This is a genomic window from Streptomyces sp. NPDC030820 (genome assembly GCF_055572075.1).
This window is the reverse complement of record NZ_JBVIEB010000004.1, coordinates 428,622-485,906: the sequence shown is the minus strand read 5'-3', so window position 1 is coordinate 485,906 and position 57,285 is coordinate 428,622. Positions and strand designations below refer to the sequence as shown.

Genomic DNA, 57,285 nt, shown 5'->3' with positions numbered 1-57,285 from the left:
GCTGACGTCGTCGCGGGCCAGCGCCCAGTCGGCCAGGGTGCGCAGCGCCTCCGTCGCGTAGCCCTGGCCGCGGGCGCCCTCGACGAGGTCGTAGCCGATCTCCACCCGGCCGTCCTCGTCCGGGACGCCGTGGAAGCCCATGCCGCCGACCGCGCGGCCGTCCTCGTGCCGGACCAGTGCGAAGATCCCGAACTCCGGCCGGTGCACGCCTGCTTCGTATGCCTTCAGCAGGGAGGAGGCGGCCTGCCGGGTGCCCTCGTACGGGCCGCCGTCGAGCCAGGTGAAGCCGCCGTCGCCGTCCAGGCGCAGATCGTGGGCGGCGGCCGGGCGGATGCCGGTCAGGGTGAGGCGCTCGGCCGGGATGACGAGGTTGTTGTTCCAGCGCCATGCGGTGACCGGGGTGCGACCGGGCAGGTCGCCGCGGCCGGTGGCCCACAGCAGGGTCGGCCAGGGGGCGGGGCCGGGCTGGACGTGCGGGAAGAGGCAGGCGAGGAGGGACTCGACGAGCTCGGCCGGCGGCTCGTAGGCGATCCCCAGCCCCTCGGCCATGTCGTGCGTGTGCAGCAGCACTTCGGCGATGCCCATCGCGGCGAAGCCCTCGGCGTCGGCGCTGCGGAAAGGGTAGGGGTGGAAGCCGCGGACGCCGGGCGGGGCGGTGCGGACGGCGGCGGCGAGCAGCGCACCGGTCGTCTCGATGACGTGCAGCAGGCCCGCGTTGTCCGTGCTCTCGTCGAGGGTGAGCTCGAAGGGGAGATACGCGTCCTGTGCGCGTCCGGCCAGGTTGGCGGCGTAGGCGATCAGGTCGTCGGCGACGTGGACGGCGGTGGTGTGGCAGTCCCACTCCAGCCGCCCGGCCGGTACGGCCCGCCAGTCCCGGTCCACCGCCGCGCGCAGTGCCGCCGTGCAGCCCGCCACGGCCTCGGTCACATCGTCCCCGTTTATCGGTCGCATGAGGCGAACCCTAGAAGGCCGGACCCCTCAGGTCGACAGCATTTCCAGCTCGGAGGCGAGGTTGTAGCGGGCGGTGGCCTCCCAGTGCTCCTGGCCGTAGGGGGTGCGGAACAGCCGGGGGAGCGCCAGGAGTTGGCGCAGGATGGCCGAACGGCCCTCCCTGAAGGCGTCGTTCGGCACGAAGTGGTACTCCTCGCGCACCTCGGCGGTGTAGACGGCGTACGCCGACGGGGGCGCGGCCAGGATCGCGAGGTCGGCGTCGCACAGCACCTGGCCGTCCCGGTCGTCGTCGGCCGGGTCGTGCGTGAAGGTGAGCCGGACCAGCCGGGCCACCTCGGCGGTCGTCTCCTGAGAGACCCCGGCCTCGGGGAGCGCGCGCTCGGCGAGGCGGGCCGAGCGCTCCTCGTTCTCGGATCGTTCCGGGAGGTAGACGGCGTCGTGGAACCAGGCGGCCAGCCGTACGACGTCCGGGTCGGCGGCGTACTCCTCCAGTACGTCGATGTGGTCGAGGACCGCGGTGAGGTGGGCCGGCGTGTGGTATCTGCGCTGCGGCTCCTGCCAGCGGGCGAGCAGGTTGTCGGCGTACGGCGCGGGGTCGGGCCCGCCGCCGGGGGCGCGGGCTGCTTCCAGCGCACGGGCGAAACGGAGACGCAGGGCATCGAGGTCGGCCATGGGCCCATTCTTCCGCGCCGCGCGCCGTCGTTCCGCGGCATGCCGGCCCCGTCGACATCCTCGGACGAAGGGTGCCCTCGTACAGGCGTAGTCTTGGAATTGGACTAGACCTGTAGGGACCGACGGACGAATGGGGTGCCATGAGCAAGCGTGCAGTCCTGGAGGTGATCGCGCTCGGCGTCGAGGACGCGGTCGCCGCCCAGGCCGGAGGCGCGGACCGCCTGGAGCTGGTCACCGACATGGCGGCCGACGGGCTCAGCCCGGCGCCCGCCACCGTCGCCGGGATCCGGGCCGCCGTCGACATCGACCTGCGCGTGATGCTCCGCCTCGCGGAGGGGTTCGCGGCCGGAGACGTGGACCGGCTGGTCCGGGGGGTCGGCGACCTGCGCGAGGCAGGCGCCGACCAGTTCGTCCTCGGCTTCCTCGACGCGGACGGCGTGGTCGACCTGGCGGCACTGGAGCGGGTGCTCCACGTGCTGGACGGCTGCGCGTGGACCTTCCACCGGGCGATCGACCGGGCCGCCGACCGCGACGCCCTGCGCAAGCAGCTCGCCGACCTGCCCGGCCTCGACACCTACCTCACCGCGGGCGCCGCCGGCGGGGTGGACGAGGGCCTGCCGACGCTGCTCGCGGAGGCGGGCCGGCGGGGCGAGCCGGGGTACGGCCAGACCCTCCTGGTCGGCGGCGGCCTGCGCCTGGAGCATGTGCCGCGGCTGCGGGCCGCCGGTATCGACGCCTTCCACATCGGCGGCGCGGCCCGGCCCTCCGGCTGGGAGGGGCCGGTTTCCGAGGGGTCCGTGCGGGAGTGGCGGAGGGCGTTGGACGCGGGGTAGCGCCCCAGGCCCGCGGGTCCAACGCCGGGTGCGGCGCAGCCCCGGTGCCCCTTACGGAGCCGCGGTGCTGTCGGCCGTCACCCGGCCGCCATCCCGACGAGCACGAGGAGCAGCACCAGGGCGAAGCCGGTGAGCGGGAAGAGGCCCAGGATTCCGGCCGGGCGCCGCAGCACCGGGCGGCCCGGGTCCAGCCCGGGGCCCTGGGCGCCGGCCGGTGCGGGGAGCTTACGGATCTTGGCCAGGGCGAAGAGGTTGATCAGCAGCGTGACGGGCGTGATGAGCATCGACGCCGGACCCCACCACCCCTGCGCCATGGTGTCCGACTGCATCTTCCGGAAGACGGCGAGCGCGCAGGACTGGCAGAAGGTGCCCTTCCGCCACAGGTTCCGCATCACGATCAGCATGCCCTGGTGGCCGCGGATCGTCACCCGCTCGGCGGGCGCCGCTCCGCACACCTCGCACCCGACGCCGGCAGCGGCCGGGTACGCGCCGGGGACCTGCTGATACCCGGCCTGCCCGGAACCGGCGGGCGCCTGCGGGTAGGGAGCCTGCCCGTAGCCGCCCGGTGCCTGCCCGTACGGCCCGGCGGGCTGCGGCTGCTGCCCCATCGGCGCCTGCGGATAACCCGCCGGGGCCTGCGGATAACCCGCCGGGGCCTGCTGATACGGCCCCGGCGCCTGCTGGTAGCCCGCCGGTGCCTGCTGGTAGGGACCGGGGTGCTGCTGGTACGCGGGGTGCGGAGGCGGTGGAGTGCTCAACGGAGGCCTTTCCATGGGGACATGCCGGAACGGCACGACACCCTAGCCGTGCGCCGTCAGGCCAACTGAGCCGGTACCGGCGCCGAGTGCGTCACGACCAGGCCCGACACCGCACGCGTCAGCGCCACGTACAGGCGGCGCAGGCCGGTGCGTTCGTCCGGCTCGCCGTCCACCACCGCCTGGGGCTCGTCCAGGACCACGTAGTCGTACTCCAGACCCTTGGCGAGGGAGGCCGGGACGAGGGTGAGGCGGGTCTCCTGGGTGGTCTCCTCGCCGGGGGCGAGGTAGGGGAGCCCCGCCGCCGTCAGGGCCTCGGCCAGGACCGGGATACGGGCGTCGGCGGCGATCAGACCGGTCGAGCCCTCGTTGCGCAGCAACTCCTCGCAGGCGGTGACGACTTCGGACGTCCCCGTGGTCGTACGGACCTCGAAGAAGCCGGGGTTCTCCCGGACGGAGGCCACCGGGGTGAGGCCGGGGGCGATGTGCGGGAGGAGCCGGGAGGCGTAGGTGATGACGTCCGTGGGGACGCGGAAGCCCGCCGTCAGCTCTTCGATGACGCCCTCCTTCTTGCCGAGGTGGGCGAGGGCCTCGTCCCAGCTGCGGGTCGCCCAGGGAGTCGTGCCCTGCGCCAGGTCGCCCAGCACCGTCGCGCTGCCCGTCGTGCAGCGGCGGCCCACGGCCCGGTACTGCATGGGGGACAGGTCCTGCGCCTCGTCCAGGACGACATGGCCCAGCGAGTGGGTGCGCTGGATCAGATCGGCCGCCTCGTCGATCAGCACCGCGTCCGCCGCCGACCACTTGGCCGACTTCACGCTGCGCACCGGCTTGGCCCACAGGATCGTCTTCTGCTCGTCCTCGTCCAGGATCCCGGCGGCGTGCTCGGCGAGGAAATCTGTGTCCGTCAGCAGACGCAGCACGAGCTTCGCCGGGTCCACGGCCGGCCAGATCTCCTTCACGGCCGCCTTCACCGCGCTGTTGCGGGCCACCGCGTCCTGCACCCGGTCGTCCGGCGCCTCGCCCGAGCGCTCCATCTGCACCAGCACCGCGTGCGCGATCCGCTGCGGCAGGGCCTCGCGGGCGGCGCCGTACCGGATGTCCCGCTGAAGCAGCTCCCGGACGATGTCCTCCAGTTCGTACGACGGCACCCGCCAGCGCCGGGAGCCGCGCACCACCACGACCGCCTCCGTCGGCAGCGTCACATGGGAGTACAGGGCCCGGCGCAGCACCTCGGCCATCCGTGCGTCGCCCTTGATCACGGCGGCGGCCGCCTCGTCCGCGCCGCGCACCTCCACATGCGCGACCAGGTCGTCCACGGTGGCCTGCTGGACGGTCAGCTCGCCCAGGGCGGGGAGGACTTGCTCGATGTAGTGCAGGAAGGACTTGTTCGGGCCGATGACCAGGGTGCCGGTGCGGGCGAGCCGCTCCCGGTGGGCGTAGAGGAGGTAGGCGACCCGGTGCAGGCCGACGGCGGTCTTTCCGGTGCCGGGGCCGCCCTGGACACAGACCGTCCCGGACAGATCGGAGCGGACGATCTCGTCCTGCTCGGGCTGGATGGTGGCGACGATGTCCCGCATGGGGCCGACGCGCGGCCGCTCGATCTCCTGCTGGAGCAGCTTGCTGGTCGCGGTGCCCCCGGCGGAGCCGGAAAATGTCGCTGCGGCCGGGTCGGAGAGGTGCTCGTCCTCGTACGCCGTCAGGTCGCCGCCGGTGTAGCCGAAGCGGCGGCGCAGCCCGACGTCCATCGGGTCCTTCTTGGACGCCCGGTAGAACGGCTGCGAGACCGGGGCGCGCCAGTCGATGACCATGGGGTCGCCGTCGGCGTCGTGCACATGCCGCCGCCCGATGTAGAAACGCTCGCCCTCCGCACCCTCTGCCTGGTCCGCGCCCGGTGCGTGCAGATAGTCCAGCCGGCCGAAGAACAGTGGCGTGTCGCTGAGGTCGGCCAGTGCCTTGATCCGCTCGTCGATCTGGCGGGACAGCACTTCGGCGTTGACCCAGTTGGCGGTGACGTCCCGGATGTCCAGCGACTCCACGTCCTCGCGCATGGCGCGCAGGGCGGCGCGGGAGTCGGCGAGGTGGGAGCGCTCTCGGGCGAGTGGGTCGTCGGCGGGCGTGGACGTGGACACGAGGGTGCCTCCGGTGAACCTGCTGGGTGACTACGACGAAGCCGCCCGGTTTCCGACCGGACGACGGCACTCCGCGGAGGGGAGGCGGGCAAGAGCGGAGATTCTAGGCGAGGGCGTGCGGCGGGGGCCAACGGTTTTCCGCCCGCTCTGCTCCGACCCCTAGGGGACGCGCGGCCCCGGAAGTAGGGGCCGGGGTCCACCCGTAGATCTACGCGGGGCCGTCCGGGATTGGCTCTGGAGACCGATGCGGGCCTTATGCCCGGCGATCCACCATGGAGACATGAGCGCAGCAACCATCTCCCCAGGTCCTGTCCGGCCCCCGACCGGCGCCACAGCCGTGGACGGCCCGCATCACCACTGGCTGGGCAACGCCCTCCGCGCGATCAAGGTGTTCGCGGAGGCCGCGTTCGGCGTGGTCATCCTCGGCGAGTACGGCGAGGAAGCGGGCATACGCAACAAGTAACCGCATGCGCCGGTGGCTCAGCCGGTGCTGTCCTCCGCCAGGATCTCGTCCGCGTCCACGATCCGGTAGGCGTAGCCCTGTTCGGCCAGGAAGCGCTGGCGGTGGGCGGCGAAGTCCTGGTCGATGGTGTCGCGGGCGACGACCGAGTAGAAGTGCGCCTGGTGGCCGTCGGCCTTCGGGCGCAGGACCCGGCCGAGGCGCTGGGCCTCCTCCTGGCGGGAGCCGAAGGTGCCGGACACCTGGACGGCGACCGTCGCCTCCGGCAGGTCGATGGAGAAGTTCGCCACCTTCGACACCACCAGCACGCTGATCTCGCCCTCGCGGAAGGCGTCGAAGAGCTTCTCGCGCTGGACGTTGGAGGTCTCGCCCTTGATGACGGGCGCGTTCAAGTGCTCGCCCAGCTCGTCGAGTTGGTCGATGTACTGGCCGATGACAAGGATCTGCTGGCCGGTGAAACGGCGGACGATCGCCTCCGTCACCTTCCGCTTGGTGTCCGTCGTCGCACAGAAGCGGTACTTCTCCTCCGTCTCGGCCGTCGCGTACGCCAGCCGCTCGGAGTCCGTCAGGTTCACCCGGACCTCGACGCAGTCGGCCGGGGCGATGTACCCCTGCGCCTCGATCTCCTTCCAGGGCGCGTCGAACCGCTTCGGCCCGATGAGGGAGAACACGTCCGACTCGCGGCCGTCCTCACGGACGAGGGTCGCGGTGAGGCCCAGCCGACGGCGCGCCTGCAGATCGGCGGTGAACTTGAAGACAGGAGCGGGCAGCAGATGCACCTCGTCGTAGACGATCAGACCCCAGTCCCGGGAGTCGAACAGCTCCAGGTGCGGATAGACACCCTTCCGCTTGGTCGTCAGCACCTGGTAGGTGGCGATGGTGACCGGGCGGATCTCCTTCCTCGTACCGCTGTACTCGCCGATCTCGTCCTCGGTCAGCGAGGTCCGCCTCACCAGCTCGTGCTTCCACTGCCGCGCCGAGACGGTGTTGGTGACGAGGATCAGGGTCGTGGACTTGGCCTGCGCCATGGACCCGGCGCCGACCAGCGTCTTCCCGGCGCCACAGGGCAGCACCACGACGCCGCTGCCGCCGTGCCAGAAGTTCTCCACGGCCTGCTTCTGGTACGGCCTGAGCGCCCAGCCGTCCTCCAGCAGCTCGATCGGATGCGCCTCGCCGTCGACGTACCCGGCGAGGTCCTCGGCCGGCCAGCCCAGCTTCAGCAGCACCTGCTTGATCTGCCCGCGCTCGGACGGGTGCACGACGACCGAGTCCGCATCGATCCGCGCCCCGACCAGCGGGGCGATCCGCTTGGACTTCAGCACCTCCTCCAGCACCGGCCGGTCGGTGGTGGTCAGCACGAGGCCGTGCGCGGGGTGCTTGCTGAGCGTGAGCCGCCCGTACCGGTCCATCGTCTCGGCGATGTCCACCAGCAGGGCGTGCGGCACCGGATACCGGCTGTACTGCACCAGCGCGTCCACGACCTGCTCGGCGTCATGCCCCGCGGCCCGCGCGTTCCACAGCCCGAGCGGGGTGACCCGGTAGGTGTGGATGTGCTCGGGCGCCCGCTCCAGCTCGGCGAACGGCGCGATGGCACGCCGGCAGTCGTCGGCCCGCTCGTGGTCGACCTCCAGGAGCAGGGTCTTGTCGGACTGGACGATCAGTGGTCCGTTCACGTGCGGCACACACCCTTTCCACAACAACCAAACGTCCAGTGTGCCCTAAACGCCGACGATCACCGTCAGTCTTCCGCGAGCTCCGCCACACCCGTGATCCGGTGCAGCGGATAGGTGCGTACCTCGTCCGCGGTGTGGTCGTACGCCGTGACGAAACCGCCCTCCACCTTGACCGGGGCGATGACGCGCTGGCTGGCGGTCCCCTCGGCGTTGACGTAGCCGATCCAGAGGGACCCGCCGGTCAGGACGGCGGCCTGCACGGTGGCCAGGGTCTCGGCGGAGGAGGTGCGGGGCAGTTCGCCGCCCGGCAGCGGAGCCCCGGCTCCGGCGGTCTTGCGCGGGGCGGTGGCGGCCAGGTCGCCGGCCCGGATCGCGCGGATCGCCGCCGTGAGCAGCGTGGCGTCGGGCGGCGGCGGGCCGTCCGGGACGGGCTCGGGTGCGGTGCGCGGCGGGGTGCGGTAAGCGTGGGCCCGGGTGATCAGGACGTCGCCCTCCGCGGACTCGGCGGCCGGCGCGTAGCCCATCGCGCGCAGGCCCTCCAGCAGCGTGGCCGGGTCGCACTGGGCGGCCAGCACGGTCGGGGCGAGCCGGCGCAGCCGCAGGGCGGCGGCGCGCTTGTCGGCGAGGATCTCGTTCAGCAGCGCGTCGTCGTCGCAGCGCACATACGCCGAGGCCGCGCCGACCCGGAGATGCCCGTGCTTGCGGGCCACGTCGTCGATCAGATACGCCAGCGGCTGCGGCACCGGGGTGCGGGAGTGCTCGGCGAGGAAGGCGTGCAGATCGGCGGCGGTACGGCCGGCGTCCAGCGCCCGCCGTACCGAGGCCGGGGTGAAGCGGTACACGGTCGCGCCGCCCTTGGACTCGACGTCCGCGAGCACGTCCAGCAGATCGGCGAGGGGGCGTTGCAGTGGTCCGGGTGCCACCGCCGTCAGGTCGGCCTGGAGCAGCACATGGTCCAGCGGCTCGGGCAGGAGCGGCGCGAGGAGCCGTGCGGCGGCGGCGGTCGCCACGGCCTGCTCGGCGGGGGAGAGCGGGGCCGGGGCGGCGGCGGGTCGGTGGTGATGGTGGACGGGCAGCTTGTCGCCGGGGCCGGCCTTCGCCGCTGAGCCGGCGGCGCCCGGAGTGCCCGAGGCGGCGCGCGGGCCCGCCTCCGCCGCCGGTGCGCCCAGCAGGGCGCGGCCCTGCGTCGACAGTGCGCCCCGCCCCGTGATGCCCAGCGCCTCCGCCTCGGACAGGGTCCAGCGGGCGAGCCGGGAGCGCAGGTCCTCGTCGCCGTCCCGCTGCTGCGGTCCGCGCAGGGGCCGTTCCCAGCGCAGCCGGGCCAGCACCGACTCGGTGTCCGGGGCGGCTCCCGCCGGCAGCCCGGCCAGCAGGGTCAGCACCCGGTGCCGTACCTCGGGCGCGGCCGAGCGGTCCAGGCCGGGGCCGAGCGCGGCGAGCGTACGGTCCTTGGCGTCCCGCCCGCCGACCAGCCCCGGCGTCCGGGTGGCCGCCAGCCAGGCCTCCGCCAGCTGGGACCAGCGCTCGGCGGCGGGCCGCTCCAGCCACTCGTCGTAGGCGGGCGTGGCCGCGTACCGCTCGTCGGCCTCGCCGTCGGAGGCGATCAGCCCGGCCGCGTACGCCAGTTCCACCCAGAACGCGGCGACCGGCTCGGACACGTCCAGGGCGACGGCGGTCCGCTTCAGATCGCGGACGCTGAGGCCGCCGGCCCGCAGTACGGCCGGGCCGCCCTCGTCCCAGTCCTTCAGCAGCTCCTCGACCGTGGCGAGCGCGGTGTACGCCTGCCCGGCCGCCGTCGCGTCCACCACCTGCGGACCGTACGTCGCGGCCGTCTCCACGGCGGGCGGCAGCGGCTCGGGCGTGCGGTGCGCCCGGCCCTCGCGCAGATGCAGGGCGACCTCACGCGGCAGGACGACCGTGCCGGGCGCGGTCGGCAGCAGCAGACCGCGGTCGAGCAGCCAGCGCAGATGCGCCGCCGGTTCCGGGGTGACCTGCCCGTACGGCGGCCCCCACACCAGCCGCGCCAGCACCTCGCGGGCCGGCTCCGGGGCGCCGGCCAGCAGCTTGCTCATCTTCTTGCGATCGTTGAACAGGGCGGTGAGCGCGGTCACGGCGGACACGGAGTCGTGCGTCGAGGGCAGCCCGGCCGCCGTGACGATCTCCTGGATCCGGCCCGGCGACATGCCCGAGGTGGTCTCCTGCACGCTGGGCCCGAGCCCGGTCGGGGAGGGGTGCTGCGGGGACGGCGCGAGGAGTTCGCGGGCCGTGCGGACCAGCCGCAGCCGCTCGTCGTCGCCCCACACCAGCGCCTGCTCGCGCAGTGTGCCGAGGGCGTGCGGCAGCGCGGCGGCGACCTTCTCGTCCCCGGCGTCCCCGGCCATCAGCGCGAGCAGCGTGTCGTAGGACGCCGGGTCCGGGGCCACGGCCAGCGCCTCCGCCGTCTGCAGCGCGAACCGGTCCAGCCGCTCCAGGGCGCGCAGCACCGAGGCACGGGTGCCGGCGCGGGTGGCCAGCTGGGTGAGGTCGGTCGGGACGGGCGTGATGAGGTCGGGGCGGCTGCGCAGCAGCGCGGCCAGGGAGACGTCGTCCCGCGCGCGGAGCGCTTCCGCGAGGGAACGGGGAGCTGGGTGGGCCGCTTGGCTCATCTGACCCACGGTAGCGGGTGCCGTCGCCGAGGGGGCGTCCCCGGCGGTCCCGTACCCGGGTGCGGGTTCGGTGCCGTGTCTCTGCGCTACCGTCCTCACGGGGTTTCATCGCCGTCACCCCGGAGGGGTTCCGTTGGGGATCGAGAGCGACCAGGTCGTCTACGAGTACCTGAGCCGTGTCGGAGACATCGCTCAGCAACGGCAGCTGCCGTCGGCCACGCGGATGCGGCTCGTGTCGGAGCTGCGCAACGAGATCGACCGGCACCGGGCCAAGGCGACGGTCGACAGTCCCGCCGCGGTCCGCCGCATCCTGGACCGGCTGGGCAGCCCGGACGAGGTCGTCGCGGCCGCGGGCGGTACGTCCGGCACGTCCGGCACCGGCAGTGTTGCGCAGCCGCCCGCCGCCGTGCCGGTGCAGCCCGCGCCGCGCGAACGGAAACCGAAGGCGTCGGATCCGGCGGACGGGGAACGGCAGAACGGTCCGAGGGGCCTGAAGGCTCTGCGCCGGATCGTCCCCGGTCCCCGCCCCGGCGAGACCGGGCAAGAGCCCTCCGTCCCGCGCGACGCCCCGTCCCCGCCGCACCTGGCCGCCGCGCACGAACTCGGGGACAGCGCCGTACAGCCCGACTGGTGGCGTCTCGGCGGCGGCTCCTTCGGTGCCGCCCCCGAGACGGACTCGGTGCCGGGGTTCGTGGGCGGAGTGGAGATCCCGGAGCTGCTCAGGCGGCCGGCGAAGGAGAGGGAGCCGGCGGACCGGGCCCCTCGGCCGGCCGAGCCGGAACAGGAGGCGGCCGAGGCCGAGCCCGCGCCCGCCGCCGCACGCCGGCGTCTGATCCCCCGCCCCGCGGCCGGCTGGACCAACCCTCTCCTGCTGCTGGCCGCCGCCGCGCTGGTCGCCGGTGCGGTGCTCGGGAACTGGTTCGCCCTGCTCCTCGGCTGGGTGATCGCCTACGGCTCCCGGCGGCTGACCCCCGCGGAGACCAAGACGGCCGTGATGGTTCTGCCGGGTACGGCGGTCGCCGCGGGGATCGTGTGGCTGTGGGGGAGGGTCAACGGCCGCTGGGGCCGGCCGATCGCCCACGGCCACATGAACGACGCGATCGCCGGGACCTGGCCGTGGGTGGTCCGGGGAGCGGCGGTGGCTTCGGCGCTGTACCTGGTGTGGCGGTCACAGAGGAGCAGGTGAGCGCCGTAGGGCCGCGGTGGGTGACATCGCTGACAGAATGACGCATATGACATTCACCGTCGGATTCGACCTCGACATGACCCTGATCGACTCCCGGCCCGGTATCCACGCCTGCCTCACGGCGCTGTCCGAGCGGACCGGGACCTTCATCGACGCCGATCTGGCGGTGACCCGGCTCGGGCCGCCGCTCGCCGAGGAGCTGATCAACTGGTTCCCCGAGGAGCAGGTGCCCACGATGGCCGACCTGTACCGGGCGATGTACCCGGCGATCGCCATCGCCGCGACCCCCGCCATGGACGGCGCCCGGGAGGCGATAGCCGCGGTGCGCGCGGCCGGCGGGCGGACCATGGTGGTCACGGCGAAGTACGAGCCCAACGCCAAGCTGCACCTGAGCCACCTCGGCATCGAGCCGGACGTGGTCGTGGGCGACCTGTGGGCCGAGCAGAAGGCGGAGGCGCTGCGCGAGTACCGCGCCGGCGTGTACGTCGGCGATCACGTCGGGGACGTGCGCGGGGCCCGTACGGCGGGAGCACTGTCGGTCGCCGTGGCGACCGGACCCTGCCCCGCCGACGAGCTGCGCGCCGCCGGTGCGGACGTCGTCCTGGCGGACCTGTCCGGCTTCCCGGCGTGGCTGGCCGACTACCGTGAGGCGCCCCGCGCCTGACGCCGGCCGGCGGCGATCGACCGCAGGACGCCCGCCCCGGCGACGAGGAAGCCGACCGCCATGAGCATGCTCAAACCGAACATGTACGTCGGAAAGGGCTTTGCGCCGAGGAACAGCGGGGCCACCGTGACCAGAGTGGCCGCGGCCCCGATGAAGAAGACGATCGCACCGGCGCGGATCAGCCGGTCACCGGGCGCGGCGGAATTCGTTTGGGTTTTGTCACGCACCGGACCAGGGTAGTTCCCAGCGCGAGGGAACAACCGGGGGACGTCTTGTCACCCGCCCCCAGACCATTAGCCTTGATAGCGGCGGGTCACGGTGGACCCGCTCTAGTGCTATCAGAGCACTTTTCCCGACTAGTACGAGGACGAGGACAGACGGTGCCGACCGGGCGTGTCAAATGGTTCAACAGTGAGAAGGGCTTCGGCTTTCTCTCCCGCGACGACGGCGGTGACGTCTTCGTCCATTCCTCTGTTCTCCCCGCCGGAGTCGACGCACTCAAGCCGGGACAGCGCGTGGAGTTCGGCGTCGTCGCCGGTCAGCGCGGTGACCAGGCGCTGTCGGTGACCGTGCTGGAGCCGACGCCGTCGGTCGCCGCGGCCCAGCGCAAGAAGCCGGACGAGCTGGCCTCCATCGTGCAGGACCTGACGACCCTTCTGGAGAACATCACGCCGATGCTCGAGAAGGGCCGGTACCCGGACAAGGCCTCCGGCAAGAAGATCGCCGGTCTGCTGCGGGCGGTCGCCGACCAGCTGGACGTATAGGCACCCGTCAGGGAAACGCGAGCGCATCCGGGCCGAGGGGCGGCACCAGCCCCTCGGCCGCCGCGCGTGTGAGCAGGCCGCGGACCGCGGCGTAGCCGTCCTCGCCGAGGTCGGCGGTGAACTCGTTCACGTACAGGCCGATGTGCTGGTCCGCCACGGCCGGGTCCATCTCCTGGGCGTGTGCCAGGACGTACGGCCGCGACACCTCGGGGTCGTCCCAGGCGGCGCGCACCGAGGCGCGGATGGAGTCGGCGAGCCGCGTCAGCGTGCCGGCGCCGAGCGAGCGCTTGGCCACGATCGCGCCGAGCGGGATCGGCAGCCCGGTGGTCCGCTCCCAGTGCTCGCCCATGTCGGCGAGCTTGTGCAGCCCGTAGTTCTGGTAGGTGAACCGGGCCTCGTGGATGACCAGACCGGCGTCCACCTTGCCGTCCCGCACGGCCGGCATGATCTCGTGGAACGGCAGGACCACGATCTCGCCGACCCCCTGCGGAAGGGTGTCGGCCGCCCACAGCCGGAACAGCAGATACGCCGTCGACTTCTCGCTCGGGACCGCGACCGTACGGCCCGTCAATCCCCCACTGCCGAAAGCGCGGGAGGTGCCCCCAGCGCCCGGCTCGCGCGTGAGCACCAGCGGCCCGCAGCCCCGCCCCAGCGCACCGCCGCACGGCAGCAGCGTGTACGCCCCGAGGACGTACGGCAGGACGGCGTACGACACCTTCAGCACGTCGAACTCGCCGCGCTCGGCCATGCCGTTGGTGATGTCGATGTCGGCGAAGGTCACGTCCAGCGCGGGGGCGCCGGGGACGCGGCCGTGGACGAGGGCGTCGAAGACGAAGGTGTCGTTGGGGCAGGGGGAGTACGCGATCTGCAAGGGTTCACTCGTCATGTGGGTTCCAACTCTCCAGTACGGGGAGGAGCTTCCCGAACGCCTCGGTGAGGGCGGTGAGGGCGTCGCCGATGCGCCAGGCGGCGCGGTCGCGCGGGCCGACCGGGTTGGAGACCGCGCGGATCTCCAGCACCGGCGTGCCGTGCGCGGTGGCCGCCTCCGCCACCCCGAACCCCTCCATGCCCTCGGCGAGCGCCCGAGGGTGCCGGGCCCGCAGCTCGGCGGCGCGGGCGGCGGTGCCGGTGACGGTGGAGACGGTCAGGATCGTGCCGGTGCGGGCGCCGGTCGCCTCGGCCGCGGCGCGTACGACCGGCTCCGGCGGCCGGTGGGTGACGGTCCCGAAGCCCAGTTCGGTGACCGGGAGGAAGCCGTCGGCGGTCTCGGCGCCCAGGTCGGCCACGGTGATCGCGTCGGCGACGACGAGCGAGCCGACGGGCGCCCCGGGCTGGAAGCCGCCGCCGATCCCGGCCGAGACGACCAGGTCGTACGGGGCGCCTTCGAGGAAGGCGGCGGTCAGTGCGCCGGCGGTGGAGGCGGCGGCGAGGGCCGGACCGACGCCGGCGGCCAGCAGATCACAGCCGGTCGCGGTACGGCGCAGGAGTGCGCCGGGGAGCCGTGTCTCGCTCCCGGCTCCGGGAAACGCCCGTGCCACCGCGTCCCGCTCGACGGGGACCGCGGTGGCCACAAGGACGCGCACGGAAGCCGTGATCAGGCCTTCTTCAGCTTGAACGACCACATGCCCTGGTTGGACTTCTCGCCCATCCGGATCGTGACCGTGTTGATGTCGCCCTGGGTGCCGTACTGCTGGTTGAAGAACGCGCTGCCCGGGATGGTGCGGTAGGTCTTCTTGCTGACGTCGGTGAACTGCTGGCCGTTCACCAGCAGGACCCAGCCGGCGTCCGCGATCTTCGGGTCGACGCCGACGCGGACCGTCTCGTCCTGGTCGACCTTGATCGACTTGGCCTTGCCGACGTTCTTGACGCACGTCGCCAGCGACTTGGCGTCCAGCGCGTTGCCGTCGTTGTAGCACATGGCCTCGGAGTTGACCGAGCTGTCGCCGACGGTGACCGTCGCGACGGGCGTCGGCTTCTCGCAGGCGGAGAGCAGGAGCAGTCCGGCGGAAACGGCGCCGGCGGCGGCGACGGCGCGGCGGCGTCGCACAACGGATTGCAGCGTGGTCATGGCCGAAGGCTATCTGGCGCCCGGAGCCGTCCGCCCACGTGGGGTGCGGCGTGCCCGGTTCGTTACGCCAGCCGTGCCTGCGGTTCGGGAAACCGTGTCCGCTTCGTTATGCCGAGGTCAGAATTGTGCCGGACGCAATGCCGAGGTGGGGGCGCTGTCGGGCACGTGGGGCGGCGTGGGCTTGGGTCGGACGTCGGGTGGCGTCGGGCCCGGTCGGGACGTGGGGCGGCGTGGGGCCCGGGCGGGACGTCGGGTGGCGTCGGGCCCGGGCGGGACGGCCGGCGTGGGGTTGGGTCGGGTGGCGTGGGGCCCGGTCGGGATGTGGGGTGGCGTGGGGCCGGGTCGGGCGCGTCAGGCGACGCGGGGCCGGGCGCGGCCGCCCTGGCGGGCCGAGGCGAGGAGGCCCTTGAGGGTGGTCAGCCAGCCGACCGCCACGAACACCGCGCCGACCAGCAGGCCGACGGTGCCGTTGAGCGGCAGCACGATGCCGACGGCGCCGCCGAACACCCACGCCATCTGCAGCAGCGTCTCCGAGCGGGCGAACGCCGAGGTGCGCACCAGCTCCGGCACGTCCCGCTGGATCAGCGCGTCCAGGGCCAGCTTGGCCAGCGCCTGCCCGAACCCGGCGACCGCCGCGAGACAGGCCACCAGCAGCGCCCCGAAGAACAGGGCGGCCACGATCGCCGTGCCGAGCACCACCGCGACGACGGTGACGATGATGATCTCCGGGGCGCGTGATCTCAGCCAGGCCCCGACGGCCGTGCCCAGCGCGTTGCCCGCACCGGCGGCGACACCGACTATGCCGAGCGAGACCGCCGCGCTCTCGCCGGTCAGCGGGTGCTCGCGCAGCAGGAAGGCGAGGAAGAAGATCAGGAAGCCGGAGAGGCAGCGCAGGGCGGCGTTGGCGCCGAGCGCGTGGGTGACCGCGGGGCCCACGGTCCGCAGCCCCGGCCGCTTCGCCTGCTCCCTCCTGCGCTGCGGCCCGTGCAGATGCTGCTCGTCGGCCGCGAGCAGTGCCACGTCCTCGCCCTTGGCCGAGTCCACCTTGGGCGGCAGGGAGAAGGACAGGAACGTTCCCGCGACGAAGATCACGAAGGCGCCGTACAGCGGCCAGGGATCGCCGACCTGGTGCAGTCCCGCCGCGACCGGCGCGGCGACACCGGTGGCCAGCAGCCCCGCCAGGGTGACCCGCGAGTTGGCCTTCACCAGCGAGAACCGGGGCGGCAGCAGCCGGGGCACGACCGCACTGCGGACCACCCCGTACGCCTTCGACGCCACCAGCACGCCCAGCGCGGCGGGATACAGCTGGAGGCTGCCGCTCGCCACGGCGCCCGAGATCACCAGCGCGAGCAGGGCACGGGCCAGCATGGCCCCGGCCATCGCGGCGCGCCGGCCGTGCGGCAGCCGGTCGAGGAGGGGGCCGATGACCGGTGCGAGGACGGTGAAGGGCGCCATCGTGATGGCGAGGTAGAGCGCGACCCGCCCGCGGGCCTCGTCGGTCGGCACGGAGAAGAACACGGTGGAGGCGAGCGCCACGGTGATCATCACGTCACCCGCGCCGTTGACGGCGTGCAGCTCGATCAGCTTGCCGAGCCCCGACTCGCCCGCCCCGTGCGCATGCGTGGCCCTCCGGATCCCGCGCGCGGTCCCGGTGACCGGGAAGTGCAGGGCACGCCCGACGGAACGGACGGCGCCACCGACCCGGCTCGCACCGCCACCCCGAACACCACGCCTGTCCGCGGTCGCCACGTGCTTCATAGTGCCCCGAGAAGCGGCCGGATAGTGCGCATACGACGCGCATGGCGCCGAACCGAACCGCGGGGGCGCTGTGCCGGGTCGGGTGTGCGGGCAGGAAAAATTGCCGCGTGGCGGCGATGAATCTCGTTCGGTGTAGCGTGCCTGTCTCAGCCATAACGCAGAATGGATGGCAGAGGTGCGTCCAGCGCGCGGATGCAGACGTCGATGCGGTCCCCCGGTCCGCTCCGTCGGCAGAGCCGCCGTCAGGCAGCCGCACTCGACGAGACGGCGTAGGAGAGAAGCGATACCTGTGAGCGCAGCGACAACGCGAAGCCGCACCCCCGACCGCCTGTGCGCCGAGGCGGTCGACCTCGCCCGTTCCGCCGCCGAGGAGGCCGCGGCCCCCGGTGTGGTCGGGGAGCACGCCGGCCTCGTCTCCGAGGGCGACCGCGTTGTCACGCACTTCTTCGAGTGCAAGGAGCTGGGCTACCGCGGCTGGCGCTGGGCGGTGACCGTGGCCCGCGCCTCCCGCGCCAAGATCGTCACGCTCGACGAGGTGGTCCTCCTCCCCGGCCCCGACGCCCTGCTCGCCCCCGAGTGGGTCCCGTGGAGCGAGCGGCTGCGCCCCGGCGACCTCGGCCCCGGCGACCTGCTCCCCACCGACCAGGACGACCTGCGCCTGGAGCCCGGCTACACGGGCGAGGAGGAGCCGCCGCCGAACTCGGTGGTCTCCCACGAGATGGCGGAACTGGTGGAGGCGGAGGACGCCGACGTCACCCCCGGTGCCCCTGCCACCCAGCCCACGACCCCCACCCGGGGCTCGATCGCAGCGGTGGCGGAGGAACTGGGCATGCGCCGGGCCCGTGTCCTGTCCCGCTACGGCCTGCATGTCGCCGCGGACCGCTGGGAGGAGTCGTACGGCCCGAAGACCGCGATGGCCCAGGCGGCCCCGGCCACCTGTATGTCCTGCGGTTTCCTCACCCCCATCGGCGGCTCCCTCGGCCAGGCCTTCGGTGTCTGCGCCAACGAGTTCTCCCCGGCCGACGGCCGTGTGGTCTCCCTGGCCTACGGCTGCGGCGGCCACTCGGAGGCCGCGGTCATGCCCAAGCCCCCGCAGCCTGCCCCGCCGGTCATCGACGAGACCCGGGTGGACCCCTTCCCCCTCCGCCCCGCCCGCGACTCGGGCTCGGTCCCGGAGGCGGGCGACGAGGAGACGGCGGAACTGGGGCACTCCTGACCCCGTGATCGTCAGACTTGCGACGCAGCGGGACATCCCCGGGTTCCTCGCGCTGGCGGCCCAGGTCGAGCACTGGTTCGGCCCGATGGTGGACGACCCCGGTTTCACCAGGGCCGTGGAGAGGAACATCCGCCGCTCCACGGCACTGGTCGCCGAGGAACCGGGAGCTGGCCTGCTCGGGGCCCTGCTCTTCGGGGGTGCGGACCCGGTCCACAAGGTCCACTGGCTGGTCGTCTCGGAAGCGGCCCGGGGCAAGGGCGTCGGCCGGGCCCTCATGGCCGACGCGACCCGTCGGTTCGTGCACGGTCCGGGCACCGTCGAGGTGGTCACGTTCGGCCCGGACCATCCCGGCGCGGTGACGAGCGGCGCGCGTGCCTTCTACGAGAGACTCGGCTTCACCCCGGCCGAACCGGCCGGCCCCGGCCCGGAGGGCGGCTCCCGGCAGGTCTACCGCCGGGCGGTCCCCGCTCAGGTCCAACGGCAGCCCCCCGCAACGCAGTTGCCCTGAAGGATTTGGGTGGGTTTGCGGCTGACCGCGGGGGGCCGCGGCGGGCGGCGCCCGGTGTCGCTGCCACGGGATACGATCCGCAGGCGCGAGGCGCTCCACCCCGGCGCGGTGCCAGGGGCTCCTCGCAAGAAGCCGGGAGGATGGGTAAGCGTGAGCAGCAAGTACGTGCGGCCTGCGGCCGAGGGTGCCGATCCCTTCGGGACGGCCCGGCTGCGCCGTGGTGTCCTCGACGCCTGGGCCACCAGCCCCGCCCGGTTCCGTGAGGACGCCAACGCCGAGGAGGACCTGGTCCTCGGCGGCTACCGGGACCGGCTCGTCGTCGAGCTGGCCCAGAACGCCGCCGACGCCGCCGCCCGGGCGCGGATGCCGGGGCGGCTGCGGCTCACCCTGCGCGACGGGGTCCTCGTCGCCGCCAACACCGGTGCCCCGCTGGACGCGGCCGGAGTCGAGTCGCTGTCCACGCTGCGCGCCTCGGCGAAGCGGGACACCGATGCCACCCAGGGCGCCGTCGGACGGTTCGGCGTCGGCTTCGCCGCCGTACTCTCGGTGACCGACGAACCCGCGATCGTGGGGCGGCACGGGGGTGTGCGGTGGTCGCTCGGCGAGGCACGGGAGCGGGCCGCAGAGACCGCCCGGCACAGCCCCGGGCTGGGGGACGAGATCCGGCGCCGGGACGGGCATGTGCCGCTGCTCCGGCTGCCGTTCGCCGCCGAGGGCACCGCCCCGGACCCGTACGACACCGCCGTCATCCTGCCCCTGCGGGACGCGGCCGCCGCCGATCTCGCCGAGCGGCTGCTGAACTCCGTCGACGACGCGCTGCTCCTCGCCCTGCCGGGCCTGGAGGAGGTCGTCGTGGAGGTCGGCGGCGAGGCGCAGCGGGTGCTGCGGCGCCGTACCGAGGGCGCCGTCGTCGTCGTGGAGGACTCGCGCGAGGGCGCCACCCGGTGGCGTACCGCCGCCGCCCATGGCCCGCTCACCCCCGATCTGCTGGCCGACCGGCCGGTGGAGGAGCGGCTGCGGCCCCACTGGTCGGTGACCTGGGCCGTGCCCGAGGACGAGGGCGGGCGTCCGGTGCGGCCGCGTACGACGGCCGTGGTGCACGCACCCACGCCCAGTGACGAACCCCTCGGTGTTCCCGCCCTGCTCATCGCCTCCTTCCCCCTCGACACCACCCGCCGGCACACGGCTCCCGGTCCGCTCACCGACTTCCTGGTGCAGCGCGCCGCCGACGTCTACACCGAACTGCTCGCCGACTGGCGGCCGGTGACGGACGGGATCATCGACCTCGTACCGGGACCGCTCGGCAAGGGCGAGCTGGACGGGGCGCTGCGGCAGGCCGTGCTGGAGCGGCTGCCGCGCACTGAGTTTCTCCCACCCGCCCACCCGGCCTTGGCGTCGAAGGCGGACGGCGACCACGAGCTTCCGGAGGTGCTGCGCCCCAGGGACGCGGAGATCGTGGAGGGTGCCGGGGCCGCCACCGTCCGGGTGCTCGCCGAGGTGCTGCCCACGCTGCTGCCCGCCGGTCTCGAACGGCGCGTGGAGCTGCGCACCCTCGGGGTCGCCCGGCTGCGGCTCGCCGACGCCGTCGACCGGCTCGCCGGTCTGGAGAAGGACCCCGACTGGTGGTGGCGGCTCTACGACAGCCTTGCCGGGGTAGATCCCGACCGGCTGTCCGGGCTGCCGGTGCCGCTCGCGGACGGGCGGACCACCATCGGCCCCCGGCAGGTGCTCCTGCCCACCCCGGACGCCGCCCGGATCGACGCGGACGTCCTCGGCCGGCTCGGGCTGAAGGTGGCCCACGAGGACGCCGCGCACCCGCTGCTGGAGAAGCTCGGCGCGCTGCCCGCGACCCCGCGCGCGGTGCTCACCACCCCGCAGGTGCGGGCCGCCGTCGCCGCCTCGCTGGACGAGGAGGGCGCGATCGGGGGCTGGGAGGAGGACGCTCCGGACGCGGAGGAACTGGCCGAGACCGTGCTCGGGCTGGTGCGGGACGCGGACCTGGAGCCCGGCGACGAACCCTGGCTCGGCGCCCTCGCGCTGCCCGACGAGGACGGGGAACTGGCCCCCGCCGGTGAACTCGTCTTCCCCGGCAGTCCGTTCGCCCGTGTGATCCGCGAGGGTGAACTGGCCGCCGTGGACCACGACCTGGCCGACAAGTGGGGCGAGCAGCCGCTGGCCGCCTGTGGCGTGCTCGCGAACTTCGCGCTGGTCCGCGCCACCGACGTCGTCCTCGACCCGGACGAACTGGAGCCCCGGGAGAGCGACTTCGCCGAGCCCGACGACGCCGGGCTGCTGGATGCGGTCGACGTGTGGTGCGAGGACATCCTCGACCGCTTCCCGGACAGCCCGGTGCCTCCGGTCGCCACCGAGCTGGTCGCCGTACGCGATCTGGACCTGGTGGACGACGAGCACTGGCCGCAGGCCCTCGCGCTGCTCGCGCAGCCCCCGCTGCGGGACGCCCTCACCCAGCCGGTGCGCATCCTGCTGCACGACGGCACGCACGAGATCGTACGGCCGTACACGGCGTGGTGGCTGCGCGGTCATCCCGTGCTCGACGGGCGCCGGCCCGCCGGTCTGCTCGCGGCGGGCGGTGATCCGCTGCTGCGCGGCCTGTACGACGAGGCCGACGCGACCGGGTTCGAGGACGAGCAGGTGCTGCGGGCGCTGGGGGTGCGCACCTCCGTCGCGGCCCTGCTGGACGAGCCCGGCGGTGCCGCCGAGCTGCTGGACCGGCTGGCCGACCCCGGCCGACCGGTCACCGCCGCCCAACTGCACGGACTGTACGGCGCGTTGGCGGAGCTGGATCCGGAGCAGGTGACGCTGCCGGACGAGCTGCGGGCCGTGGTCGACGGCCGGGTGGAGGTCGTGGACGCGGGGGAGGCGGTCGTGGTCGACTCGCCCGATCTGCTGCCGTTCACCGGCGGGGTCGCGCTGCTGCCGGTACGGCCGTCCCGCGCGGCCGAGCTGGCGGAGCTGTTCCAGGTGCGGCGGCTGAGCGAGTCCGTCACCGGCGAGGTGCACTCCGAGGGGACCGAGCACGACGTACCGGAGTCGGTGCGGGTGCTGCTCGGGCCGGGTACGCCCGAGACCTACGTCGAGCACGAGGAACTGGTCGTGGACGGCGTGGAGATCGACTGGCGGCTCACCGACGACGGAGTGCTGCACGCGGCCACCCTGGAGGGGGTGGCGGCCGGGCTCGCGTGGGCGGCCGGGCAGTGGCCCCGGCGGTTCGAGGTGGCGGCCCTGCTGGAGGACCCCTCCCGGACGGAGGAACTGGCCAGGGACCGCTGGTTCGACTGACGGCACCCCGCTGTCCGCCCTCGCCGTCCCGGCAGCGCAGGCCGACGGCGGCTACGGCGACACCAAGATCACCAAGGTGGTCGTGGACGGCGACAACAAGGTGTCCATGGGCGTCTCCAGCCCGGTGACCATCAAGGTCAGTGTCACGGCCACCGACAACTCGGGCATCGAGGGCGCCGAGTACTTCACGGCGACTTCGTCTGGAGGGAGAAGGCCGGTTCCTTCTGGTTCCAGCGCGCCGCCAGGCTCACGGTCAACGCCGCCCCGGAGCAGGTGAAGAAGGGCGGGACGCTCACCGTCACCGGCGCGCTCACCCGCGCCAACTGGGAGTCGCTGAAGGCAACTCGACCACCTCCGCGGTCAGTGCCGCCGGTGACTTCGTCGACGTGCAGTAGCCGTCGGGTTAATCCGCCGGAAACTCACGGCATCACCCGTACAACCACTCCATACCTTCACGGGTCTGATCACACGAGTCGACTGACTCCCTGATCACTGGACCCCGTGTCCACCTTCTCCACACAGGGGAACGCATGCGCATACGTGCCACCGTGGCCGCCGTCTCCGGCGCCCTGGCCCTCTCCGCCTTCGTCGTGCCGGCCGCCCAGGCCGCCGGCTCCGCCCCGTCGTACCAGACGGAGGCCGCGAAGGCGCTCCACACCTCCGGCAAGTCCGCGTTCAGCACCGCCGAGGGCGCGGACCTCGGCGTGACCTTCTCGAACCTCAAGATCGCCTCGGCGGTCAAGGTCGGTACGACCAACCACGTCTCCACCACGGTCACCTACACGCTGACCCACGGAGCCAACTACGACGTCTCGTCGGACGACTTCGCCACCGGCCCCTTCATCTACAAGGGTTCCTCGCCCGACACCGCGAGCAACGTCCTGTTCGGCGACGCCCCGGCCAACTGCACCCCCACCTCGTCGACGACCGCCGACTGCACGGGCCTCATCGACATCTACCCCGCCGACGACGAGCTGCTCAACTCCGACGCGGGCACCTGGAACGCCGGCGCGCTGGCGCTCCAGTACAGCACCGGGGACAGCTCCGTGCAGGGCGGCCTGGGCACCACCAACGTCCAGCGCTACTCGAAGCTGACGGTCAACGCGGGCCCCGAGCCGATCGCCAAGGGCAAGACCCTCACGGTCACCGGCAAGCTCTCCCGGGCCAACTGGGAGGACCACCTGTACCACGGCTACACCAACCAGCCGGTCAAGCTGCAGTTCCGGAAGTACGGCACGAGCACGTACAGCACGGTCAAGACGGTCTACACCGACTCGTACGGCAACCTGAAGACCACGACCACCGCCAACTACGACGGCTACTGGCGCTTCTCCTTCGCGGGCACCACGACCACCCCGGCGGTCAACGCCACGGGTGACTTCGTCGACGTGCAGTAATGGATCAGTAAGCGCGGCACAAAATCCGGTCCGCGGGGGCACCAGCCGTACAACCAGCGGCATCCCCCGCGGATCTGATCGCGTGAGTCAACCGACTCCACGATCACTTCTCCCTCCAGGGGAAACGCACATGCGCACACGTGCCACCGTGGCCGCCGTCTCCGGCGCCCTGGCCCTCTCCGCCCTCGCAGTCCCGGCCGCGCAGGCCGTCACCGACTCGGGCGCGCCGTACACGCTGAACGCAAGCTTCTCCAACGTCTCGATCGCCAAGTCGATCAAGGTGGGCACCACCAACGAGGTGACCGTCGCGTACTCGTACACGCTGACGCACGGCACCGACGTGAACATCGCCGCGAGCGACTTCTACACGGACGCCTTCCTCTACCACGGCACCTACAGCGACACGGCCCCCGAGCTGTACGGCGACAACCCGGCGACCTGCACCGCCACCTCGCCGACGACGGCCACCTGCAAGGGCTCCATCAACATCTACCCGGCCGATGGCGACCTGAAGAACGCCTGGGCCGGCAGCTGGGGCGTGGCCGCCGAGGCCGTCGCCTTCAACGGCCAGGACCAGCAGAACCCCGACATGAGCAAGGTCGGCTACAAGGACCAGAGCGGCCTCGGCACGACCCTGGTGCAGCGGAACTCCAAGCTGACGACCACCGTGAGCTCGACGTCCGTCTACAAGGGCAAGAGCGTCACGGTGTCGGGCAAGCTGACCCGGGCCGACTGGGAGCACCACACGTACAACAACTTCGGCGGCCAGCCCGTCAAGCTCCAGTTCCGCAAGGCCGGCACGAGCACGTACACCACGATCAAGACGGTCTACACCGACACGTACGGCAACGCGAAGACCACCGCCACCGTGAACTACAGCGGCTACTGGCGCTACAGCTTCGCCGGCGTCTCGACGACCCCGGCGGTCAGCGCCACGGGCGTGTACGTGGGCGCGAAGTGATGTAGCGCCCCCGAAGGGGCGCGGGGCTGTGTCGATATGCGGCTCCGCCACGTGGGCGCGACCAGCCACAGCGGACCCGCAGTTCCCCTCCGGCGTCCATCCCCCCGGACGTCGTCGGCCCCAGCTCAGCGCAGCGCCTCGCGGCGGTCGACCCACTTCCACAGCCACTCCAGGGCGACCGCCGCCACCACCGCGATGCCGACGGCGGTCCACGGCATCGTGACCCCCACCAGCTTCAGCGCGAAGAAGCCCTGCAGCGCCGGGACGGCCAGGACCAGCAGGAACGCCACGCCCATCGCGGCCACCAGGGCCAGGCGCCACCAGGTGTAGGGGCGGGCGATGATCGCCAGGATCCACAGGGAGACCAGGAAGAGCGTGAGGGTGGCCGCGCTGGTCTCCGCGTCCAACTGGCCGTTTCCCGTGTAGTGGTCACGGGCGACCAGGTACGTCACGAAGGTCGCCGCCCCCGCCACCACGCCACCGGGGATCGAGTACCGCATGACCCTGCGCACGAAGTGCGGTTTCGCCCGCTCCTTGTTGGGTGCCAGGGCCAGGAAGAACGCCGGGACGCCGATGGTGAGGGTGGACAGCAGGGTCAGATGCCGGGGCAGGAACGGATACTGCACCTGCCAGCAGACCACCAGGACGGCCAGCAGCACCGAATAGACCGTCTTCACCAGGAACAGCGTCGCCACGCGCGTGATGTTGCCGATCACCCGGCGGCCCTCGCCGACCACCGACGGCAGGCTGGCGAAGCTGTTGTTCAGCAGCACGATCTGCGCCACCGCCCGCGTCGCCTCCGAGCCGGAGCCCATGGCGACCCCGATGTCGGCGTCCTTCAGCGCGAGCACGTCGTTCACGCCGTCGCCGGTCATCGCGACCGTGTGCCCGTGCGACTGCAGCGCCCCGACCATGTCCCGCTTCTGCTGCGGGCTGACCCGCCCGAAGATCGTCCCCTGGTCCAGCGCGTCCGCCATGCCCGCCCGGTCGGCCGGCAGGTGCCGCGCGTCCACCGTCGTGCCGTCCAGGCCCAGCTTGGCGGCGACCGCGCCGACCGACACCGCGTTGTCGCCGGAGATGACCTTGGCGCGGACGTTCTGGTCCGCGAAGTAGCGCAGGGTGTCGGCGGCGTCCGGCCGCAGCCGCTGTTCCAGGACGACGAGGGCGGTGGGGCGGGCGCCATGGGCCGGCTCGGGGTCGTCCAGGTCGCGGCTCGCCCGGGTCAGCAGCAGCACCCGCAGCCCCTGCTTGTTGAGGCGCTCGGTTTCGGCCAGGGCCGGGTCGCCGTCGGCGAGGAGGACATCGGGGGCGCCGAGCAGCCACGTACTGGTCTCGCCGTCGGCCTCGCTGAACGCGGCCCCGCTGTACTTGCGGGCCGAGGAGAAGGGCAGCGACTCCACGCAGCGCCAGTCCTCGCTGTCCGGGTAGGCGTCGATGATGGCCTGGAGGGAGGCGTTGGGGCGCGGGTCGGACTCGCCGAGGGCGCCGAGCACCCTGCGTACGTAACCCTCGTCGGCCCCGTCGAGCGCCCGTAGCTCGGTGACGTCCATGCCGCCCTCGGTGAGCGTGCCGGTCTTGTCCAGGCAGACGGTGTCGACGCGGGCGAGCCCCTCGATCGCCGGTAGCTCCTGCACAAGACACTGTTTCCGGCCGAGCCGGATGACCCCGATCGCGAAGGCGACCGAGGTGAGCAGGACGAGCCCCTCCGGGACCATCGGGACGATGCCGCCGACCGTGCGGGCGACGGAGTCCTTGAAGCCGTTGCTCTTGACGACGAGCTGGGTGATGACGAGGCCGATCGCCGCCGGGACCATCATCCAGGTGACGTACTTGAGGATCGTGGAGATGCCGGTGCGCAGCTCGGAGTGGACCAGGGTGAAGCGGGAGGCCTCCTCGGCGAGCTGGGCGGCGTAGGCCTCGCGGCCGACCTTGGTCGCCTGGAAGGCGCCGCCGCCCGCGACGACGAAGCTGCCGGACATGACCGGATCGCCGGGGCGCTTGACGACGGGGTCGGCCTCACCGGTGAGCAGCGACTCGTCGATCTCCAGCCCGTCGGCCTCGACGCAGACGCCGTCCACCACGGCCTTGTCGCCGGGGCCGATCTGTATGAGGTCGTCGAGGACGATCTCATGGATGGCGACCTCGATGGCCGTCCCGTCTCTTCGTACCGTCGGCCGGGCCTCGCCGATCACCGCGAGCGAGTCGAGGGTCTGCTTGGCCCGCCACTCCTGGATGATGCCGATGCCGGTGTTGGCGATGATCACGAAGCCGAAGAGGCTGTCCTGGATCGGCGCGACGAACAGCATGACCAGCCAGAGCACGCCGATGATCGCGTTGAACCGGGTGAGGACGTTCGCCCGGACGATCTCGACCGGTGACCGGCTGCTGCGCACCGGTACGTCGTTGACCTGGCCGCGGGTGACACGCTCCGCGACCTCGGCCCGGGTGAGCCCTGCCGACCTGGTCATCGGTAGGGCCACCGGGTGCACGGGGTCGAGTTCCGCACCCGCGTCTATGTGGGTCATGTCATCGACGGTACGTGCGGATTTGCCCGCTTGCCCGCTTTACGAGTTACTCGGTCGACGCCGAATGCAGGGCGGCCGCCCGCTTGATCGCCGCGTCCCGCCTCCGGACGTACCAGATGCCGATCAGCCCCAGCCCGCCCCCGGCCAGGCAGGTCCACAGCCACCACAGATGCCCGTGGTCCTCGAACCAGCCGTAGAAGGGGAGCTGGACGAGGAAGAGGACGAACCAGACGATCGTGCCGCCGGTGATGGTGGCGACCACGGGGCCCTCCAGGGGCTCGGGCGCCTCGTGCTTGGGGGTCCACTTGGCCATGGGCACAGCTTAAGCGGCTGGTCGTTCTACGCGCGGAGATGGCGTTCTCGGACTCATACGTTCATACTGAAACCGTTTGGCTGTGTCCGCTTCTGTTCGTATGAAACTCCAATGAGGCTCGGGGGAACCGCATTGGTGATGGAGACCCGCATGTCCACCTCGGCACCCGCCAAGGTCCCCACCCCCGAGATTCCGGGCGGTGTGCCCGCCCAGGGCGCCCTCGACCGCTACTTCAGGATTTCCGAGCGCGGCAGTTCCGTCGCGCGGGAGATCCGCGGAGGTTTCGCCACCTTCTTCGCGATGGCGTACATCATCGTGCTGAACCCGATCATCCTCGGCAGCGCGAAGGACATGTACGGGCACCACCTGGACAACGGCCAGCTGGTCACGGCCACCGCGCTGACGGCCGCGTTCACCACCCTCCTCATGGGTGTCATCGGCAACGTCCCGATCGCCCTCGCCGCGGGCCTCGGCGTGAACTCGGTCGTCGCCCTCCAGCTGGCGCCCCGGATGTCCTGGCCGGACGCGATGGGCATGGTCGTCCTCGCGGGCTTCGTGGTCATGCTGCTGGTCGCCACGGGGCTGCGCGAGCGCGTGATGAACGCCGTGCCGTTCGGGCTGCGCAAGGCGATCTCGATCGGTATCGGCCTGTTCATCATGCTGATCGGCCTGGTCGACTCTGGCTTCGTCACCCGGATGCCGGACGCCGCCCAGACCACCGTCCCGGTCCAGCTCGGCACCGGCGGCCATCTGCACGGCTGGCCGGTGCTGGTCTTCATCCTGGGCGCGCTGCTGACCTTCGCGCTGATCGTCCGCAAGGTGCCGGGCGCGATCCTGATCTCGATCGTCGGCATGACCGTCCTCGCGCTGATCCTCAACGCGGTCACCACGATCCCGTCCTGGGGTCTGACGGTCCCGAAGTGGCCGGGCAACCCGGTCGCGAGCCCCGACTTCGGCCTGGTCGGCCAGGTCAGCCTGTTCGGCGGCTTCTCCAAGGTCGGCGTGCTGACCGGCATCCTCTTCGTCTTCACGGTCCTGCTGTCGTGCTTCTTCGACGCGATGGGCACGATCATGGGCGTCAGTGACGAGGCCAAGCTGACCGACGCAGAGGGCTACATGCCCGGTATCAACCGGGTCCTGTTCATCGACGGCCTCGCGGTCGCGGCGGGCGGCGCCAGCTCCTCCTCGGCCACCACCGCGTTCGTGGAGTCCACGGCCGGCGTCGGCGAGGGCGCCCGCACGGGCCTCGCGAACGTCGTCACGGGCGGCCTCTTCGCCGTCGCGCTGTTCCTCGCACCGGTCGCCACGATGGTGCCGTCCCAGGCGGCGACCCCGGCGCTGATCGCGGTCGGCTTCCTGATCCTTTCGAACTCGATCAAGGAGATCGACTGGGCGGACTACACCATCGCGATCCCGGCGTTCGTGACGATGCTGATGATGCCGTTCACCTACTCGATCACCAACGGCATCGGCATGGGCTTCATCACCTTCACGGTGCTGCGCCTGGCCGCCGGTCGGTTCCGGGAGATCCCGGCCGCGATGTACGTCGTCTCGGCGGTCTTCGCCTTCTACTACCTGATGCCGGCCCTGGGCCTGACCTGAGCCCACTGCGGTTCTACGGCGTCAGGTGACGCCGTAGAACCGCTCCGTCTCCTCGACGGCGGCCTGGAACCGCTCGTCGAAGTCGTCCCGGATGAGCGTGCGGACCACATAGTCCTGCACGCTCATTCCTCTTTTCGCCGCGTGCTGCCGGAGTCTTTCGAGCAGCTCTCCGTCTATGCGCAGACTGAGCACACTGGTCGCCATGCGTACGAGGGTCGCCACATCCGGCCACCCCATGCGTCACTTTCAGGAACCGACTCACTCGTTTGGGTGATCGATTGGTTCAGTGGCGGGTATCACGGACATGCGGGCGTGTCGCGGTGGTCTTTAGCGAGGGTAATGAGTTACCCTAAAGAACATGCCGGACCTCACCCATGGCGACGACGCTGCCGCCGTGAACGCCCTCCGCTCCGCCGTGATGCGGCTGTCCCGTCGGCTCAAGCACCAGCGGGTCGACGAGTCGCTGAGCCCCACCGAGATGTCGGTGCTCGGCACCCTCGCCCGCTGCGGCTCGGCCACCCCGGGCGAGCTCGCCCGCATGGAGCACGTCCAGCCGCCGTCGATGACCCGTATCGTCGCGCTGCTGGAGGCCAAGGGGCTGGTCCGGCTCGAGCCGCACCCCGAGGACCGGCGCCAGAAGGTCGTCACCCAGACCGAGCAGGCCGAGGCGATGCTCGAGGAGAGCCGCCGCAAGCGCAACGCTTTCCTGGCCGGCCTGGTCGAGGGCCTCGACGAGGACGAGTGGGCCAAACTGCGCGCCGCCGCCCCCGTGCTGGAGAAGCTCGCACACCTTTAAGCACCATCCAGGAGGCGAACCCTTTTGAGTACGGGATCCGGAACACCTTCCGCCCCCGCACCGACCGTCACTACCACCCCCACCGCCCGCAAGGGCTCGATGTTCAGCTCGCTGAGGATCAGGAACTACCGCCTCTTCTTCATCGGCCAGGTCGTCTCCAACACCGGCACCTGGATGCAGCGCATCGCCCAGGACTGGCTCGTCCTCAGCCTCACCGGCTCCTCCGCCGCCGTGGGCATCACGACGGCCCTGCAGTTCCTGCCGATGCTCCTCTTCGGCCTCTACGGCGGAGTCCTGGTCGACCGCCTCCCCAAGCGCCCCACGCTGCTGGTCACGCAGGCCGCCATGGCCGTGACGGGCCTGGCGCTCGCCCTTCTCACGCTCAGCGGCCATGTCCAGGTCTGGCACGTCTACGTCGTCGCCTTCGCCGTCGGCCTCGCCACGGTGCTCGACAACCCGGCCCGCCAGTCCTTCGTCTCCGAGATGGTCGGCCCCGAGCAGCTGCAGAACGCGGTCAGCCTGAACTCGGCGAACTTCCAGTCCGCCCGACTGGTCGGCCCCGCGGTCGCCGGTCTGCTGATCACCGGCGTGGGCACCGGCTGGGCGTTCCTCGCCAACGGCCTGTCCTTCGTCGCGCCCATCACCGGCCTGCTGCTGATGCGCGCCCGTGAACTGCACGCGGTCCGGCGCGCGCCCCGCGGCAAGGGCCAGCTGCGGGAAGGCCTGCAGTACGTGGCGGGGCGCCCCGAGCTGATCTGGCCGATCGTGCTCGTCGGCTTCATCGGCACCTTCGGCTTCAACTTCCCGGTGTGGCTGTCGGCCTACGCGAACGGCGTCTTCCACTCCGGCGCCGGCTCCTACAGCCTCTTCAACACCCTGATGGCCGTCGGCTCCCTGTGCGGCGCCCTGCTGGCCGCCCGGCGCGGCACGGCCCGGCTGCGCATCCTGATCGCCGCCGCGCTCGCCTTCGGCGCGCTGGAGGTGGTGGCCGCACTGGCCCCGTCGTACTGGCTGTTCGCGCTGCTCATGGTCCCGATCGGGGTCTTCGGCCTGACGGTCAACGTCACCGCGAACACCGCCGTGCAGATGGCCACCGACCCGGCCATGCGCGGCCGGGTGATGTCCCTGTTCATGATGGTGTTCATGGGCGGTACGCCGCTGGGCGCGCCGGTCGTCGGCTGGATCACCGACACCTACGGCGCCCGGGTCGGCTTCGCCCTCGGCGGCCTGATCTCGGCCGCGGCCGCCGCCGGTATCGGCCTGGTCCTCGCCCGCATCGGCGGTCTGCGGCTGGCGGTGGGCTGGCACCACGGCCATCCGCGGGTCCGCTTCGTCCCGCGCGAGCGGGAGCAGCTGGCGACGGCGGCGTAGCGGCCGCCACCGCCGGTGCTCGCACGGGTGTGTGTCTGCGTGTCGATCGTGGGTGTGATTGCCCTGTCATGAGATTACTTCTGCCAGTACGTCGTATTTGGCACCCCGTAGGGGAACAGGAGCATCCGCATGGCATCACTGGCATCGATCCCGAGATCCCGCTCCCGCGTGCGGCAGCTGGCGGCGGTCGCGCTGACCCTCGGCGCGGTCGGCGCGCTCGCCGCCGCCGTGCCGTCCGGGGCCGTGGACACGCCACGCCGGGCCGGCCACGGCTTCCGCGAGCGCGATCTCGTGTCGGACATTGCGGGCAGGGCGGAGCTGCAGGACCAGAACCTGGTCAACCCCTGGGGTCTGGTCCGCACGGCGAGCGGTGCGATCAGGGTCTCCAACAACGGAACCAACACGTCCACGGTGTACACGGGCGCCCGGGACGACCGGCCGGTCATCGCCCTGTCCCCCGTCATCCAGCTCCCCGAGGACGCCGACCCGACCGGGATCGTGCGCAACGACACCGGCGCCTTCCGCTTCACCGCCTCCCAGAGGTCCGGTCCCGCGCGGTACATCTTCGCGGGGGAGGGCGGTGGCCTCTTCGCGTTCAACCCGAACGTGGACCCGACGCACGCCGTCCGCGTCGCGCAGGAGGACGACGCCGTGTTCAAGGGCCTGACGCTGGTGGACTGCCGGAAGAAGGAGACGAAGGACACGAAGGGCGCGCAATGCCGCAAGGGCGGCGAGCGGCAGTCGCGCATCCTCGTCGCGAACTTCCGTGACGCGCGCATCGACGCCTTCGACACCGACTTCAACCAGGTGAACCTGCCCGCCGGCGCGTTCCGCGACCCGAACCTCCCCGCCGACTACGCGCCCTTCGACGTCAAGAAGATCGGCCAGCGGGTCTTCGTGACGTACGCCCAGCAGGACCAGGAGAAGAAGGACGACGTCCCCGGCGCCGGCCACGGCTTCATCGACGTGTTCACCACCGGGGGCAGGCTGGTCGAGCGCTTCGCGAGCCGGGGCGTGCTCAACTCGCCCTGGGGCCTGGAGACGGCGCCCAAGGGGTTCGGGAAGTTCGCGGGTGACCTTCTCGTGGGCAACTTCGGCGACGGCCGCATCCATGCCTTCGACCTGAGGACCAGCCGGTTCGAGGGAACCCTGAAGGACCGCAACGGCCGGCCGATCGTGATCGACGGCCTGTGGGGACTGCAGCAGGGCACCGACCGGTCCGGCGGCCGGGACAGCGTCTGGTTCGCCGCGGGAATCGGGGACGAGCAGCACGGCCTGCTCGGCACGCTGCGCGCCGAGCGCTGACCGTCGACCCGACGTGCGGTGCTCGCCGGGCGGTCACACCCGCCGGGCGAGCACCTGCCCCGGCCTGTGGTTCTCGCAGGTGGTGTACGACTGCGTCGGCGTGATCGTCATGGGCTCATCCTTCCCGCGCGGGTCTGCGAAGGTGAAGACATGAGACTCTTCGCCGCCGTGCTCCCTCCGGAGAATGTCGTCCATGAACTCGCCGTCGAAGTGGCCAAGTTGAAACGGCTGCCCGGCGCGGAGCGGCTGCGCTGGACCAACCGGCCGGGCTGGCACTTCACCCTCGCCTTCTACGGCGAGGTCGCCGACGACCTCGTACCGGACCTGTCGGACCGCCTGGCCCGCGCGGCCCAACGTACGGCGCCCTTCGACCTGGCCCTCTCCGGCGGCGGCCAGTTCGGGCACGGCAAGGCCCTGTGGACCGGCGCCTACGGCGAGGTGGAGGCGATGCGCCTGCTGGCCGACCGGGCGGAGTCGGCGGCGCGGAAGGCGGGCGTGCCGATGGGGGAGCACCGGCGGTACAAGGCCCACCTGACGGTGGCGCGCAGCCGGGACTCGGTGGACGTACGGCCGTATGTCGATCTGCTCCGCGAGTTCACCAGCAGGACCTGGACGGTGCACGAGCTGGTGCTGGTGCGGAGCAATCTGCCGCGGTCGGGGGTGGTGGGGGAGCAGCCGCGCTATGAGGCGGTCGCCCGCTGGGAGCTCGGCGCCGGCCGCTAGGCTCGACGGTGTGGACCCTAAGACTCGGAACCGGATCATGGCCGGCGTGCTTGTGCTGATGTTTGTGGTGGTGGCTGTCTCGGCGGCCGTCAGGTAGTGGTTCGAGGGAGGAGCGGCGGGGGAACTGCGGCCGGTTGCCGGGCGTAGGCCCGTCGTGGCCGGTCGCGCCCGCGCGGCGGGGCCACATGTCACATGCGGCCCCGCTCCCTTACGGGGCGCCGGCGCCTCCCGGAACTACCAGGCGAAGGCCTCCGGGGACGGCCCCGGGCCCGGGAAGATCTCGTCCAGGCCGGCCAGCAGCTCCTCGCTCAGCTCCAGCTCCGAAGCCCTGATCGCGGACTGCAGCTGTTCGGCCGTACGCGGACCGACGATGGGACCCGTCACACCCGGGCGGGTGAGCAGCCAGGCCAGGGCCACCTCGCCGGGCTCCAGGCCGTGCTTGTCGACCAGGTCCTCGTACGCCTGGACCTGGGCCCGGGCGGCCGGGTCCTTGAGGGTGTCGGCGGCCCGGCCGGTGGCGCGGCGGCCGCCCTGGACCTCCTTCTTGATGATCCCGCCGAGCAGACCGCCGTGCAGCGGCGACCACGGGATGACCCCGAGGCCGTAGTCCTGCGCGGCCGGGATGACCTCCATCTCGGCGCGGCGCTCGGCGAGGTTGTACAGGCACTGCTCGCTGACCAGGCCGATGGTGCCGCCGCGGCGGGCGGCGATCTCGTTGGCCTGGGCGATCTTGTAGCCGGGGAAGTTGGAGGAGCCGACGTACAGGATCTTGCCCTGCTGGATCAGGGTGTCGACGGCCTGCCAGATCTCCTCGAACGGGGTGCTGCGGTCGATGTGGTGGAACTGGTACAGGTCGATGTGGTCGGTCTGCAGCCGCTTCAGGCTGGCGTCCACGGCGCGGCGGATGTTCAGCGCGGAGAGTTTGTCGTGGTTGGGCCAGGCGGTCTCGCCGTCGGGGGCCATGTTGGCGTAGACCTTGGTGGCGATGACGACCTTGTCGCGGCGCTCGCCGCCCTGGGCGAACCAGTTGCCTATGATCGTCTCGGTGCGGCCCTTGTTCTCGCCCCACCCGTACACATTGGCCGTGTCGAAGAAGTTGATGCCCGCGTCCAGCGCCGCGTCCATGATGGCGTGGCTGTCGGCCTCGTCGGTCTGCGGCCCGAAGTTCATCGTCCCGAGGACGAGTCGGCCGACCTTGAGTCCCGTGCGTCCAAGCTGCGTGTACTTCATGGTTCTCTAGCCAACGGCTTGAAGTGCGCTCGAAGCAAGGGCTTTCGGCCGGGGGTGTCAGTCGCGGGGGAACTCGTCGGTCTTGAGAGTGAGGCCCAGGGCGGTGGTGGTCATGTCGATGTCCGCTCCGAAGGTGACGGTCAGTTCGCTGACGTACTCACCGTCCTTCGGCTGGCTGTAGAGGTGGCACTTGCCCTGGTAGGGATCCGCGATGAGGTAGACGGGGACCTCGGCGGTGGCGTAGGCCGTCTTCTTGGGGCCGTAGTCGTTGTGCGCCGTGCCCTTCGAGATGACCTCTGCGACGAACTCGACGTCGTCGCAGCGCCAGAGGCCCTTGGGGGTCTTCTCGGCGCCTTCGGCCACGAGGGTGACGTCGGATGCGAAGCCGTTGAGGTGGCCGGGGTAGTCGACGCGGACGTCCGACTTGACGCGCTTGCGCGGGTACTTGGTGCGCAGTTGCTCGACGATGTCGAGAATGATCTCCCAATGGGTGTCCCGCTGCGGCGACCTGAAGATGGCCCCCTCGACGATCTCGACCTTGTATCCCTCGGGGGTGGTCCGCTCGAGCGACTCGAACAGGTCGTCCAGAGTCAGCTCGCCGCTCTCCTCGGCCATCTCGATCCTGTCTTCAAGGACGGTCGTCGTGGCGCTCCTCCCCGGCTGCCCCACGCACCGGTGCAGCCGCGCGGTTCAACGATACGCACGGTGACGAGGAGACGCCGGAAATCGGTCAACCCGTTCCGGCCGCGTACGCCTGTCCGACCCCCCACGCCTCCCACATCGCCCCCGCGAACGCCGCCGCGATCCGGTGCTCCCCGCTCGCGTTGGGATGGGTGCCGTCGTAGGTGTCGACGTGGATGTCGTACGACTTCGGCCGCGAGGCCAGCAGGATCGGTGAGCGGGGTTCGTCCAGGTCGGCGACCGCCTTGGCGAGCAGGATGTTGAAGCGGTCGACCTGCTCGGCGAAGGACGCGTCCGCCTCGGCCCGGATGTTCGGGATCACCGGCAGCAGCACCATGCGGATGCGCGGCTCGGCCGCCCGCGCGCCGGCGACGAAGGCGCGCACGTTCTCCGCCGTCTGCTCGGCGTTGGTGTAGAAGCCCAGGTCGATCAGCCCGAGGGAGACCAGCAGCACGTCCGCCCGGTGCTCCCGTACCGCCTCGCCGATCAGCGGAGCCATGTGCAGCCAGCCCTCGCCCCAGCCGGCCAGGTGGCGGCGGGGGAAGCCGGGCTCGGCGTAGGAGTGGGAGGTCGGGGCGTCGGTCGCCTTGTCGTACAGCTCCTCGCGCGGGCCGACGAAGGTGAACGGGCCGCCGTACGTGTCGCACAGATGCCGCCACAGCCGGTAACGCCATGTGTGCTCGCCCGCACTCCCGATCGTCATGGAGTCACCTACGGGCATGAACCTAAGCATCCGCTCATGATGGACGATCACGCGCACCGATGGGATGTGAGGCCCACCACGTCCGACGGGACCCGGCGGCAGCATGCCCGGTGCCCCCCGGAGGGAATGGCAGTCTTGGCGCATGCGTCCATCGTCCGCCGTCCTCGCCGGGTTGCTGCTCGCCGGCGCCTGTGCGCTGCCCGCCTCCGCCGCCGAGAGCGCCGACGGGGGCGGCGACCAGGGCTTCACCCTCAAGGATCCGCGGATCGCCGAGTCCAGCGGGCTCGCTGCCTCCCACCTCCACCCCGGCGTCTACTGGACGCACAACGACAGCGGCGACGGCCCGTACATCTACGCCGTGGACGGCCGGACCGGCAAGACCGTCGCCCGGATCACCCTGCGCGGCATCGGCGCCCCGCGCGACGTCGAGGCCATCTCCATCGGGCCGCACAACGAGGTCTACCTGGGCGACATCGGCGACAACCTGGGCGGCACGTGGCCGTACGTGTGGATCTACCGGCTGCCCGAGCCGAAGGAGCTGAAGGACCAGACGGTCACCGCCACGCAGTACGTCGTGAAGTACGCGAACGGGCCGCGCGACGCCGAGTCGCTGGTCGTCCACCCGAAGACCGGGCGGGTCTACATCATCGACAAGAAGGAGGACGGCGGGCACCTGTACGAGGGTCCGGCGACCCTCTCCACCTCCGGCGCGAACATCTTCAGGCCGATCGCCCCCGTCGACCTCTGGGCCACGGACGCGGCCTTCTCACCGGACGGCCGACAGCTCGCCGTGCGCGGGTACTTGGGCGGGATCTACTACGACTGGAACGGCGGCCGGATCAAGCGGGAGGGCCAACTCGACGTGCCCCTTCAGGGGCAGGGCGAGGGCGTCTCGTACTCCGCCGACGGGACCGAGCTGCTGTACAGCAGCGAGGGCGCGGGCAGCGAGGTCGTGGCGACGAAGGTGCCCGGTCGGCCGGCCGCCAAGCCCACGTCGGCGAGCGGGAGTTCGGGCACGGCGGGGGGCGGGACCGTGAGCGGGGACGGTCTGAAGGTGGGTGCCGCCGTCGTCGTCGCCGTCGGGCTGGCGTCCCTGTTCGGGCTGCGACGGCTGCGGCGGCGGGGGTGACACGAGTTGCACGATGCCGCCTGCTGGGGCTGCGGCCATCAGGCGACCGACGCGGTCCTATCGGTCAACCCCGACCTGCTGATCTCCGTGGAAACGGTTCGACCCGGTAACGCTTGAGCAGGCGCTTCGCCTGTACGACGCCGTCGAAGATCGGAGCGGGTGGGGGTCGGTGTGCGGGGGACGCCGTAGAGCCTCGTTGTCGAAGCGTTCTTTGGGGCCGGTCCAGAGATAGCCGTGGTGGTGCACGAGTCACGACCCGATCCGCGCCCTAGGCGGGCTGCGGGGCGGGTGTTGCCGGAGCGGCCGCGACCTTGCGGGTCTCGCGCATTATCAGCAGGCCGTTGACCACCATCAGTGTCGCGGTCAGGCAGTGGACGCCGAGCGCGGTGGCCACGGAGCCGTGGTGGGCCAGCACGGTGGCCATGTCGCCGTACGCGGCGAGGGCCTCCACCAGCAGCACCCAGCCCAGCGCCCGGCGGTGGCCCGTCACCAGCAGGATGCCCAGGACCAGGGCCAAGACGACGTCGCGGATTCCCTTGATGATCAGGAAGCCGCCGCCGTCGCCGGACGGCCAGCTCGGCAGGCCGAAGCCCGGCGCCGTCGTCTCCGGGCTCAGGATGAACTCCGTTCCGAACCAGAGGATGAAGAGGATGAAGGCGGCGGCCAGGACGGTGTTGATCTTCTTCAGCGACACGATTCTTCTCCTTGCGAGTCTTCGTCGGCTTGGTGAGCTTCGAGAGGCCCGGTGAGTCGTATGGGGCCCTGAGTCGTGTGGGGCCCTGAGTCGTGTGGGGCCTGATCAGGCCGGGCGGACGCGGCTGATCGAGGGGCGTAGCTTGCCGGGATCGCAGTTGTGGGATCTGAGCGGCAGCTGCGTCCCCGGATGTCGGGATTTCGGTGGCCGGCCGCCCCGGGGGGTGCGGATTGTGCGCCACCGGCGCGGCGTCGGCCTGCGGGGTCGGAAATTCGAAGCCCTCTCGGGGCTCACTCCGACGGGGCGAAAGCCGTCGATATACAGGGGCGAACCAGTGCGTGTCGGGGCAGTGGTGGTGTCAGGTGAGGGCGGCGACCAGCAGGGTGAAGGCGGCGATGATGACGGCGACGCGGACGTAGTGGTAGCGGTTCCAGCGGTGCAGCTGCTGCTTCCAGTCGGCGGGCCGGTTGTCGGGGGTCCAGGTCTTGTTCCGGTTGTTGATCGGGACGAGCAGCAGGATCGACATGACCACGCTGACGATCAGCAGGCCGGCGGCGGTGACGACGAGGCCGGTGCCGTGGTGGTGCCATCCGGCGGCGGCCCAGATCGCGCTGAGGACGAGCGAGCCTATGTACCAGAACGGCATCAGGGCGCCGAGCATCCGGCCGCCGTGGGCGTGGCCGAGCTGGCCGCTGTCCTCGGGAAGCGCGTCCAGGATCCGGTTCATGATGAAGGCGACGGAGAACTCCACCCCCACCATCAGGCCGACGGCGACGGTGGTGACGACCTCGAGTGCGTTGAGCATGACGATCCCTCCGTTGAACTAGCGTTGCTAGCTGATGAGGCAACGCTAGTACTGCTGCCGCTCGCTTGTCTAGCGGTGCTAGGATCGATTCATGTCGGTACAGGAACGCAAGCAGCGCGAACGGGCGGAGCGCGAGCGCCTCATCGTGGCGACCGCCCGCGAACTCGCCGAGCAGCAGGGCTGGGACGCGGTCACCACCCGTCGGCTCGCCGAGCGCATCGAATACAGTCAGCCCGTCCTCTACAGCCACTTCCGCGGCAAGCGCGAGATCATCGGCGCCGTCGCCCTTCAGGGCGCCGCCGAGATGGCCACGGCGGTGCGGGCCGCGACCTCCGCCGCGGACGGCCCGCGCGCCCGGGTCGCCGCCCTGGCCCGCGCCTACCTCGACTTCGCCGCACGCAACCCGGCGGTCTACGACGCCTTGTTCCAGCTCGACGGCGGCCTGGCGTACGCGCAGGAGGACACCCCCGAGCCGCTGAAGGACGCCTTCGCCGCCCTGCTGGAGACTCTCGGCGAGGTTGCCGGCGACGGCGTCCACACGGGGCTGTTCACCGAGGTGTTCTGGGCGGCCCTGCACGGCCTTGCGACCCTGACCCGCGCGGGCCGCCTGCTGCCCGAGGACGCCGAGCCGAGGGTGGAGCTGCTGGTGGACCGGCTCGCCATGGTCTGACACACCGTCCCGGCAGGCACGCAGCCGGGGCCCTCGGGCCCCGCCGCTGCCTGCCTGCGGCAACGCCTCCGGTCACTCGCGTCCACACGGCGCAGCCGCAGATCGCCGGGCCCCGCACCCCGGACGGGGCACCCGCCCCGGAGGTGCCGGATCTCCACCTGGACGACCATTCTCGCGGGATCGCCCTGGAAGACCTGACGGGCATCCGTGAGCGGGTACGGCTTCGCAAGCCACAACGGGCCACCCACTCCAGCTGTGTCTTCGCCGAGCTGGGGCAGTTCATCGCACCTGTGCCGAGTGCGGGTGCTTCGATAAGCGAACCGGGTCTCGCAGGCCCGCTTCGCGCGCCAGTCGTACGGCGTCGCCGTCAACCGTCCTGTCTCACACCCCGAACCGGGACGTGAGACAGGACGCAGACACAGCACCACAGCCAGTGGCGCCCGTTGTGCAAGCCCGGGACTTCAGTCCCGGGCCGTTCACAGCTTCTCGATCACGTAGTCGATGCAGTGCGTCAGCGCCTCGACGTCCGCCGGGTCGATCGCCGGGAACATGGCGACGCGGAGCTGGTTGCGGCCGAGCTTGCGGTAGGGCTCGGTGTCGACGATGCCGTTGGCGCGCAGGGCCTTGGCGACGGCGGCCGCGTCGATCTCGTCGGAGAAGTCGATCGTGCCGATGACCTGCGAGCGCTTGGCCGGGTCGGTGACGAACGGGGTGGCGTACTTGGACTCCTCCGCCCAGGAGTACAGGCGGGTCGAGGAGTCCTTGGTGCGGGCCGTGGACCAGGCGAGACCGCCCTGGCCGTTCAGCCACTCCAGCTGCTGGTTCAGCAGGAACAGCGTGGCGAGGGCCGGGGTGTTGTACGTCTGGTTCTTGCGCGAGTTGTCGATCGCCGTGGGCAGAGAGAAGAACTCCGGGACGTGGCGGCCGGAGGCGTGGACGCGCTCGGCGCGCTCGATCGCGGCCGGGGAGAAGACGCCGATCCACAGGCCGCCGTCGGAGGCGAAGGACTTCTGCGGGGCGAAGTAGTAGACGTCCGTCTCGGACACGTCGACCGGGAGGCCGCCGGCGCCGGAGGTGGCGTCCACGAGGACCAGGGCACCGGGGTCCGCGCCTTCGACACGCTTGATGGGCATCGCGACGCCCGTCGAGGTCTCGTTGTGGGTGAAGGCGTACACGTCCACGCCGGCCTCGGCCCGCGCCTCGGGGTGGGTGCCGGGGTCGGTGGAGATGACGGTGGGCTCGGCCAGCCACGGGGCGAGCCGCGCGGCCTTGGCGAACTTGGAGGAGAACTCGCCGAAGCTCAGGTGCTGGGACTTGTTCTCGATCAGGCCGTGGGTGGCGATGTCCCAGAAGGCGGTCGAGCCGCCGTTGCCGAGGATCACCTCGTAGCCCTCGGGCAGGGAGAACAGCTCGGAGATGCCCTCGCGGACCTTGCCGACCAGGTTCTTGACGGGCGCCTGGCGGTGGGAGGTGCCGAGCAGGGAGCTTCCGGTCGCGGCGAGGGCGTCGAGCGCCTCGGTGCGCACCTTGGAGGGGCCCGCGCCGAAACGTCCGTCGGCGGGCTTGATGTCAGCGGGAATCTGGATGTCGGCCACGAGTCGGAGGGTATCCGGTGGGCGAAACCGGGCGGAACCGTGTCCGTCCGATGAGACGAGATCGCCGGGCCTCGGACTCGTGAATTCATACGACGATATGCGAGAGCTGTGGAAAACTCTCGGTGACTGTCCGTGAGCGGATGCATCCTGGACGCATGACGGATCACTCGGGTCTCGAAGCGGAGCTGCGCGGCGCCGTCCGGGGCGAGGTCGGTTTCGACACCGCCTCCCGGGCGCTGGTCACCATGGACGCGTCCAACTACCGGCGCGTCCCGGCGGGCGTCGTCGCCCCGAGAGACACCGACGACGTGGCCGCCGTGCTGGAGGTCTGCCGGGCGCGCGCGGTGCCGGTGGTGGCGCGCGGCGGGGGCACGTCGATCGCCGGGCAGGCGACCGGCACCGGCGTGGTGCTGGACTTCACCCGGCATATGAACGGCCTGCTGGAGCTGGATCCCGGCACCCGAACGGCCGTCGTCCAACCGGGCCTCGTCCTCGACCGGCTCCAGGAGGCCGCCGCCCCGCACGGTCTGCGCTTCGGCCCGGACCCGTCCACCCACAGCCGGTGCACGCTCGGCGGGATGATCGGCAACAACTCCTGCGGCTCGCACTCGGTCGCCTGGGGCACGACCGCGGACAGTGTGCGGGAGCTGTCCGTCGTCACCGCGCGCGGGCGTCGGCTGCGGCTCGGGCAGGGTTGGGCCGGTGCGCCGGACGGGCTGCGCGAGCTGGCGGAGGGGGAGCTGGCTCGGCTGCGCACCGGCTTCCCGGAGCTGCCCCGCCGCATCTCCGGGTATGCGCTGGACGCGCTGCTGCCCGAGAGGGGCGCCGATGTCGCCCGGTCCTTCTGCGGTTCCGAGGGCACCCTCGGCATCCTCACCGAGGCCGTCGTCCAGCTGGTTCGGGCCCCCCACGCGCGTGCCCTGGCCGTGCTGGCGTACGGCGACGAGAGCGCCGCCGCCGAGGCCGCCGCCGGTCTGCTGCCGTACGGCCCGCTGACGGTGGAGGGCATGGCGGCCGACCTGGTGCGCGCGCCGGCCGGGCTGCCCGAGGGGGGTGCCTGGCTGTTCGTGGAGACCGGCGGGGAGTCGGCGGCCGAGGCACGCGCGCATGCCGAGGCGATCGTCCGCGCGGCCGACGTGATCGACTCCCTGGTGGTCACCGACCCGGCCGCCCAGCGCACCCTGTGGCGCGTCCGCGAGGACGCGAGCGGTACGGCGACGCGCATGCCGGACGGCAGTGAGGCCTGGCCCGGCTGGGAGGACTGCGCGGTGCCGCCCGCCCGGCTCGGCGCCTATCTGCGCGACTTCCGCGCCCTGCTGTCGGCGCACGGCCTGCGCGGCACGCCCTACGGCCACTTCGGCGACGGCTGCATCCACGTCCGCATCGACTTCGACCTGCTCACCGGGGCAGGCATCGGCCGTTTCCGCCGCTTCTCCGAGGAACTGGCCGACCTGGTGGTGGAGCACGGCGGCTCCCTGTCCGGGGAGCACGGCGACGGACAGGCCCGCGCGGAGCTGCTGCCGCGCATGTACGGCGCGCAGACCGTCCGGCTCTTCGAGCGGGCCAAGGCGGTCTGGGACCCGGACGACCTGCTGAACCCGGGGATGCTGGTCCGCCCGGCACGGCTGGACGAGAAACTCCGCTTCTCGGTCCTGCCCCGCGACCCGGTCGACGTGGCCTTCGGCTACCCGGCCGACGCCGGCGACTTCCGCGCCGCCGTCCGCCGCTGCGTCGGCGTCGCCAAGTGCCGTACGACCACGGCGTCCGGGCCCGCCGTGATGTGCCCGTCCTTCCGGGCGACCGGCGAGGAGGAGCACTCCACGCGCGGCCGGGCCCGGCTGCTGCACGAGATGCTGGCCGGCGAACTGGTCACCGACGGCTGGCGTTCGACCGAGGTGCGTGACGCCCTCGACCTGTGCCTGTCCTGCAAGGGCTGCCGCTCCGACTGCCCGGTCGGCGTCGACATGGCCACCTACAAGGCGGAGTTCCTGCACCACCACTACGCCGGCCGGCGCCGTCCCGCCGCGCATGTCTCCATGGGCCGGCTGCCGCAGTGGCTGCGCTGGGTCGCCGTCACCCGCACGGCACCGCTGCTCAACGCCCTCGCCTCGCTGCGGCCGTTGGCCGGTGTCAGCAAACGCCTGGGCGGAATCGCGACCGAGCGGCAGATTCCCCGGCTGGCGACACGGACGTTCACCGGCTGGTGGCGCGGCAGGAAGCCCGCCCACGGCGGCGCCGGGGGGCCGGTGCCGGGGGGCTGGGGCCCGGGGGACCTGGTCGTGCTCTGGCCGGACACCTTCACCGAGCATCTGTCGCCGTCCGTCGGCCGGGCCGCCGTCCGGGTGCTGGAGGCCGCCGGGCTGCGGGTGGCCCTGCCGCCGACGCTGCTGCTGCGCGGGGGAAGGATCGGCGGGGGCGGGACCGGTGACGGCCGGAGCAGGTCGGCCACCGCGCTGCTCACCGCCCGCCGGGCCCGGGTCTGCTGCGGCCTCACCTATGTCTCCACCGGCCAGCTCGACCGCGCCCGCGCGGTCCTGCGGCGCACGCTGGACCTGATGGAGCCGGTGCTGCGGGCCGGGGCCCCGGTCGTCGTCCTGGAACCGAGCTGCGCGGCGGCCCTCCGCACCGACCTGCCGGAGCTGCTGCACGACGACCCGCGCGCCGCCCGCCTCTCCTCGGCCGTCGTCACCTTCGCCGAGGCCCTTCAGCGGCACGCCCCGCACTGGACCCCACCCGCCGTGGACCGCCCGGTCGCCGGCCAGACCCACTGCCACCAGCACGCGGTGCTCGGCGACACCCCCGACCGGCGGCTGCGCGCGGCCGCGGGCCTCACCGGCGAGCTGAGCGGCGGCTGCTGCGGCCTCGCCGGCAACTTCGGTTTCGAGAAGGGCCACTTCGAGGTGTCCAGGGCCTGTGCGGAGGAACAGCTCCTGCCCGCGGTCCGCGGGGCACCCGAGCAGACCGTGGTCCTGGCCGACGGCTTCTCCTGCCGCACCCAGCTGGAGCAGCTGGCCGGGGTGCGGGGCCGGCACCTGGCGGAGGTGCTGGCGGAGGCGCTGGACCATCCGGCGGGAGAGGTGAAGTGACCGAGGAATACGGCAGGCTGGCCGTGCTGTCCGACATTCACGGTGTGCTGCCCGCCCTGGAGGCGGTGCTGGCGGAACCCGAGGTGACGGCGGCCGACCGTATCGTCCTGACCGGCGACATCACCGCGGGCCCGCAGCCGGCGGAGGTGCTGGACCTGCTGCGGGAGCAGGGCGAGCGGGTGCTGTGGCTCACGGGAAACGCCGACCGGGAGCTGGTGGAGTACCGGCGCGGCGAACGCACCGGCATCCCCGACCCCATCGGCCCGCACGCGGCCCGGGCCCTTCGCGAGGAGCAGATCGACTTCCTCGCCGGCCTGCCCCGGACACTCACCCTGCGCGTCCGCAGCCTCGGCACGGTGCTGTTCTGCCATGCCACCCCGCGCGACGACGAGGAGCTGGTGCTGGTGGACTCCCGCCCCGACCGCTGGGCGGAGGTCTTCACCGGCCTCGACCCCGGCATCGGCACGGTCGTCTGCGGCCACACACACATGCCCTACATCCGTCTGGCGCACGGCCGTCTGGTGGTCAATCCCGGCAGCGTCGGCATGCCCTACGGCCGCCCCGGCGCCCACTGGTGCCTCCTGGGCCCCGGCACCGACCTGCGCGTGACGCCGTACGACATCCCGGCGGCCGTCGCCCGGCTCATCGCGGAGTGCGCCTACCCGGAGATCGCCGAGTGGGCCGACCACTACCTGTACGCCCGGGCGACGGACACTCAGGTGCTGGCGGCATGGGGACCGAAGGACGGGAGGGATGGTTCATAGGACGAGCTGACCCGCGATCTTCAAGGAGCGCGCATGACCCTCACCCTCCGGGCCATCACCCGGGCCGAGCACCTCGCCTTCGTGGCGGGCCGCCCCTCCGTCAGTCATATGCAGGTGCCGTCGTGGGGGGACGTGAAGGCGGACTGGAAGGCGGAGAGCCTCGGCTGGTTCCAGCCGGACGGGCGGCTCGTCGGGGCCGGGCTGGTGCTGCTCAGGCCGTTGCCGAAGACCAGACGGTATCTGGCCTATCTGCCGGAGGGGCCGGTCATCGACTGGGACTCGCCCGACCTGGAGCGCTGGCTGGAGCCGATGCTGGCCCATCTCAAGGACCTGGGCGCGTTCTCGGTGAAGATGGGCCCGCCCGTGGTGGCCCGGCGCTGGAGTCCCGAGGCGGTCAAGGCCGCGATCGCCGACCCGGACGCGCACCGGTTGCGGGACGTGCCGCCGACCTCGTCCGAACAGGGCGCCGCGGACCTGGCCGGCCGGCTGCGCCGGATGGGCTGGCGGCAGGCCGAGCCCGGCGGTGAGGAGGGATTCGTCGCCGGTCAGCCCCGGTATGTGTGCCAGGTGCCGTTCGCCGGACGGTCGCTGGACGACATCCACCGGGGCCTCAACCAGCAGTGGCGGCGCAACATCAAGAAGGCCGAGAAGGCGGGCGTGAAGGTCGTCCGGGGCGGCTACGAGGACCTGCCGGCCTTCTACGGGCTGTATGCCGAGACGGCCCGCCGCGACCGGTTCATCCCGCGCCCGCTGCCGTACTTCCAGCGCATGTGGACCGCGCTGACCGCCGAGGACCCCGACCGGATGCGCTTGTATCTCGCCCACCACGACGGGGAGGTTCTCGCCGCGGCCACGATGCTGATCGTCGGCGGGCACGTCTGGTACTCCTACGGCGCCTCCACCGCCCGCAGACGCGAGGTGCAGCCCAGCAACGCGATGCAGTGGCGCATGATGTGCGACGCCCACGAACTCGGGGCCCACGTCTACGACTTCCGGGGCATCACCGACACCCTGGAGGAGTCCGACCATCTGCTCGGCCTGCTCCGCTTCAAGGTGGGCGCGGGCGGCGAGGCCGTGGAGTACCTGGGCGAGTGGGGCTTCCCGCTGAACCGCCTGCTGCACAAGGCACTTGACGTCTACCTGACCCTGCGCTGAGGCCATTCTCAGCTTGGGGTACGAGCACGCGCCGGGGTACGAGCACGCGCCGGTGTACGAGCACGCGCCGGTGTACGAGCAGCAGTACGGTTACGCCCCCTACGCCTTCCGTGACGAGGAGCCCCGGCCGGGTATCTGATTCCAGCATCCGGGACAGCTCCTTAAAGGGTTCACGCACCTGTCAAGGTCCATTACCCTGGACCTGGTAGTACATCGAGATGAACAAACCCGATCAAGCACAGGACCGCCCGTGACCGCCACCTCCAGCACCGCCACGCCGACCCCGGTCACCTCTGCCCAAGGACCGCGCCGCTTCGGCCCGCTCGGTCCGGTCGGCCTGGTGCTGGCCGGCGGTATCTCGGTCCAGTTCGGCGGCGCCCTGGCGGTGACCCTGATGCCGCGCGCGGGCGCACTGGGCGTCGTCACCCTGCGCCTCCTCGCGGCGGGTGTCGTCCTTCTCCTGGTCTGCCGCCCCCGGCTGCGCGGCCACTCGCGCGCCGACTGGGGCACGGTGGTCGCGTTCGGCATCGCGATGGGCGCGATGAACGGCCTCTTCTACGAGGCCGTCGCCCGCATACCGCTCGGCCCGGCGGTCACCCTGGAGGTCCTCGGCCCGCTGTCCCTGTCCGTCCTGACCTCCCGCCGCGCGATCAACGCGCTGTGGGCGGGCCTGGCCCTGCTGGGCGTCTTCCTGCTGAGCGGCGGAGGCTTCAGCAGCCTCGACCCCACAGGTGTCGGATTCGCCCTGGGCGCCGGCGCCATGTGGGCGATCTACATTCTCTTCAGCGCCCGTACGGGCCGCCGCTTCCCCCAGGCGGACGGTCTGGCCCTGGCCATGGCGGTCGCAGCCCTCCTCTTCCTCCCCCTGGGCATCACCGCGGCAGGCACCCGCCTCCTGAACCCCACCACCGTCGCCCTCGGCTCGGCGGTGGCCCTGCTCTCCTCCGTCCTGCCCTACACCCTCGAACTCCTGGCCCTGCGCCGCCTTCCCGCCTCCACATTCGCAATCCTGATGAGCCTGGAACCGGCGATCGCGGCAACGGCCGGCTTCCTGATCCTCGGCCAGTCCCTGTCCCTGACGGAGGCCGCCGCCATCACTCTGGTCATCGCGGCGAGCATCGGCGCGGTCCGCACCCAGGTGGGCCGGGGCAAGGCCAGGGTGGAACCGGCCCCGGAGGCCTGACGTCCCGACCTCGTCACAAGCCACTGCATCGAGTTGACCCCCCGTCAAGTGATCTCGTTATCATTCATTCGCACGTGTGATGCGTTGCCTGGCCTGGCCAGTGGGGGAAGGCGGTTGACGGGGGATGGGCTACGTCCTGCCAGGGTGGCTCGACCAAATCCTGGATTACATAGGCATCAAGTTTCCGAACGTCGACGAGGACGACTACCGCGAGATGGCGGACGCCATGCGGGAGTTCGCCGACAAGTTCGAGGGGCACGGCGCGGACGCGCACAAGGCGGTCGAGCAGATCCTCGCCTCCTCACGAGGCTGGGCCGTCCACTCGATGCAGACGCACTGGAACCAGGTCAAGGCCGGCCACCTGGACAAGATCCCGGAGCTGGCCCGTCTGTTCGCCGACGCCTGTGACGTCGTCGCGGACATCATCTTCGCGATGAAGACGAAGGCCGAGGCCGAACTCGCCGTCATGGCGGGCTCGGTGGGCCTCTCGCTCGGAATGGCGTTCGTCACCGGAGGCCTGTCCGCCGTCCTGGGCGCGGCGGAGGTCACGGCCATGCGGCAGCTGGTGAAACGAATCATCGACGAGGCGGCCGACCGGTGCGTGGACGAGCTGCTCGCCCGGGTCACCGCGCCGGTCAACGCCAAGCTGGAGGCGATGGTCGAGGACGCGGTCCTGGACCTGGCGAACGACGCCTTCTCCCTCCCTCCCGACCCGACCGGCGCCGACACAGGCGCTGCCGGTGGCGGCGGAAGCGGCGGTCGTGCCGACGGGCACGGCCATGGACACGGCGGCATGCAGCTGGCCTCGGCGGGCGGCGCGGGCGGCGGCTTCGAGCTCGCCTCCGCGGGCGGTGGCGGCTCAGGCGGCGGGGACCTGTTCATCGACCACGAGGCGTTCGAAAGCGGCGCCGGCAAGGTCTCCTTCCACGGCAGCGAGCTGCACCTGGCCAGCTCCTCCCCGCTGGGCCGCGCCAGGGGAGCCTTCGGCCGCACCAAGGGCAGGGACCCCTTCACCCAGGCCTTCGACTCGGTCCTGGAAGGTGCGCTGCACGGCTCCGAGAAAGCCCTCGGCAAGATCGCAAAGCACATCACCGCGACCGTCCCGGACCGGGTGAGGGCCGCCTCCCGGCTGCACAAGCACAACGACCTCGACATCGGGGACCGGCTCCACGGAATTCACGTGCACAAGGGGCGCGGCGGCGGCTCGGGCCGCGATGGATTCCCCGCATCCGCCCGCAAACCGGACCATGACCTGAAGATCGACGAGGCGAAGCTGTCACAGCAGGCCCGTGCTCTCGAGGCCAAGGAGACGTGCGGTGACCCGATCGACATGGCCAGCGGGCAGATGGTTCTCGCGCAGACTGATGTGTCCCTGCCCGGCGTTCTTCCCCTAGTGCTGCGCCGCACCCACATGTCCGGATACGCCTCTGGCCACTCGTTCGGCCCGTCCTGGGCCTGCACACTCGACGAACGTCTCGAGCAGGACGACACGCTGGGCGGCTACTGGTGGTACCGGGAGGACGGGTCGGCCCTGGCTTATCCACGCCTGCCCGATCTGCCCGGTGACCGGGTGAGCCCGGCCGAAGGCGCACGACTGCCACTCACCTATGTCACGCGCGGCAGCAGCTACGTACTGACCGTGCAGGACCCCCATAGCGGCCTCACCCGCCACTTCGAGCCCGCCGAGACGCACGCCGGCGTGTGGTGGTTGGTCGGCGTCGAGGACCGCAACGGAAATTCCGTCACCGTGGTGCGTGACGGGCACGACGTCCCGCTCACCGTCACGCACAGTGGCGGCTACCGCGTCCGTGTCGACTATGACGCCGAACGAGGCCGCGTCACCGGGCTGCGGACGCTCACCGGTGACGCACCGGTTCAGCTGCGTTCGTTCGGCTACGACGATGCAGGTCGCCTCACCGAGGTGCGCAACGCTGTCGACGCCACGACCCGCTTCTCCTACGACGACGCTCACCGCGTCACGGGGTGGCGGGACTCCAACGGCACCGAGTTCACGTACGTCTACGATGCCGTCGGCCGGGTGGTCGAGACGCGAGGCACCGATGGGATCCTCAACTCCCTTGTGAACTACGGTGATACACAGGAGGACGGCACGAGCACCGTCACCTACACCGATTCCCTGGGGCACGCCACGACCTACCGTGCCAACCGGCACGGCCAGATCATCGCGATCACCGACCCGCTGGGGCGCACCACTACCCAGCGGTGGGACCGGTACGACCACCTGCTCTCGCACACCGATCCGCTGGGCCGCACCACGCACTGGGAATGGGACGACTTCGGCAACCTGGCGTCGGTCACCGCGCCCGACGGCGCCGTCACCCGTTTCACCTACAACGCGCTGCATCTGCCGATCACCCTGACCGCCCCTGACGGTGCCGAAACGCGTCAGGAGTACGACGAGCGGGGCAATCGCACCGCGGTCATCGGCCCTGACGGCGCCGTTCACCGATTCACGTACCATCCCACAGGCGCTCCCGAGGGCGTCACTGATCCGGTCGGTGCGACGCTGAGCATGGAAGCCGACCTGGCCGGTCTCCCGGTGGCCGTGGAGGACGCGCGCGGTGCCCGCACCGTGTGCCGTCGGGACGCACTGGGCCGGCCTCTCGAACTCACCGACGCGCTTGGCCAGACGTCTCGCTTCGGCTGGGATGCCGAAGGTCGGCTACTCACACGCGTCGGCCCCGACGGGAGCAGCGAGCAGTGGCAGTGGGACGGCGAAGGCAACTGTGTGCGCCACACCGACCCGCTCGGTGGTGTCACGAGTTATTCCTACGGCCCGTTCGACCTGCTCGCTTCGCGGACGACACCCGACGGCCGCACCCACACCTTCGTCCACGACACCGAGCAACGCCTCGTGCGGGTCGTCAATCCGGCCGGTCTGACATGGACGTACGAGTACGACGCCGTCGGCCGTGTGCTTGTCGAGACCGACTTCGACGGTCGTGCCAGCCGCTGCATCTACGATCCCGCAGGGCAGCTCATCAGCCGCACCAATGCGGCCGGACAGAGCGTCGGCTATGAGTTCGACGAAAACGGCCGGCTCACGGCGAAGACTGTAGGCGCCACGAGAACCACGTTCTCCTACGATGCTGCGTCCCGCCTCCTGTCTGCCGAAAGCGCTCAGTGCACCTTGCAGTTCGCCTATGACGCGGCGGGACGTCTGCTGACCCAGACCGTGGACGGCGCTACGCTCGCTCTTGGTTACGACCGGGCCGGCCGCCGGGTCTCGCGCACCACACCGACTGGCGCGCGCACCGCCCAAGCGTGGGACGAGGTCGGCAACCGCACCACCCTGACCGTTGATGACCGGCACACCCTCGCCTTTGCCCATGACCTCCTCGGCCGTGAGACCGAGCGCACCGTGGGCGACCACCTGCGCCTCGACTCGGCGTGGGACGCCGCGGGGCGGCTGACGCTGCAGAACCTGATGGCACGAACCGGCCGTCGAATCCGCGCGCGCAGTTACACGTACCGAGCCGACGACCACCTCACCGCGGTCCACGAAGAAGTCACCGGCCGCGGCACCACATACGTCCTCGACCCGATCGGCCGCCCGTTGCGGGCTTCGGGCCCCAGAGGACCGGAGGCCTACACCTACGACGCGTCCGGCAACCAGCTCACCGCCGACTGGTCGGACCGCGCGGCGGATCCCGCCGCCCGTGGCGAACGCGACTACACCGGCACCCGCCTTGTCCGTGCCGGACACACCTACTACCGCTATGACGATGCTGGCCGCCTCGTCGAGCGCACCAAGAAGCGGCTGTCCCGCAAGCCCGACGTCTGGCGTTACGCCTGGGACGCCGAGAACCGACTCACCTCCTGTACCACGCCTGACGGCAGCACCTGGCACTACCGGTACGACCCGCTGGGCCGCCGCACCGCCAAGCACCGCTCGAACGAGGCGGGCGGCGTCATCGACGAGACCCGCTTCACCTGGGACGGCCCCCGCCTCGCCGAGCAGATGGATACCGCCACCGGCATCACGCTCACCTGGGACCACGATGGTTTCCGCCCGCTGGTCCAGTACGAGCGCAAGCCGTTGTCCGACGAGGAAGTCGACTCCCGTTTCTTCGCCATCGTCTCGGACCTGGTCGGAACCCCCACTGAGCTCGTTGATGAAAGCGGTGCCATCACGTGGCGTGCCCATGCGACCGTCTGGGGCACCACGGCCGTCACCCCGGACGCCACGGCTCATACACCGCTGCGCCATCCCGGCCAGTACGCCGATGCGGAAACCGGGCTCTACTACAACTACTTCCGGCACTACGACCCGGAAACCGCACGGTATGTCAGCCCCGACCCGATGGGACTGGTACCGGCGCCCAATCCGGTGGCCTATGTCGACAACCCCCTGGACGTGTACGACCCCCTCGGTCTCGCGCCCTGTCGCAAGGACCACTACACGTGGGGCGGCAGCATCCGGTACAAACCGCTGGACCATCTTGGGCGACCGACCGGTGTGTCCGCCTGCATACGGCCGGAGATGCTGAAATCCGGCACGCCGGCAGGCCAGATCACCCCGCCCGGCTGGCGCGGACATGGGACCGCGTTCAACGAGGCCCGCGGTCACCTCCTGGCCGACCGCCTCGGTGGCGCGGGCAAGCAGCACAACGCCAAGCACAATCTGGTGACCCAGACGCAGGACCCCGTCAACAGTCCGTACCAGCGCGACATGGTCGAGGGCGAGATCTTCAAGGCTGTGAAGGAGAGGGGTGAAGTCATCCAGTACGACATCACGCCGATCTATGAGGGGACCAACCCCATTCCCATTCGTCTCGAATACTCCGCGTACGGCAACAAGGGCTTCGAGCTGACCGGCTGGCTCGACAACCCTGCCGCCGGGGTACGCACCGCCATACCCGGCTGGAGTCCGTGAGTAGGTAGAGTTCCCAGCCGTCCCCGATACCCCGTCACCGTCCGAACCGCTACCCGAGCTCTGGGAGCCCTGGTCCATGACGCGCACCACCCCGCCCCGCCCTGTCGACGTCGAGGAGATCTTTCCCGAGCTGGCCGCGATGCGTCGGACCGCCACCCGGCTGCACCCGCGGCGCGGTACACCCACCGCTCATGACAGCTCGGTCGGCGGTCCCATGCTGTGGTCCGCCGGCGACGCCTGGCCGATGTGTACCGTCCCGCACAAGCGCTCCAGCGGTTACCGCTACAGCGACGTGGTGCGTAAGAGGCAGATCTTGGAGGAGGCCTGGCGCCGACAGCCGGATCCCGGGCCGAGCAACGAAGAGATTGAGATCATCGACAGTTTCAAGCGCGGTCGGCATGCTCCGCAGCTCTCCGACACGGATCCCATCCCGATGATCGCTGTCGCCCAGCTGTACCGGCGCGACGTTCCCGGCCTGCCGGACACCGGTGAAGGCGACCTGCTTCAAGTGTTCTGGTGCGGCTTTGAACGGCACGGCGACACTCGCCACGAACTCTACGTGCACCTACGGTGGCGGCACTCCCAGGACGTCGGAACACCGCTGGTGCAGCAGCCGGTGCCCGAGGTCGTCGGCCGTGAAGAACTCGTCCCGTCCCCTTGCGTGCTGGATCCCGAGGAAATCATCGAGCATCCCTACTTCATGACGCTCGACCCTGCCATGCAGGAACGCATCGCCGCATGGGAAGGGCCTGAGGACGCGGGCGACCGGTACATCTCGGATCTGTCCACGGCTCCTGGCTGGAAGGTCGGCGGGTACGTGGCGTGGCCTCTTACGGGGCCACGGCCGTTGCTCTGCTCCGTCTGCGGCGCGGAACTCGCCCCGCTGCTGACGGCGGACGAACGCGAATGGGATCCCAGCACGACCAGTTGGATCCCCTACGAGGACCAGCCAGCCGCGGACACCTTGTGGGCCAACGACCCTACCGGAGTCTCGCCGGGCCGCGGTCGCCTGACCGTCGCCGTATGCCCTTGGGACCCGCATCACCCCATCGATCTCGTCGTGCAGTGAGCGGCGCTCGGAGACATGCGATCTGTGGCACGCATGATGAACCATGCCTGTGTTGCGGTCGACCTCCTCGCCGAGGAGGTGCTGCCAGGATTTGGTGGCCGGTCCGGCCGCCACGAGGCCTTTCTGGTGCGCGACCGCGCCTGCTGGCTGGTCTCCGGGGGCGGCAATGAGACGGTCGTGGGTAGGGTGGCCGCCCCAGTTGGGCCAACGTCAGGCCGGCCGCTTCCCGTGCCCTGCGCAGCTCATAGCCGTAGTAGTCCAACGGTGATGCACTGGGGTCGAGTTTGCGGATGTTCACGTTCACCACCTCCGCTTACTGAGGGTAGCGATCTGCGCGCGCACAGGAGTCGGCCTGTGGAAAACAAATTCATGCAAGCGTGCTTGATTGTTTCTGTCCTCGCTGCCATGCTCCCCCCATGGCCGACCCGACGCCCGTCATCGACGACCTGCGTGCCGAGAGCGAGGAACTCGACCTGCTCGTGGCCGAGTTGAGCCCCGAGCAATGGGCACTGCCCACCCCCGCCCCCGGCTGGACCCTCGCCCACCAGATCGCCCACCTCGCCTGGACCGACCGCTCGGCCCTGCTCGCCGTCACCGACGCGGACGCCTTCCAAGCACTGGTCGAGAAGGCGCTCGCCGCCCCCGACTCCTTCGTGGACGAGGGCGCGGAGGAGGGCGCCCGGCTCGCGCCCACCGAACTGCTGCGGACCTGGCGGGCCGGGCGCGAGGACCTCGACCGGGCCCTGCGCGCCGCGCCACCCGGCGCCCGTTTCCCCTGGTACGGCCCACCCATGTCGGCCGCCTCCATGGCCACCGCCCGTCTCATGGAGACCTGGGCCCACGGCCTGGACATCGCCGACGCCCTGGGTGTGGTGCGCGCACCCACAGACCGGCTCAGGCATGTGGCCCGGCTTGGCGTCCGTACCCGCGACTTCGCCTACACCGTCCACGGCCTCAACCCGCCCGCCGAGGAGTTCAGGGTGGAACTGACGGCCCCGACCGGCGAGGTGTGGGCCTACGGTCCCGAGGGCGCCGACCAGCGCGTCACCGGGCCCGCCCTCGACTTCTGCCTCCTCGTCACCCAGCGCGCCCACCGCGCCGACCTCGCCCTGACCGCCACGGGCCCCGACGCCGACCGCTGGCTGGACATCGCGCAGGCCTTCGCGGGCCCGCCCGGCGGCGGCCGCCCGCCGACGGAGGGCCCGGCGTGACCAGCCTCCGCATCGGCAACTTCTCCGGTTTCTACGGCGACCGCGCGGGCGCCCTGCGCGAGATGCTCACCGGCGGCGAGGTCGACGTCCTCACCGGCGACTACCTCGCCGAGCTCACCATGCTGATCCTCGCCCGCGACCGGCTGAAGGACCCCGGCGCCGGTTACGCCCGCACCTTCCCGCGCCAGCTGGAGGACTGCCTCGGCCTCGCCCACGAGCGTGGGGTGAAGATCGTCACCAATGCGGGCGGGCTCAACCCGGCCGGACTCGCCGACGCCGTACGGGAGTTGGCCGACCGCCTCGGCATCCCGGTCCGCGTCGCGCACGTCGAGGGCGACGACCTCACTGCCGCGCATCCCGGCGCTCTCGCCGCCCACGCCTACCTCGGCGGCTTCGGCATCGCCGAGTGTCTGCGGGCCGGTGCGGACATCGTCGTCACCGGGCGCGTGACCGACGCGGCCCTGGTCACCGGGCCCGCCGCCGCCCACTTCGGGTGGGCGCGAACGGACTACGACCGGCTCGCGGGCGCCGTTGTCGCCGGGCATGTGCTGGAGTGCGGGACACAGGCCACCGGCGGGAACTACGCGTTCTTCCGGGAGGGGGACATACGCCGGCCCGGCTTCCCGCTCGCCGAGATCCACGCCGACGGCAGCAGCGTGATCACCAAGCATCCCGGCACCGGCGGCCTGGTCGACGTCGGCACGGTCACCGCGCAGCTGCTGTACGAGACCGGTGGCGGCCGGTACGCCGGGCCCGATGTCACCGCCCGGCTGGACACCGTACGGCTGAGCCAGGACGGGCCGGACCGGGTGCGGATCGAGGGCGTGCGCGGCGAGGCACCGCCGCCGACCCTGAAAGTCGGGCTCAACCGGCTCGGCGGCTTCCGCAACGAGGTCGTGTTCGTCCTCACCGGGCTCGACATCGAGGAGAAGGCCGGGCTGGTGCGGGCGCAGCTCTCCGATGCGCTCGCCAAGTCGCCGCCCGCCGAGGTCCGCTGGGAGCTGGTCCGCACCGACCGGGCCGACGCCGACACCGAGGAGACCGCGAGCGCCCTGCTGCGGCTCGTCGTACGGGACGCGGACGAGCGGGTCGTCGGACGGGCGCTGAGCGGCGCCGCCGTGGAGCTGGCGCTGGCCAGCTACCCGGGCTTCCATGTGCTCTCCCCACCGGGGAAGGGCGCTCCTTATGGGGTCTTCGAGGATGTGTACGTCCCCCATGGCGCCGTAGACCATAGGGCCGTCCTCCACGACGGACGCCGAATCCCTGTGCCGGTGCCCCAGGACACTCAGCCCCTGGACGACGTACCGGCCCCGCCGCTCCCCGACCCCCTTCCGCCCGGGCCGACCCGCCCCGCACCCCTCGGCCTGGTCGCCGGCGCCCGCAGCGGGGACAAGGGCGGCAACGCCAACGTCGGCGTCTGGGGCCGCAGTGACGAGGCCTGGCGGTGGCTCGCGCACGCGCTGACCACCGACCGTCTGCGGCACCTGCTGCCCGAGACCCGCGACCTGCCGGTCACCCGGCACCTCTTGCCGAACCTCCGCGCGGTCAACTTCGTCGTCGAGGGCATCCTCGGCGCGGGCGTCGCCGCGCAGGCCCGCTTCGACCCGCAGGCCAAGGCCCTCGGCGAATGGCTGCGCTCCCGCCACCTGGACATCCCGGAGGTCCTCCTGTGACCACCCTGACCTCGGCCCTGGACCCGGCCGGTCCCGACTACCGGGCCAACCGCGAGGCCATGCTCGCCAAGCTCGCCGAACTGGACGCCGAGCACGCCAAGGTGCTCGCGGGCGGCGGCGAGAAGTATGTCCAACGGCACCGGAAACGCGGCAAGTTGCTCGCGCGGGAGAGGATCGAGCTGCTCCTCGACCCGGACACGCCCTTTCTGGAGCTGTCCCCGCTGGCCGCCTGGGGCAGTGACTACGCGGTCGGCGCCTCGCTCGTCACCGGCATCGGCGTGGTCGAGGGCGTGGAGTGCCTGATCACCGCGAACGACCCGACCGTGCGCGGCGGTGCCAGCAACCCGTGGAGCCTGAAGAAGGCGCTGCGGGCGAATGACATCGCGCTCGCCAACCGGCTGCCCTGCATCAGCCTGGTGGAGTCGGGAGGGGCCGATCTGCCGTCCCAGAAGGAGATCTTCATCCCGGGCGGCGCCATCTTCCGCGACCTCACCCGCCTCTCCGCCGCTGGGATCCCGACCATCGCCGTCGTCTTCGGCAACTCGACCGCCGGCGGCGCCTACATCCCCGGCATGTCCGACCACGTGATCATGGTCAAGGAGCGGGCGAAGGTCTTCCTCGGCGGGCCCCCGCTGGTGAAGATGGCCACCGGCGAGGAGAGCGACGACGAGTCCCTGGGCGGCGCCGAGATGCACGCGCGCGTGTCGGGCCTCGCCGACTACTTCGCCGTCGACGAGCCGGATGCCCTGCGCCAGGCCCGCCGCGTGGTGGCCAGGCTCAACCACCGCAAGGCGTACCCGGATCCCGGCCCCGCCGAGCCGCCCAAGTACGACCCGGAGGAACTGCTGGGCGTCGTCCCCGGCGATCTGAAGATCCCCTTCGACCCGCGCGAGGTCATCGCCCGGATCGTCGACGCCTCCGACTTCGACGAGTTCAAACCGCTGTACGGGACCAGTCTGGTCACCGGGTGGGCCGCCCTGCACGGATATCCGGTGGGCGTGCTGGCCAACGCGCAAGGCGTGTTGTTCAGCGCGGAGTCGCAGAAGGCCGCCCAGTTCATCCAGCTCGCCAACCAGCGCGACATCCCGCTGCTCTTCCTGCACAACACCACCGGCTACATGGTCGGCAAGGAGTACGAGCAGGGCGGGATCATCAAACACGGCTCGATGATGATCAACGCGGTCAGCAACAGCAGAGTCCCGCACCTGTCCGTGCTCATGGGGGCGTCGTACGGCGCCGGGCACTACGGCATGTGCGGGCGGGCCTACGACCCCCGCTTCCTGTTCGCCTGGCCGAGCGCCAAGTCCGCTGTCATGGGCCCGCAGCAGCTCGCGGGCGTGCTGTCGATCGTCGCCCGTCAGTCGGCGGCGGCGAAGGGGCAGCCGTACGACGAGGACGCGGACGCCGCCCTGCGCGCCATGGTGGAGCAGCAGATCGAGTCCGAGTCGCTGCCGATGTTCCTGTCCGGGCGGCTGTACGACGACGGCGTCATCGACCCGCGCGACACCCGCACCGTCCTCGGCCTGTGCCTGTCCGCCCTCCACACCGCGCCCTACGAGGGCGTGCGCGGCGGCTTCGGCGTCTTCCGGATGTGAGGGATCACGTGATTTCGACTCTGCTCGTCGCCAACCGGGGCGAGATCGCCTGCCGGATCTTCCGAACCTGCCGTGAGTTGGGAATCCGGACGGTCGCCGTGCACTCGGACGCGGACGAGAATGCGCTCCACGCGCGCGTGGCCGACACGGCGGTACGGCTGCCGGGCGCGGCGCCCGCGGAGACGTATCTGCGCGGCGACCTGATCGTGAAGGCAGCCCTGGCCGCCGGCGCGGACGCCGTGCACCCCGGCTACGGCTTCCTCTCCGAGAACCCCGACTTCGCCCGCGCCGTCCAGGGCGCCGGTCTGACCTGGATCGGCCCGCCGCCGCGGGCCATCGAGGCGATGGCGTCCAAGACCCGTGCGAAGGACCTGATGGGCCTCGCGCCCCTCGACGCGGCGGACGTCACGGAGGCCGATCTGCCGGTGCTGGTGAAGGCGGCTGCGGGCGGCGGTGGGCGCGGGATGCGGATCGTGCGCCGCCTGGAGGAGCTGAGCGCCGCACTGGAGGGCGCGCGCGCCGAGGCCGCGAGCGCCTTCGGCGACGGCGAGGTCTTCGTGGAGCCGTACC

At 71.5% G+C, this 57,285-nt stretch carries 48 protein-coding genes and 2 pseudogenes (2 of these 50 running past the window's edge); 29 read left to right on the top strand and 21 right to left on the bottom strand.

Annotation, left to right across the window (positions count from 1 at the left end):
• Both ACZ418_RS14035 and ACZ418_RS14030 read right to left on the bottom strand, forming a co-directional pair.
• Positions 1-951: the 5' portion of a GNAT family N-acetyltransferase gene (locus ACZ418_RS14035; protein WP_468361996.1), read on the bottom strand. The gene continues 117 nt to the left of window position 1, outside the view; 951 of the gene's 1,068 nt are visible here — the first part of the coding sequence; it begins with the start codon at positions 949-951; its stop codon lies off the left edge, out of view.
• A 27-nt stretch (positions 952-978) separates the two neighbouring features.
• Positions 979-1,623, bottom strand: a complete 645-nt coding sequence (locus ACZ418_RS14030; protein ID WP_468361993.1) for an HD domain-containing protein — start codon at positions 1,621-1,623, stop codon at positions 979-981.
• 140 nt (positions 1,624-1,763) lie between these two features.
• Here ACZ418_RS14030 and ACZ418_RS14025 point away from each other — a divergent pair, with 140 nt between their 5' ends.
• Positions 1,764-2,456, top strand: coding sequence for a copper homeostasis protein CutC (locus ACZ418_RS14025; RefSeq protein ID WP_468361990.1), 693 nt, complete (start codon positions 1,764-1,766; stop codon positions 2,454-2,456).
• Positions 2,457-2,533: 77 nt separating this feature from the next.
• On the opposite strand, the gene ACZ418_RS14020 is transcribed toward ACZ418_RS14025, so the two are convergent.
• A complete protein-coding gene (locus ACZ418_RS14020) occupies positions 2,534-3,214 on the bottom strand; it encodes an LppU/SCO3897 family protein (protein WP_468361987.1) in 681 nt (226 codons plus the stop codon).
• A 56-nt stretch (positions 3,215-3,270) separates the two neighbouring features.
• Positions 3,271-5,340, bottom strand: coding sequence for a HelD family protein (locus ACZ418_RS14015; protein ID WP_468361984.1), 2,070 nt, complete (start codon positions 5,338-5,340; stop codon positions 3,271-3,273).
• A gap of 280 nt (positions 5,341-5,620) precedes the next feature.
• Between ACZ418_RS14015 and ACZ418_RS14010 the strand changes: the two genes are divergently transcribed.
• Positions 5,621-5,803: a hypothetical protein gene (locus tag ACZ418_RS14010; protein WP_468361981.1), complete on the top strand. Its 183-nt coding sequence runs from the start codon at positions 5,621-5,623 to the stop codon at positions 5,801-5,803.
• A gap of 17 nt (positions 5,804-5,820) precedes the next feature.
• Here ACZ418_RS14010 and ACZ418_RS14005 read toward each other — a convergent pair whose 3' ends face one another.
• Positions 5,821-7,473, bottom strand: a complete 1,653-nt coding sequence (locus ACZ418_RS14005; RefSeq protein ID WP_468361978.1) for a DNA repair helicase XPB — start codon at positions 7,471-7,473, stop codon at positions 5,821-5,823.
• A gap of 65 nt (positions 7,474-7,538) precedes the next feature.
• Positions 7,539-10,118, bottom strand: coding sequence for a helicase-associated domain-containing protein (locus tag ACZ418_RS14000; protein ID WP_468361975.1), 2,580 nt, complete (start codon positions 10,116-10,118; stop codon positions 7,539-7,541).
• A gap of 133 nt (positions 10,119-10,251) precedes the next feature.
• Here ACZ418_RS14000 and ACZ418_RS13995 point away from each other — a divergent pair, with 133 nt between their 5' ends.
• Positions 10,252-11,304, top strand: coding sequence for a hypothetical protein (locus ACZ418_RS13995; protein WP_468361972.1), 1,053 nt, complete (start codon positions 10,252-10,254; stop codon positions 11,302-11,304).
• Positions 11,305-11,341: 37 nt separating this feature from the next.
• A complete protein-coding gene (locus ACZ418_RS13990) occupies positions 11,342-11,968 on the top strand; it encodes an HAD family hydrolase (protein ID WP_468361969.1) in 627 nt (208 codons plus the stop codon).
• Here ACZ418_RS13990 and ACZ418_RS13985 read toward each other — a convergent pair.
• A complete protein-coding gene (locus tag ACZ418_RS13985) occupies positions 11,944-12,195 on the bottom strand; it encodes a hypothetical protein (RefSeq protein WP_451554623.1) in 252 nt (83 codons plus the stop codon). The genes ACZ418_RS13990 and ACZ418_RS13985 overlap by 25 nt on opposite strands.
• A 153-nt stretch (positions 12,196-12,348) precedes the next feature.
• Here ACZ418_RS13985 and ACZ418_RS13980 point away from each other — a divergent pair, with 153 nt between their 5' ends.
• A complete protein-coding gene (locus ACZ418_RS13980) occupies positions 12,349-12,732 on the top strand; it encodes a cold-shock protein (protein ID WP_055708594.1) in 384 nt (127 codons plus the stop codon).
• Positions 12,733-12,739: 7 nt separating this feature from the next.
• Here ACZ418_RS13980 and ACZ418_RS13975 read toward each other — a convergent pair whose 3' ends face one another.
• From ACZ418_RS13975 to ACZ418_RS13960, 4 genes are all read right to left on the bottom strand, one after another.
• Entirely contained in the window at positions 12,740-13,618 is an 879-nt protein-coding gene (locus ACZ418_RS13975) for a 1,4-dihydroxy-6-naphthoate synthase (protein WP_468361964.1), read from the bottom strand.
• Complete coding sequence (locus tag ACZ418_RS13970) at positions 13,608-14,315, bottom strand: futalosine hydrolase (protein WP_468361961.1); 708 nt, start codon at positions 14,313-14,315, stop codon at positions 13,608-13,610. The genes ACZ418_RS13975 and ACZ418_RS13970 overlap by 11 nt, the downstream gene beginning before the upstream one ends.
• Before the next feature lie 11 nt (positions 14,316-14,326).
• A complete protein-coding gene (locus tag ACZ418_RS13965) occupies positions 14,327-14,800 on the bottom strand; it encodes a DUF2771 domain-containing protein (RefSeq protein WP_468361959.1) in 474 nt (157 codons plus the stop codon).
• 351 nt (positions 14,801-15,151) lie between these two features.
• Positions 15,152-16,558 carry an MFS transporter gene (locus ACZ418_RS13960; RefSeq protein WP_468361956.1) on the bottom strand — a complete coding sequence of 469 codons (1,407 nt, stop codon included), beginning with the start codon at positions 16,556-16,558 and terminating at the stop codon, positions 15,152-15,154.
• 289 nt (positions 16,559-16,847) lie between these two features.
• Here ACZ418_RS13960 and ACZ418_RS13955 point away from each other — a divergent pair, with 289 nt between their 5' ends.
• The 6 genes and pseudogenes from ACZ418_RS13955 to ACZ418_RS13930 all read left to right on the top strand — a co-directional run bounded on the left by ACZ418_RS13955 (position 16,848) and on the right by ACZ418_RS13930 (position 23,940).
• Complete coding sequence (locus ACZ418_RS13955; RefSeq protein ID WP_468361953.1) at positions 16,848-17,774, top strand: DUF3027 domain-containing protein; 927 nt, start codon at positions 16,848-16,850, stop codon at positions 17,772-17,774.
• Positions 17,775-17,778: 4 nt separating this feature from the next.
• Positions 17,779-18,282 (top strand): GNAT family N-acetyltransferase, encoded by a 504-nt coding sequence (locus ACZ418_RS13950; RefSeq protein ID WP_468361950.1) that lies wholly within the window; start codon positions 17,779-17,781, stop codon positions 18,280-18,282.
• A gap of 150 nt (positions 18,283-18,432) precedes the next feature.
• The gene (locus ACZ418_RS13945; RefSeq protein ID WP_468361947.1) at positions 18,433-21,582 is read left to right on the top strand and encodes a sacsin N-terminal ATP-binding-like domain-containing protein; all 3,150 of its coding nucleotides are present in this window, start codon (positions 18,433-18,435) and stop codon (positions 21,580-21,582) included.
• Positions 21,583-21,592: 10 nt separating this feature from the next.
• Positions 21,593-21,921 (top strand): annotated as a pseudogene (locus tag ACZ418_RS13940) (calcium-binding protein); the annotation flags it as partial.
• A gap of 191 nt (positions 21,922-22,112) precedes the next feature.
• Complete coding sequence (locus ACZ418_RS13935) at positions 22,113-22,979, top strand: hypothetical protein (RefSeq protein WP_468361944.1); 867 nt, start codon at positions 22,113-22,115, stop codon at positions 22,977-22,979.
• 130 nt (positions 22,980-23,109) lie between these two features.
• Positions 23,110-23,940, top strand: coding sequence for a hypothetical protein (locus ACZ418_RS13930; RefSeq protein ID WP_468361942.1), 831 nt, complete (start codon positions 23,110-23,112; stop codon positions 23,938-23,940).
• A gap of 125 nt (positions 23,941-24,065) precedes the next feature.
• On the opposite strand, the gene ACZ418_RS13925 is transcribed toward ACZ418_RS13930, so the two are convergent.
• Positions 24,066-26,465, bottom strand: a complete 2,400-nt coding sequence (locus ACZ418_RS13925) for an HAD-IC family P-type ATPase (RefSeq protein WP_468361939.1) — start codon at positions 26,463-26,465, stop codon at positions 24,066-24,068.
• A gap of 46 nt (positions 26,466-26,511) precedes the next feature.
• A complete protein-coding gene (locus tag ACZ418_RS13920; RefSeq protein ID WP_468361936.1) occupies positions 26,512-26,778 on the bottom strand; it encodes a DUF2530 domain-containing protein in 267 nt (88 codons plus the stop codon).
• A gap of 150 nt (positions 26,779-26,928) precedes the next feature.
• Between ACZ418_RS13920 and ACZ418_RS13915 the strand changes: the two genes are divergently transcribed.
• Positions 26,929-28,380: an NCS2 family permease gene (locus tag ACZ418_RS13915; RefSeq protein WP_468361933.1), complete on the top strand. Its 1,452-nt coding sequence runs from the start codon at positions 26,929-26,931 to the stop codon at positions 28,378-28,380.
• 21 nt (positions 28,381-28,401) lie between these two features.
• Here ACZ418_RS13915 and ACZ418_RS13910 read toward each other — a convergent pair whose 3' ends face one another.
• Positions 28,402-28,617 (bottom strand): ribbon-helix-helix protein, CopG family, encoded by a 216-nt coding sequence (locus tag ACZ418_RS13910; protein ID WP_468361930.1) that lies wholly within the window; start codon positions 28,615-28,617, stop codon positions 28,402-28,404.
• A 121-nt stretch (positions 28,618-28,738) separates the two neighbouring features.
• Between ACZ418_RS13910 and ACZ418_RS13905 the strand changes: the two genes are divergently transcribed.
• The 4 genes from ACZ418_RS13905 to thpR all read left to right on the top strand — a co-directional run bounded on the left by ACZ418_RS13905 (position 28,739) and on the right by thpR (position 32,575).
• Positions 28,739-29,176 carry a MarR family winged helix-turn-helix transcriptional regulator gene (locus ACZ418_RS13905; RefSeq protein WP_468361927.1) on the top strand — a complete coding sequence of 146 codons (438 nt, stop codon included), beginning with the start codon at positions 28,739-28,741 and terminating at the stop codon, positions 29,174-29,176.
• Between the two features lie 24 nt (positions 29,177-29,200).
• Entirely contained in the window at positions 29,201-30,547 is a 1,347-nt protein-coding gene (locus ACZ418_RS13900) for an MFS transporter (protein WP_468361924.1), read from the top strand.
• Positions 30,548-30,676: 129 nt separating this feature from the next.
• Positions 30,677-31,852 (top strand): TIGR03118 family protein, encoded by a 1,176-nt coding sequence (locus ACZ418_RS13895; RefSeq protein ID WP_468361921.1) that lies wholly within the window; start codon positions 30,677-30,679, stop codon positions 31,850-31,852.
• 150 nt (positions 31,853-32,002) lie between these two features.
• Positions 32,003-32,575 (top strand): RNA 2',3'-cyclic phosphodiesterase, encoded by a 573-nt coding sequence (thpR, locus tag ACZ418_RS13890; RefSeq protein ID WP_468361919.1) that lies wholly within the window; start codon positions 32,003-32,005, stop codon positions 32,573-32,575.
• A gap of 234 nt (positions 32,576-32,809) precedes the next feature.
• Here thpR and ACZ418_RS13885 read toward each other — a convergent pair whose 3' ends face one another.
• From ACZ418_RS13885 to ACZ418_RS13875, 3 genes are all read right to left on the bottom strand, one after another.
• On the bottom strand, positions 32,810-33,805 hold the full coding sequence (locus tag ACZ418_RS13885; protein WP_468361916.1) for an aldo/keto reductase: 996 nt from the start codon (positions 33,803-33,805) through the stop codon (positions 32,810-32,812).
• A gap of 57 nt (positions 33,806-33,862) precedes the next feature.
• Positions 33,863-34,420, bottom strand: coding sequence for a Uma2 family endonuclease (locus ACZ418_RS13880; RefSeq protein ID WP_468361913.1), 558 nt, complete (start codon positions 34,418-34,420; stop codon positions 33,863-33,865).
• A gap of 115 nt (positions 34,421-34,535) precedes the next feature.
• Positions 34,536-35,219 (bottom strand): SGNH/GDSL hydrolase family protein, encoded by a 684-nt coding sequence (locus tag ACZ418_RS13875; protein ID WP_468361910.1) that lies wholly within the window; start codon positions 35,217-35,219, stop codon positions 34,536-34,538.
• 112 nt (positions 35,220-35,331) lie between these two features.
• On the opposite strand from ACZ418_RS13875, the gene ACZ418_RS13870 reads away from it, so the two are divergent.
• On the top strand, positions 35,332-36,318 hold the full coding sequence (locus ACZ418_RS13870) for a TolB-like translocation protein (RefSeq protein ID WP_468361907.1): 987 nt from the start codon (positions 35,332-35,334) through the stop codon (positions 36,316-36,318).
• A gap of 268 nt (positions 36,319-36,586) precedes the next feature.
• Here the strand turns inward: ACZ418_RS13870 and ACZ418_RS13865 are convergent, their stop codons facing one another.
• Together ACZ418_RS13865 and ACZ418_RS13860 are read right to left on the bottom strand one after the other, a co-directional pair.
• Positions 36,587-37,012 (bottom strand): DUF4267 domain-containing protein, encoded by a 426-nt coding sequence (locus tag ACZ418_RS13865; protein ID WP_097257853.1) that lies wholly within the window; start codon positions 37,010-37,012, stop codon positions 36,587-36,589.
• A 358-nt stretch (positions 37,013-37,370) separates the two neighbouring features.
• Complete coding sequence (locus tag ACZ418_RS13860; protein ID WP_468361903.1) at positions 37,371-37,817, bottom strand: anthrone oxygenase family protein; 447 nt, start codon at positions 37,815-37,817, stop codon at positions 37,371-37,373.
• Positions 37,818-37,908: 91 nt separating this feature from the next.
• Here ACZ418_RS13860 and ACZ418_RS13855 point away from each other — a divergent pair, with 91 nt between their 5' ends.
• Positions 37,909-38,487, top strand: coding sequence for a TetR/AcrR family transcriptional regulator (locus ACZ418_RS13855; RefSeq protein WP_468361900.1), 579 nt, complete (start codon positions 37,909-37,911; stop codon positions 38,485-38,487).
• A gap of 476 nt (positions 38,488-38,963) precedes the next feature.
• On the opposite strand, the gene serC is transcribed toward ACZ418_RS13855, so the two are convergent.
• Positions 38,964-40,082, bottom strand: a complete 1,119-nt coding sequence (gene serC, locus ACZ418_RS13850) for a phosphoserine transaminase (RefSeq protein WP_468361897.1) — start codon at positions 40,080-40,082, stop codon at positions 38,964-38,966.
• A 155-nt stretch (positions 40,083-40,237) separates the two neighbouring features.
• On the opposite strand from serC, the gene ACZ418_RS13845 reads away from it, so the two are divergent.
• The 7 genes from ACZ418_RS13845 to ACZ418_RS13815 all read left to right on the top strand — a co-directional run bounded on the left by ACZ418_RS13845 (position 40,238) and on the right by ACZ418_RS13815 (position 52,236).
• The gene (locus ACZ418_RS13845; RefSeq protein ID WP_468361894.1) at positions 40,238-43,168 is read left to right on the top strand and encodes an FAD-binding and (Fe-S)-binding domain-containing protein; all 2,931 of its coding nucleotides are present in this window, start codon (positions 40,238-40,240) and stop codon (positions 43,166-43,168) included.
• Positions 43,165-43,932, top strand: coding sequence for a metallophosphoesterase family protein (locus ACZ418_RS13840; protein ID WP_468361891.1), 768 nt, complete (start codon positions 43,165-43,167; stop codon positions 43,930-43,932). Before ACZ418_RS13845 ends, ACZ418_RS13840 begins: the two co-directional genes overlap by 4 nt.
• Positions 43,933-43,965: 33 nt before the next feature.
• A complete protein-coding gene (locus tag ACZ418_RS13835; RefSeq protein ID WP_468361888.1) occupies positions 43,966-45,087 on the top strand; it encodes a lipid II:glycine glycyltransferase FemX in 1,122 nt (373 codons plus the stop codon).
• 13 nt (positions 45,088-45,100) lie between these two features.
• Positions 45,101-45,226: a hypothetical protein gene (locus tag ACZ418_RS13830; RefSeq protein ID WP_468361885.1), complete on the top strand. Its 126-nt coding sequence runs from the start codon at positions 45,101-45,103 to the stop codon at positions 45,224-45,226.
• A gap of 111 nt (positions 45,227-45,337) precedes the next feature.
• Positions 45,338-46,270 (top strand): EamA family transporter, encoded by a 933-nt coding sequence (locus ACZ418_RS13825; protein WP_468361882.1) that lies wholly within the window; start codon positions 45,338-45,340, stop codon positions 46,268-46,270.
• Between the two features lie 124 nt (positions 46,271-46,394).
• Complete coding sequence (locus tag ACZ418_RS13820; protein WP_468361879.1) at positions 46,395-51,167, top strand: DUF6531 domain-containing protein; 4,773 nt, start codon at positions 46,395-46,397, stop codon at positions 51,165-51,167.
• A gap of 76 nt (positions 51,168-51,243) precedes the next feature.
• Positions 51,244-52,236 carry a hypothetical protein gene (locus ACZ418_RS13815; RefSeq protein WP_468361876.1) on the top strand — a complete coding sequence of 331 codons (993 nt, stop codon included), beginning with the start codon at positions 51,244-51,246 and terminating at the stop codon, positions 52,234-52,236.
• A gap of 193 nt (positions 52,237-52,429) precedes the next feature.
• On the opposite strand, the pseudogene ACZ418_RS13810 reads toward ACZ418_RS13815, so the two are convergent.
• Positions 52,430-52,534, bottom strand: a pseudogene (locus ACZ418_RS13810) (XRE family transcriptional regulator); the annotation flags it as partial.
• Positions 52,535-52,652: 118 nt separating this feature from the next.
• On the opposite strand from ACZ418_RS13810, the gene ACZ418_RS13805 reads away from it, so the two are divergent.
• The 4 genes in view from ACZ418_RS13805 to ACZ418_RS13790 are tightly spaced (at most 8 nt apart) and all read left to right on the top strand, a layout consistent with a single transcriptional unit that may run on beyond the window.
• Positions 52,653-53,447: a TIGR03084 family metal-binding protein gene (locus ACZ418_RS13805; RefSeq protein ID WP_468361873.1), complete on the top strand. Its 795-nt coding sequence runs from the start codon at positions 52,653-52,655 to the stop codon at positions 53,445-53,447.
• Positions 53,444-55,120, top strand: coding sequence for an acyclic terpene utilization AtuA family protein (locus tag ACZ418_RS13800; protein WP_468361870.1), 1,677 nt, complete (start codon positions 53,444-53,446; stop codon positions 55,118-55,120). Before ACZ418_RS13805 ends, ACZ418_RS13800 begins: the two co-directional genes overlap by 4 nt.
• Entirely contained in the window at positions 55,117-56,715 is a 1,599-nt protein-coding gene (locus tag ACZ418_RS13795; protein ID WP_468361867.1) for an acyl-CoA carboxylase subunit beta, read from the top strand. Before ACZ418_RS13800 ends, ACZ418_RS13795 begins: the two co-directional genes overlap by 4 nt.
• A gap of 8 nt (positions 56,716-56,723) precedes the next feature.
• Positions 56,724-57,285 carry the beginning of an acetyl/propionyl/methylcrotonyl-CoA carboxylase subunit alpha gene (locus ACZ418_RS13790; RefSeq protein ID WP_468361864.1) on the top strand. 1,346 nt of this gene lie beyond the right edge of the window, so 562 of the gene's 1,908 nt are visible here — the first part of the coding sequence; the start codon lies at positions 56,724-56,726; its stop codon lies off the right edge, out of view.

Excerpts from the sequence above, each read along its gene's own strand:
- ACZ418_RS14030 (WP_468361993.1), bottom strand. The coding sequence starts at position 1,623 with ATGGCCGACCTCGATGCCCTGCGTCTCCGTTTCGCCCGTGCGCTGGAA.
- ACZ418_RS14025 (WP_468361990.1), top strand. The coding sequence starts at position 1,764 with ATGAGCAAGCGTGCAGTCCTGGAGGTGATCGCGCTCGGCGTCGAGGAC.
- ACZ418_RS14010 (WP_468361981.1), top strand. The coding sequence starts at position 5,621 with ATGAGCGCAGCAACCATCTCCCCAGGTCCTGTCCGGCCCCCGACCGGC.
- ACZ418_RS14000 (WP_468361975.1), bottom strand. The coding sequence starts at position 10,118 with ATGAGCCAAGCGGCCCACCCAGCTCCCCGTTCCCTCGCGGAAGCGCTC.
- ACZ418_RS13990 (WP_468361969.1), top strand. The coding sequence starts at position 11,342 with ATGACGCATATGACATTCACCGTCGGATTCGACCTCGACATGACCCTG.
- ACZ418_RS13975 (WP_468361964.1), bottom strand. The coding sequence starts at position 13,618 with ATGACGAGTGAACCCTTGCAGATCGCGTACTCCCCCTGCCCCAACGAC.
- ACZ418_RS13965 (WP_468361959.1), bottom strand. The coding sequence starts at position 14,800 with ATGACCACGCTGCAATCCGTTGTGCGACGCCGCCGCGCCGTCGCCGCC.
- ACZ418_RS13960 (WP_468361956.1), bottom strand. The coding sequence starts at position 16,558 with ATGAAGCACGTGGCGACCGCGGACAGGCGTGGTGTTCGGGGTGGCGGT.
- ACZ418_RS13935 (WP_468361944.1), top strand. The coding sequence starts at position 22,113 with ATGCGCATACGTGCCACCGTGGCCGCCGTCTCCGGCGCCCTGGCCCTC.
- ACZ418_RS13930 (WP_468361942.1), top strand. The coding sequence starts at position 23,110 with ATGCGCACACGTGCCACCGTGGCCGCCGTCTCCGGCGCCCTGGCCCTC.
- ACZ418_RS13925 (WP_468361939.1), bottom strand. The coding sequence starts at position 26,465 with ATGACCCACATAGACGCGGGTGCGGAACTCGACCCCGTGCACCCGGTG.
- ACZ418_RS13920 (WP_468361936.1), bottom strand. The coding sequence starts at position 26,778 with ATGGCCAAGTGGACCCCCAAGCACGAGGCGCCCGAGCCCCTGGAGGGC.
- ACZ418_RS13915 (WP_468361933.1), top strand. The coding sequence starts at position 26,929 with ATGTCCACCTCGGCACCCGCCAAGGTCCCCACCCCCGAGATTCCGGGC.
- ACZ418_RS13910 (WP_468361930.1), bottom strand. The coding sequence starts at position 28,617 with ATGGGGTGGCCGGATGTGGCGACCCTCGTACGCATGGCGACCAGTGTG.
- ACZ418_RS13905 (WP_468361927.1), top strand. The coding sequence starts at position 28,739 with ATGCCGGACCTCACCCATGGCGACGACGCTGCCGCCGTGAACGCCCTC.
- ACZ418_RS13895 (WP_468361921.1), top strand. The coding sequence starts at position 30,677 with ATGGCATCACTGGCATCGATCCCGAGATCCCGCTCCCGCGTGCGGCAG.
- thpR (WP_468361919.1), top strand. The coding sequence starts at position 32,003 with ATGAGACTCTTCGCCGCCGTGCTCCCTCCGGAGAATGTCGTCCATGAA.
- ACZ418_RS13885 (WP_468361916.1), bottom strand. The coding sequence starts at position 33,805 with ATGAAGTACACGCAGCTTGGACGCACGGGACTCAAGGTCGGCCGACTC.
- ACZ418_RS13880 (WP_468361913.1), bottom strand. The coding sequence starts at position 34,420 with ATGGCCGAGGAGAGCGGCGAGCTGACTCTGGACGACCTGTTCGAGTCG.
- ACZ418_RS13875 (WP_468361910.1), bottom strand. The coding sequence starts at position 35,219 with ATGCTTAGGTTCATGCCCGTAGGTGACTCCATGACGATCGGGAGTGCG.
- ACZ418_RS13870 (WP_468361907.1), top strand. The coding sequence starts at position 35,332 with ATGCGTCCATCGTCCGCCGTCCTCGCCGGGTTGCTGCTCGCCGGCGCC.
- ACZ418_RS13860 (WP_468361903.1), bottom strand. The coding sequence starts at position 37,817 with ATGCTCAACGCACTCGAGGTCGTCACCACCGTCGCCGTCGGCCTGATG.
- ACZ418_RS13855 (WP_468361900.1), top strand. The coding sequence starts at position 37,909 with ATGTCGGTACAGGAACGCAAGCAGCGCGAACGGGCGGAGCGCGAGCGC.
- ACZ418_RS13845 (WP_468361894.1), top strand. The coding sequence starts at position 40,238 with ATGACGGATCACTCGGGTCTCGAAGCGGAGCTGCGCGGCGCCGTCCGG.
- ACZ418_RS13835 (WP_468361888.1), top strand. The coding sequence starts at position 43,966 with ATGACCCTCACCCTCCGGGCCATCACCCGGGCCGAGCACCTCGCCTTC.
- ACZ418_RS13820 (WP_468361879.1), top strand. The coding sequence starts at position 46,395 with ATGGGCTACGTCCTGCCAGGGTGGCTCGACCAAATCCTGGATTACATA.
- ACZ418_RS13815 (WP_468361876.1), top strand. The coding sequence starts at position 51,244 with ATGACGCGCACCACCCCGCCCCGCCCTGTCGACGTCGAGGAGATCTTT.
- ACZ418_RS13805 (WP_468361873.1), top strand. The coding sequence starts at position 52,653 with ATGGCCGACCCGACGCCCGTCATCGACGACCTGCGTGCCGAGAGCGAG.